This window comes from Rhizobium subbaraonis (assembly GCF_900220975.1).
Lineage (GTDB): Bacteria > Pseudomonadota > Alphaproteobacteria > Rhizobiales > Rhizobiaceae > Mycoplana > Mycoplana subbaraonis.
Map to the genome: position 1 here is coordinate 226,771 of NZ_OBQD01000006.1, position 55,810 is coordinate 282,580.

Annotated in this window: 53 protein-coding genes and 2 pseudogenes (2 of these 55 running past the window's edge); 20 read left to right on the forward strand and 35 right to left on the reverse strand. The window is 64.4% G+C overall.

Annotated elements, in window-relative coordinates; translation table 11 throughout:
- Together pssA and CRO48_RS11150 are read right to left on the reverse strand one after the other, a co-directional pair.
- Positions 1–192: the 5' portion of a CDP-diacylglycerol--serine O-phosphatidyltransferase gene (pssA, locus tag CRO48_RS11145; RefSeq protein WP_097139165.1), read on the reverse strand. 663 nt of this gene lie to the left of the window's left edge; only the first 192 of its 855 coding nucleotides appear in the window; the start codon lies at positions 190–192; its stop codon lies beyond the left edge, outside the window.
- An 88-nt stretch (positions 193–280) separates the two neighbouring features.
- A complete protein-coding gene (locus CRO48_RS11150; protein ID WP_342588261.1) occupies positions 281–1,081 on the reverse strand; it encodes a phosphatidylserine decarboxylase in 801 nt (266 codons plus the stop codon).
- A 113-nt stretch (positions 1,082–1,194) separates the two neighbouring features.
- On the opposite strand from CRO48_RS11150, the gene CRO48_RS11155 reads away from it, so the two are divergent.
- Positions 1,195–1,890, forward strand: a complete 696-nt coding sequence (locus tag CRO48_RS11155; protein WP_097139170.1) for an extensin family protein — start codon at positions 1,195–1,197, stop codon at positions 1,888–1,890.
- 100 nt (positions 1,891–1,990) lie between these two features.
- Here the strand turns inward: CRO48_RS11155 and CRO48_RS11160 are convergent, their stop codons facing one another.
- Together CRO48_RS11160 and CRO48_RS33240 are read right to left on the reverse strand one after the other, a co-directional pair.
- Positions 1,991–3,880, reverse strand: a complete 1,890-nt coding sequence (locus CRO48_RS11160) for an ABCB family ABC transporter ATP-binding protein/permease (RefSeq protein ID WP_097139172.1) — start codon at positions 3,878–3,880, stop codon at positions 1,991–1,993.
- A gap of 138 nt (positions 3,881–4,018) precedes the next feature.
- Positions 4,019–6,127 carry a LysM peptidoglycan-binding domain-containing protein gene (locus CRO48_RS33240; RefSeq protein ID WP_280952661.1) on the reverse strand — a complete coding sequence of 703 codons (2,109 nt, stop codon included), beginning with the start codon at positions 6,125–6,127 and terminating at the stop codon, positions 4,019–4,021.
- Between the two features lie 156 nt (positions 6,128–6,283).
- Between CRO48_RS33240 and CRO48_RS11170 the strand changes: the two genes are divergently transcribed.
- Entirely contained in the window at positions 6,284–6,904 is a 621-nt protein-coding gene (locus tag CRO48_RS11170) for an LOG family protein (RefSeq protein WP_097139174.1), read from the forward strand.
- A gap of 12 nt (positions 6,905–6,916) precedes the next feature.
- Here CRO48_RS11170 and rarD read toward each other — a convergent pair whose 3' ends face one another.
- The 7 genes from rarD to cysS form a co-directional block, all read right to left on the reverse strand.
- The gene (gene rarD / locus CRO48_RS11175) at positions 6,917–7,867 is read right to left on the reverse strand and encodes an EamA family transporter RarD (RefSeq protein ID WP_097139175.1); all 951 of its coding nucleotides are present in this window, start codon (positions 7,865–7,867) and stop codon (positions 6,917–6,919) included.
- A 129-nt stretch (positions 7,868–7,996) separates the two neighbouring features.
- Positions 7,997–8,428 carry a hypothetical protein gene (locus tag CRO48_RS11180; protein ID WP_141402039.1) on the reverse strand — a complete coding sequence of 144 codons (432 nt, stop codon included), beginning with the start codon at positions 8,426–8,428 and terminating at the stop codon, positions 7,997–7,999.
- Positions 8,429–8,451: 23 nt separating this feature from the next.
- On the reverse strand, positions 8,452–10,068 hold the full coding sequence (cimA, locus tag CRO48_RS11185; protein ID WP_097139179.1) for a citramalate synthase: 1,617 nt from the start codon (positions 10,066–10,068) through the stop codon (positions 8,452–8,454).
- Between the two features lie 179 nt (positions 10,069–10,247).
- Positions 10,248–10,724 carry a GFA family protein gene (locus tag CRO48_RS11190; RefSeq protein WP_097139181.1) on the reverse strand — a complete coding sequence of 159 codons (477 nt, stop codon included), beginning with the start codon at positions 10,722–10,724 and terminating at the stop codon, positions 10,248–10,250.
- A 1-nt stretch (position 10,725) separates the two neighbouring features.
- Complete coding sequence (locus tag CRO48_RS11195) at positions 10,726–11,220, reverse strand: GFA family protein (RefSeq protein WP_097139418.1); 495 nt, start codon at positions 11,218–11,220, stop codon at positions 10,726–10,728.
- The gene (locus tag CRO48_RS11200; protein WP_097139183.1) at positions 11,217–11,699 is read right to left on the reverse strand and encodes a GFA family protein; all 483 of its coding nucleotides are present in this window, start codon (positions 11,697–11,699) and stop codon (positions 11,217–11,219) included. The genes CRO48_RS11195 and CRO48_RS11200 overlap by 4 nt, the downstream gene beginning before the upstream one ends.
- Positions 11,696–13,123, reverse strand: a complete 1,428-nt coding sequence (cysS, locus tag CRO48_RS11205; protein ID WP_097139185.1) for a cysteine--tRNA ligase — start codon at positions 13,121–13,123, stop codon at positions 11,696–11,698. Before cysS ends, CRO48_RS11200 begins: the two co-directional genes overlap by 4 nt.
- A 399-nt stretch (positions 13,124–13,522) precedes the next feature.
- Between cysS and CRO48_RS32160 the strand changes: the two genes are divergently transcribed.
- On the forward strand, positions 13,523–13,669 hold the full coding sequence (locus tag CRO48_RS32160; RefSeq protein ID WP_176526721.1) for a hypothetical protein: 147 nt from the start codon (positions 13,523–13,525) through the stop codon (positions 13,667–13,669).
- Between the two features lie 208 nt (positions 13,670–13,877).
- Positions 13,878–14,057, forward strand: a complete 180-nt coding sequence (locus tag CRO48_RS11210; RefSeq protein ID WP_097139187.1) for a hypothetical protein — start codon at positions 13,878–13,880, stop codon at positions 14,055–14,057.
- 126 nt (positions 14,058–14,183) lie between these two features.
- On the opposite strand, the gene CRO48_RS11215 is transcribed toward CRO48_RS11210, so the two are convergent.
- A complete protein-coding gene (locus CRO48_RS11215) occupies positions 14,184–14,954 on the reverse strand; it encodes an SOS response-associated peptidase (protein ID WP_097139189.1) in 771 nt (256 codons plus the stop codon).
- A gap of 170 nt (positions 14,955–15,124) precedes the next feature.
- Here CRO48_RS11215 and CRO48_RS11220 point away from each other — a divergent pair, with 170 nt between their 5' ends.
- The 8 genes from CRO48_RS11220 (at position 15,125) to CRO48_RS11255 (ending at position 20,284) form a co-directional block, all read left to right on the forward strand.
- Positions 15,125–15,568: an NUDIX hydrolase gene (locus tag CRO48_RS11220; protein ID WP_097139191.1), complete on the forward strand. Its 444-nt coding sequence runs from the start codon at positions 15,125–15,127 to the stop codon at positions 15,566–15,568.
- Positions 15,569–15,573: 5 nt separating this feature from the next.
- The gene (locus CRO48_RS11225) at positions 15,574–16,002 is read left to right on the forward strand and encodes a TIGR02301 family protein (RefSeq protein ID WP_097139193.1); all 429 of its coding nucleotides are present in this window, start codon (positions 15,574–15,576) and stop codon (positions 16,000–16,002) included.
- Positions 16,003–16,094: 92 nt separating this feature from the next.
- Positions 16,095–16,364, forward strand: coding sequence for a hypothetical protein (locus tag CRO48_RS11230; RefSeq protein ID WP_097139194.1), 270 nt, complete (start codon positions 16,095–16,097; stop codon positions 16,362–16,364).
- Between the two features lie 17 nt (positions 16,365–16,381).
- Complete coding sequence (locus CRO48_RS11235; protein WP_097139197.1) at positions 16,382–17,164, forward strand: hypothetical protein; 783 nt, start codon at positions 16,382–16,384, stop codon at positions 17,162–17,164.
- A 135-nt stretch (positions 17,165–17,299) separates the two neighbouring features.
- Complete coding sequence (ygfZ, locus tag CRO48_RS11240; RefSeq protein WP_097139199.1) at positions 17,300–18,142, forward strand: CAF17-like 4Fe-4S cluster assembly/insertion protein YgfZ; 843 nt, start codon at positions 17,300–17,302, stop codon at positions 18,140–18,142.
- Positions 18,139–18,771 (forward strand): YfbR-like 5'-deoxynucleotidase, encoded by a 633-nt coding sequence (locus tag CRO48_RS11245; RefSeq protein WP_097139201.1) that lies wholly within the window; start codon positions 18,139–18,141, stop codon positions 18,769–18,771. Before ygfZ ends, CRO48_RS11245 begins: the two co-directional genes overlap by 4 nt.
- Positions 18,768–19,319, forward strand: a complete 552-nt coding sequence (locus tag CRO48_RS11250) for a tyrosine phosphatase family protein (protein WP_097139203.1) — start codon at positions 18,768–18,770, stop codon at positions 19,317–19,319. The genes CRO48_RS11245 and CRO48_RS11250 overlap by 4 nt, the downstream gene beginning before the upstream one ends.
- Complete coding sequence (locus CRO48_RS11255) at positions 19,316–20,284, forward strand: NUDIX hydrolase (RefSeq protein ID WP_097139205.1); 969 nt, start codon at positions 19,316–19,318, stop codon at positions 20,282–20,284. Before CRO48_RS11250 ends, CRO48_RS11255 begins: the two co-directional genes overlap by 4 nt.
- Positions 20,285–20,754: 470 nt before the next feature.
- Here CRO48_RS11255 and CRO48_RS11260 read toward each other — a convergent pair whose 3' ends face one another.
- The 9 genes and pseudogenes from CRO48_RS11260 to recO form a co-directional block, all read right to left on the reverse strand.
- On the reverse strand, positions 20,755–21,267 hold the full coding sequence (locus tag CRO48_RS11260) for a superoxide dismutase family protein (protein ID WP_097139419.1): 513 nt from the start codon (positions 21,265–21,267) through the stop codon (positions 20,755–20,757).
- Positions 21,268–21,358: 91 nt separating this feature from the next.
- The gene (gene nadC / locus CRO48_RS11265; protein WP_097139207.1) at positions 21,359–22,264 is read right to left on the reverse strand and encodes a carboxylating nicotinate-nucleotide diphosphorylase; all 906 of its coding nucleotides are present in this window, start codon (positions 22,262–22,264) and stop codon (positions 21,359–21,361) included.
- Positions 22,265–22,294: 30 nt separating this feature from the next.
- Positions 22,295–23,893: an L-aspartate oxidase gene (locus CRO48_RS11270; protein WP_097139209.1), complete on the reverse strand. Its 1,599-nt coding sequence runs from the start codon at positions 23,891–23,893 to the stop codon at positions 22,295–22,297.
- A gap of 261 nt (positions 23,894–24,154) precedes the next feature.
- Positions 24,155–25,231, reverse strand: a complete 1,077-nt coding sequence (nadA, locus tag CRO48_RS11275) for a quinolinate synthase NadA (RefSeq protein ID WP_097139211.1) — start codon at positions 25,229–25,231, stop codon at positions 24,155–24,157.
- A 169-nt stretch (positions 25,232–25,400) separates the two neighbouring features.
- Complete coding sequence (locus tag CRO48_RS11280) at positions 25,401–26,639, reverse strand: MFS transporter (RefSeq protein ID WP_097139213.1); 1,239 nt, start codon at positions 26,637–26,639, stop codon at positions 25,401–25,403.
- A gap of 127 nt (positions 26,640–26,766) precedes the next feature.
- Positions 26,767–27,612: an MOSC domain-containing protein gene (locus CRO48_RS11285; protein WP_097139421.1), complete on the reverse strand. Its 846-nt coding sequence runs from the start codon at positions 27,610–27,612 to the stop codon at positions 26,767–26,769.
- Positions 27,613–27,767: 155 nt separating this feature from the next.
- Positions 27,768–30,754: pseudogene (locus CRO48_RS33470) on the reverse strand (DUF2339 domain-containing protein).
- A 129-nt stretch (positions 30,755–30,883) separates the two neighbouring features.
- The gene (locus CRO48_RS11295; protein WP_097139216.1) at positions 30,884–31,393 is read right to left on the reverse strand and encodes a PaaI family thioesterase; all 510 of its coding nucleotides are present in this window, start codon (positions 31,391–31,393) and stop codon (positions 30,884–30,886) included.
- A complete protein-coding gene (gene recO / locus CRO48_RS11300) occupies positions 31,390–32,142 on the reverse strand; it encodes a DNA repair protein RecO (protein ID WP_097139423.1) in 753 nt (250 codons plus the stop codon). The genes CRO48_RS11295 and recO overlap by 4 nt, the downstream gene beginning before the upstream one ends.
- 201 nt (positions 32,143–32,343) lie before the next feature.
- Between recO and CRO48_RS11305 the strand changes: the two genes are divergently transcribed.
- Positions 32,344–33,081 carry a L,D-transpeptidase gene (locus CRO48_RS11305; RefSeq protein WP_407071921.1) on the forward strand — a complete coding sequence of 246 codons (738 nt, stop codon included), beginning with the start codon at positions 32,344–32,346 and terminating at the stop codon, positions 33,079–33,081.
- A gap of 101 nt (positions 33,082–33,182) precedes the next feature.
- Here CRO48_RS11305 and CRO48_RS11310 read toward each other — a convergent pair.
- A pseudogene (locus tag CRO48_RS11310) lies at positions 33,183–33,659 on the reverse strand (SRPBCC domain-containing protein); the annotation flags it as partial.
- Between the two features lie 51 nt (positions 33,660–33,710).
- On the opposite strand from CRO48_RS11310, the gene CRO48_RS11315 reads away from it, so the two are divergent.
- The gene (locus tag CRO48_RS11315; RefSeq protein WP_097139223.1) at positions 33,711–34,034 is read left to right on the forward strand and encodes an ArsR/SmtB family transcription factor; all 324 of its coding nucleotides are present in this window, start codon (positions 33,711–33,713) and stop codon (positions 34,032–34,034) included.
- A 6-nt stretch (positions 34,035–34,040) separates the two neighbouring features.
- Here the strand turns inward: CRO48_RS11315 and CRO48_RS11320 are convergent, their stop codons facing one another.
- The 3 genes from CRO48_RS11320 to CRO48_RS11330 form a co-directional block, all read right to left on the reverse strand.
- Positions 34,041–35,069, reverse strand: coding sequence for a GGDEF domain-containing protein (locus CRO48_RS11320; RefSeq protein WP_097139225.1), 1,029 nt, complete (start codon positions 35,067–35,069; stop codon positions 34,041–34,043).
- A gap of 139 nt (positions 35,070–35,208) precedes the next feature.
- Positions 35,209–37,509, reverse strand: coding sequence for a Tex family protein (locus CRO48_RS11325; RefSeq protein WP_097139227.1), 2,301 nt, complete (start codon positions 37,507–37,509; stop codon positions 35,209–35,211).
- 140 nt (positions 37,510–37,649) lie between these two features.
- Positions 37,650–38,909 carry an SAM-dependent methyltransferase gene (locus tag CRO48_RS11330; RefSeq protein ID WP_097139229.1) on the reverse strand — a complete coding sequence of 420 codons (1,260 nt, stop codon included), beginning with the start codon at positions 38,907–38,909 and terminating at the stop codon, positions 37,650–37,652.
- A 162-nt stretch (positions 38,910–39,071) separates the two neighbouring features.
- Between CRO48_RS11330 and CRO48_RS11335 the strand changes: the two genes are divergently transcribed.
- Together CRO48_RS11335 and CRO48_RS11340 are read left to right on the forward strand one after the other, a co-directional pair.
- A complete protein-coding gene (locus tag CRO48_RS11335; RefSeq protein WP_097139231.1) occupies positions 39,072–40,124 on the forward strand; it encodes an ABC transporter substrate-binding protein in 1,053 nt (350 codons plus the stop codon).
- Positions 40,111–42,489 carry a putative bifunctional diguanylate cyclase/phosphodiesterase gene (locus CRO48_RS11340; protein WP_097139232.1) on the forward strand — a complete coding sequence of 793 codons (2,379 nt, stop codon included), beginning with the start codon at positions 40,111–40,113 and terminating at the stop codon, positions 42,487–42,489. Before CRO48_RS11335 ends, CRO48_RS11340 begins: the two co-directional genes overlap by 14 nt.
- Positions 42,490–42,574: 85 nt before the next feature.
- On the opposite strand, the gene era is transcribed toward CRO48_RS11340, so the two are convergent.
- From era to rpoZ, 8 genes are all read right to left on the reverse strand, one after another.
- Positions 42,575–43,504 (reverse strand): GTPase Era, encoded by a 930-nt coding sequence (gene era, locus CRO48_RS11345; RefSeq protein ID WP_097139425.1) that lies wholly within the window; start codon positions 43,502–43,504, stop codon positions 42,575–42,577.
- A gap of 137 nt (positions 43,505–43,641) precedes the next feature.
- Positions 43,642–44,355, reverse strand: a complete 714-nt coding sequence (gene rnc, locus CRO48_RS11350) for a ribonuclease III (RefSeq protein WP_097139234.1) — start codon at positions 44,353–44,355, stop codon at positions 43,642–43,644.
- Entirely contained in the window at positions 44,352–45,122 is a 771-nt protein-coding gene (lepB, locus tag CRO48_RS11355; RefSeq protein WP_407071913.1) for a signal peptidase I, read from the reverse strand. The genes rnc and lepB overlap by 4 nt, the downstream gene beginning before the upstream one ends.
- A gap of 77 nt (positions 45,123–45,199) precedes the next feature.
- Positions 45,200–45,610: a holo-ACP synthase gene (gene acpS / locus CRO48_RS11360; protein ID WP_097139236.1), complete on the reverse strand. Its 411-nt coding sequence runs from the start codon at positions 45,608–45,610 to the stop codon at positions 45,200–45,202.
- Between the two features lie 50 nt (positions 45,611–45,660).
- Positions 45,661–46,233, reverse strand: a complete 573-nt coding sequence (locus CRO48_RS11365; RefSeq protein WP_097139237.1) for a DUF2062 domain-containing protein — start codon at positions 46,231–46,233, stop codon at positions 45,661–45,663.
- A gap of 105 nt (positions 46,234–46,338) precedes the next feature.
- On the reverse strand, positions 46,339–46,491 hold the full coding sequence (locus CRO48_RS11370; protein ID WP_097139239.1) for a DUF3563 family protein: 153 nt from the start codon (positions 46,489–46,491) through the stop codon (positions 46,339–46,341).
- A gap of 214 nt (positions 46,492–46,705) precedes the next feature.
- A complete protein-coding gene (locus tag CRO48_RS11375; RefSeq protein WP_097139241.1) occupies positions 46,706–48,928 on the reverse strand; it encodes a RelA/SpoT family protein in 2,223 nt (740 codons plus the stop codon).
- 185 nt (positions 48,929–49,113) lie between these two features.
- Positions 49,114–49,515, reverse strand: coding sequence for a DNA-directed RNA polymerase subunit omega (rpoZ, locus tag CRO48_RS11380; protein WP_097139243.1), 402 nt, complete (start codon positions 49,513–49,515; stop codon positions 49,114–49,116).
- Positions 49,516–49,803: 288 nt separating this feature from the next.
- Between rpoZ and CRO48_RS11385 the strand changes: the two genes are divergently transcribed.
- Both CRO48_RS11385 and CRO48_RS11390 read left to right on the forward strand, forming a co-directional pair.
- Complete coding sequence (locus tag CRO48_RS11385) at positions 49,804–50,382, forward strand: LabA-like NYN domain-containing protein (protein WP_097139245.1); 579 nt, start codon at positions 49,804–49,806, stop codon at positions 50,380–50,382.
- A gap of 140 nt (positions 50,383–50,522) precedes the next feature.
- Positions 50,523–50,981, forward strand: a complete 459-nt coding sequence (locus CRO48_RS11390; protein ID WP_097139246.1) for a hypothetical protein — start codon at positions 50,523–50,525, stop codon at positions 50,979–50,981.
- 225 nt (positions 50,982–51,206) lie between these two features.
- Here the strand turns inward: CRO48_RS11390 and smpB are convergent, their stop codons facing one another.
- Complete coding sequence (gene smpB / locus CRO48_RS11395; protein ID WP_097139248.1) at positions 51,207–51,686, reverse strand: SsrA-binding protein SmpB; 480 nt, start codon at positions 51,684–51,686, stop codon at positions 51,207–51,209.
- Between the two features lie 8 nt (positions 51,687–51,694).
- Positions 51,695–52,579 (reverse strand): 4-hydroxy-tetrahydrodipicolinate synthase, encoded by an 885-nt coding sequence (gene dapA / locus CRO48_RS11400; protein WP_097139250.1) that lies wholly within the window; start codon positions 52,577–52,579, stop codon positions 51,695–51,697.
- 305 nt (positions 52,580–52,884) lie between these two features.
- On the opposite strand from dapA, the gene CRO48_RS11405 reads away from it, so the two are divergent.
- Together CRO48_RS11405 and CRO48_RS11410 are read left to right on the forward strand one after the other, a co-directional pair.
- Positions 52,885–54,948, forward strand: a complete 2,064-nt coding sequence (locus CRO48_RS11405) for a lytic transglycosylase domain-containing protein (protein WP_407071914.1) — start codon at positions 52,885–52,887, stop codon at positions 54,946–54,948.
- Positions 54,949–54,995: 47 nt separating this feature from the next.
- Positions 54,996–55,810, forward strand: partial view of an alpha/beta fold hydrolase gene (locus CRO48_RS11410; protein WP_097139253.1) — the 5' portion only. Its footprint extends 73 nt past the window's final position; 815 of the gene's 888 nt are visible here — the first part of the coding sequence; the start codon lies at positions 54,996–54,998; its stop codon lies beyond the right edge, outside the window.

Sequence of the window (55,810 nt, forward strand, 5' to 3'; positions counted from 1 at the left end):
CAGTAGCACCATGGCGACGGCGAGTTCGTAGCGGTTCTCGAAGGCAAGGCGGATGCCGGTCAGGCCGGCGCAAATCGCAAGGATCGTGATGAGGTTCGGAATGATGACCCGTAGCGGAATCTGCCGCAGGCGGGGCCCGCGGGCTTCATCATTGGGTCCGTTCGGTTCATAGGGGTGAAACGGCGTCTTCATCTCGTATCGCTTTGCTGGAGCGGCAGGGCGCACGACGTCTGGCGTCGACGGATCAACGTATCCGACATCGTGCGCGCGCCTCGATCTGTCAACCCCGGCGCCCCAGTGTCGGCCCCTTGGCAGAGCCGAATTCGGCCAGCACAGTCTCGCCTGCGATCGCCGTCTGCCCCACGGAGACACGCGCCTCGGCGCCGGCCGGAAGGAAGACGTCGAGCCGCGAGCCGAAACGGATCAGGCCGAAACGCTCGCCGGCTTCGAGATGATCGAACGTCGATGTCCAGCAGACGATGCGGCGCGCCACGAGGCCGGCGATCTGGACGACGCCGATCTCGCCGTGGGCGGTGTCGATGACGAGACCGTTGCGCTCGTTCTCCTGGCTGGCCTTGTCAAGTTCGGCATTGAGGAAGCGGCCGGCGCGATAGGCGATCCGACGCACGCTGCCGCGCATCGGCGAACGGTTCACGTGACAGTTGAAGACATTCATGAAGACGGAGATGCGCAGCATTGGCTCCGAGCCGAGTTCCAGCTCGAGTGGCGGCGTCACCATGGCGATGGCAGAAACGCGGCCGTCAGCCGGGCTGATGACGAGATCCGGATCCTGCGGCGTCACGCGTTCGGGATCCCGGAAGAAGTAGGCGCACCAGGCTGTCAGAATGAAGCCGATCCACATCAAAGGCTCCCACAGGAAGCCGAGGATCACCGACACCACGAAGAAGGCGGCAACGAACTTCCACCCGTCGCGATGGACGGGAACCAGCGTGTTACGCACCGTATCAACCAGACTCATGCCATGCTTCTCCGCTTTTACGTGCCTTGCAACTAGCGCGAAACCGGCGCGGTAGCAATGCGGCGGGGCAAGTTGCCGTTCCTCCGGGAGAGGCATCCACATCTGAACAGGGCGCCATGCAACTTCCAAGGCCCATAATGGCCACCAGACGGCGGTGGCTGAATGATTATTTTGGTTGTATAGATATTTTATACAATCAAAGGTAGGAGGATGACATGGCACTTACCCGCGTCGACAGGATTTCAGGACTGCCTCTCTATTACGACCGTTTCAACGGTAGCTCCTACGGCCGCACTGCCGTGCCGATGCGCCCCTACATCGATGCGGATTTCCTGGCGCAGTGCACAGCCTGCTTCGATGATCTGAAAGCAGTGCTGGCCGCCGGGGAGTTCGACATTGCGCAGGTCTGGAGCGGTGGCGTCGGCCGGGAGGGAAGCGGCGCCTCCTATCACTACAGAAACAGGGCTTTCGACCTGGATGCCCTCATCTTCGCCGACGGCACCCGATGGGTGGCAAAGACCTTTCCCGAACGGCCGTTTCTCTATCTGGCGATCGAGGCGGTGCTGCGGCTGCATTTCGGCACCGTGCTCAATCACGACTACAACAGGGCCCACGAGGACCATCTTCACTTCGACAACGGCTCGGCCCCGCGCTTCAAGCGCGACGCGCGCAGCCATGTCATCTTCGTCCAGTATGCGCTGACGAAGCTGTTCAACCAGAGCGTCGGCGATGCCGGCGCAGACGGGGTCTTCGGGCCGGAGACCGAGCAGGCGCTCAACCGGGTCCGCCGGCAGCTCGGCATCGGCAGCCTGAGCGAGAAGGAAAACTGGTTCGCCTTTCTGCGGACGGTGGCAAAGGCTGCGCTTGCCAGCGAACGAGGCATCGTCCATGCCCCGGAACTGGTGAGTTGAGGCATGTGGCGCAAGAGCGTGCAGCGGTGTTGCGACCCTGACATGCGCAGAAGCCATGCCATGCGAGCGGCGATCCGCTCCGTGCTTTCGCGCGCCGGCTTCAGCTTGCCGGCGCCTTGCGGATCACCACGCCCATTTCGTCGGCCTCGCGCACCTGCTTCAGATGCTCCTCCGCCTCGGTCGCCTCGCGCTGGCGGTTCCACATCGAAGCGTAGAGACCACCCTGACGCAGCAGGCCGGCGTGGGTGCCGCGCTCGGCAATCAGGCCGTCCTTCAGGACGATGATCTCATCGGCGCCCACCACCGTCGAAAGCCGGTGGGCGATGACCAGCGTCGTGCGGTTCTTTGAAACGAGATCGAGCGCCGTCTGGATCTCCTGCTCCGTCCGGGTATCGAGCGCCGATGTCGCCTCATCGAGGATCAGGATGGGCGGGCTCTTCAGGATCGTGCGGGCAATCGCGACGCGCTGCTTTTCGCCGCCGGAGAGTTTCAGGCCGCGCTCGCCCACCATGGCCTTGAAGCCGCCCGGAAGGTGATCGATGAAACCGCTGATCTGGGCAATGTCGGCAGCGGCCTTCACTTCTTCGTCGGTTGCGGCGGGCCGGCCATAGCGAATGTTGTAGCCGATCGTATCGTTGAAGAGCACGGTATCCTGCGGCACCATGCCGATCGCGGAGCGAAGCGATTTCTGCGTCACCTCGCGTACGTCCTGCCCGTCGATGGTGACCGACCCCTGCTGGACGTCGTAGAAGCGATAGAGAAGCCGCGACAGCGTCGACTTCCCGGCTCCCGACGGGCCGACGATAGCGACCGTCTTGCCCGCCGGCACCTCGAACGACACGCCCTTCAGGATCGGGCGCGCCGGATCGTAGGCGAAATGCACGTCGCGAAATACGATCGCGCCGGCGCCCGCCTTCAGCGGCTTCGCATCCGGGGCGTCCTCCACCTCGGCCTGAACCTCGAGCAGATCGAACATCTGTTCGATATCGGTGAGGCCCTGGCGGATCTCGCGATAGACGAAGCCGATGAAATTCAGCGGGATCGCCAGCTGGATCAGCATGGCGTTGACGAAGACGAAGTCGCCGATCGTCTGTTCGCCGCGCTGGACGGCCAGCGCCGACATGACCATCATGATCGCGGTACCGATTCCGAAGATCAGGGCCTGGCCGAAGTTCAGCCAGCCGAGCGATGTCCAGACCTGGGTCGCCGCCTTCTCGTAGCGCTCCATCGACTGGTCGAAGCGCTTCGCCTCCATCTCCTCGTTGCCGAAATATTTCACCGTCTCGAAATTCAGAAGCGAATCGATCGCCTTGGTGTTTGCCTCCGTGTCGCTGTCGTTCATCGAGCGGCGGATGGAGATGCGCCAGTCGCTGGCCCGGACGGTGAACCAGATGTAGAGCGCGACGGTGACGGCAGTCACCAGAAGATAGCTGAAGCCGTAGCCGGCCCAGAAGACGATCGCGGTCAGCAGAAATTCGATGACCGTGGGGATGGAATTGAGGATCGTGAAGCGCACGATCGTCTCGATGCCCTTGGTGCCGCGCTCGATGACGCGCGACAGGCCGCCGGTGCGCCGTTCGAGGTGGAAGCGCAGCGACAGGCGGTGCAGGTGGACGAAGGTGCGATAGGCGAGCTGGCGCACCGCATATTGCCCGACGCTGGCAAAGAGCGCGTCGCGAAGCTGGTTGAGGCCGGCCTGGAGAATGCGGGCGAAATTGTAGGCAAGCACCAGCATGACGGCGCCGAGCAGGAACGACGGCAGGAGATCGACCGCGTCCAGCCGGCCGTTCAGCGCATCGGTCGCCCACTTGAAGAAGTAGGGCACGAGCAGGAGCACCAGCTTGGAGGCGAGCAGGAACACCGTCGCCCAGACCACCCGCATCTTCAGGTCCGGCCTGCCCGACGGCCACATGTACGGCCACAGATTGACCAGGGTGCCGAGAGGATTGCTGCTGTCGGCTGAAACCGTCTTCTTCGTCGTGGCCGCCATGCGCGCCTCCGCAGACCGGCCGCCGCCGGCTTACCTATTCAAGAAAAAATGCGGCGCCCGATTTGGACGCCGCATTGGTGAGATAGGACCGTCGTCCGCGCGATGCAATGCTGCAGACGGCGAAAAGGCGAAAGACCCTCAGTTGCCCTTCACATGCTTGCGGTGAATTTCCTCCGCCTCCGTCTCCGGCATGGCGCTGTCGGGAACACCGAAGATCTGGCCGGGCAGGATGCGGTCGGGGTCGGTGATCTGGTCCTCGTTGGCGAGGTAGATCGTCGTATAGCGCACGCCCTGGCCATAGACGCGGCGGGCGATCTGCCAAAGCGTGTCGCCCCGGCGGATGATGACGGAGTTCTTGCTCTCCTTCAGCGGCGCCTGCTCGATCGTCTGCGGCTGGCTGACCGCCGCCTGCTCCTGGCCTGTCACCGGTGCGGCATCGGTCGCGGTGCCGGACTGCGCGACGGCCGGCTGGCCGTTGCCGGCGGCGGCAACGTCCTTGGACGACAACAACGCTTCCGGCGGCGCCTGCAGGCTCGCAAGTGCACCTGTGTAAGCCGTCTTCGGCGCATCCGCCGGCACCGACGACAGCGCATCGACGACGGAACGCGCCCACAGCTTCAGCTTGTCGACGAGCGCCAGCCTTGCAGCATCGGTACCGGTCGGCGCGGCATAGCCGACGACCTGGCCGAGGACACCTTCGAGTTCGACGCGGGCAGCAGCGAGCTTTTCAGGCGTCGCACCGGCATCGGCCAGCAGGTCGGAGAACCGGCGGGAAAGATCGAGCGCGCGGCTTTCCAGCGCCCCGACATCAACGGCCGGCGCCGGCGCCTGTTCGGCCACCTGGCCGTTGGTGGCCGGTGTCAGCGCGTCCTTCACCGCCGTCTGGATCTGGCCGATCGACTTGCCGACGGTTGCGGCATCGGCGGGCAAGGCCTTCAGTTTCGCCAGCACCTCGGCGGCAACCGCGGCCGTTCGCGCGGCGATCGCCTCGCCAGCGCTGCCGGCGGGCGTCTTGTACTCTGAAAGCGACTGCAGCGCGATCTCGGTTGCGGAGCGCGCCGCCGCAAGCTGTTCGGCGGTCGGAACCGCGCCGTTGGCATAGAGGCCGCTCAAAAGCGCCACCGCCTTGTTCGCCTCGGCACGGAGCTTGTCGAACGAACCGGCGTCGATCAGGCCGAGGGTCGGTGCAGCGCCGTCCGTTGCCGGCTCCTGCGCCACGACGGCCACCTGCTCGCCTTCGGGACGATCGAAGGGAACCGATGCCCGCAGCTCGACCTTGGAGACGTCGTTGCTCATCACATCGGCGCGGATCACGTGGCGGCCGACCGGAAGCGGCATGACGCCATCGACCACGAAGCGCCCCTGCGGATCGGCCTTGATCTCGCCCAGGAGCTTGTCGTTGGCATAGATGCGCACCAGCGAACCCGCCCGCGTGCTGCCCGCCACGAACATCTTGTCGCCCTCGAGCTCGACGGCCGAGATGCGCACGTTCGGCGAAAGCGCTGTAGCTGCGCCCGCGTCCGCCTGCGACGTGCCGTTGGCCGCCGTGGCCGCATCGGCCGGCTGTCCGACGGCCGCTGTCTCGTTTGTACCGCCCGCCGCAGGAGCGGCAGTCGCCTGCCCCGCCTCCGTCTCGTCCGGAACGGTAATCAGGCGGCTCGCCTCGCCGGGCTTGGCGACCATGGCCAGCAACTCTCCGCTGCTGTCCTTCGGGATCGAGACGGTCGCAACCTCCTCGGAGGTCTTGGCGGCACCGCCGTCGCCCAGGATGCGCAACGTCAGCTCGTGGTCGCCGACGGCCAGCGGCTTGTCGAAGACGGCGGCGAATTCGCCGGAGGGACCGACATCGGTCGTCGCGACCACCGTCTGACCGTTGAGGATCTGCAGCGTCTTGTTGGGTTCCGCGCGGCCTGCGACCACGGTGGAGCCATCCGGCTCCACACGCAGCACGTCGAAGGACGGGGTCTGCCACGCCGAGGCCGGGCCTGCAGAGCCTGCCTGCGGCGCTGCCTGGCCGGCGGCGGTCGCGGCCGCCTCGCCTGCGGCGCTGTCGCTGCGCGCGCCCTTGGCGTCGGTCGTCGTCGTAGCGGCGGGCCCGGATTCGGCTGCCGGCGCCGTGGTCTGTGCAGCATCCTGCGGCGCCTCGGGCGCCTTGTCCTTTTCGAGATTCGGAAGGACGAAGAACACCATCAGCGCCGTGGCTGCCGCCAGTACCCCCAATGCAACCAGGCCGGTCTTGTGCTTCATGTTTCACTGTCTCCAGGCAGAGCGCCGCTTATTCTGCTAAATTGCTAGCGATTTCCGAGGGTTTGCACAAGCTTGCGACACTCCTGCACCCGTGGCGGCACGCCTTTTTCGTCATTTTTCTTGACCATCGCGGGTCAGGGATGGCTCAATCGGACCATGAACGAAGAAACCATGCCGATCAGAGCCATATGCGTCTATTGCGGATCCCAGCCGGGCCGCGATGCCGCCTATATCAACGCCGGTCGCTCGCTCGGGCGCTCGATTGCCACGAATCACCTTCGCCTCGTCTATGGCGGGGGCACCAAGGGAATCATGGGCGCCGTCGCAAGCGGGGTCCTCTCCGCAGGCGGCCGGGTGACAGGCATTATACCGCAATTCCTCATCGACATGGAGGCCACGCGCCATTCTCTCGGCCAGCTCTCCGAGCTCATCATCACCGCCGACATGCACGAGCGCAAACACAAGATGTTCGAGCGCGCCGATGCCTTCGTCGCTCTGCCGGGCGGTATCGGCACGCTGGAGGAAATCGTCGAGGTGATGACCTGGGCGCAGCTCGGCCGTCACCGCAAGCCGATCGTGTTCGCCAATATCGGCGGCTTCTGGGACCCGATGCTGAAGCTGATCCGCCACATGGCCGATGCCGGCTTCGTGCATGCCGCCCATCTGGTACAGCCGATCGTCGTCGACGAGGCCGACCAGATCGTTCCCGCCCTCATCGAGCACTGGTCGAACACCGTCGACCGCGAGGGCGAAGCAGGGATCGTCGCCCGCCTCTAGCCGAACACTGCCTCAGCGCGCAGGATCGGGCGCCCCCTTGAGCGCCCGCGCGCGCTGGGCGCGCGCGGTTCGCAACATCGATCCGGAATAGACGAAGAGGGCCGCCCATATCAGGGCGAAGGCCAGCATCTGGGCATGGCCGAACGGTTCGTGGAAGACGAAGATGGCGATGATGAAGATCATCGTCGGCGCAATGTACTGCATGATGCCGATCGTCGAGAGCTTCAGGAGCTTGGCACCGTTGGCATAGACCATCAGCGGCACCGCGGTGACCACGCCGCTTGCCAGCAACAGCAGCAGATCAGCCATGCCTGTATCCCCGAAATGACCACTGCCCGTCGTCTCGAGCCAGACGATGTAGCCGATCGCCGGAACGCTCAACAGCAGGACTTCCAGAAAGAAGCCCTGATTGGGGCCAATCGGCAGCGTCTTGCGGAAGAAGGCGTAGAAGCCCCAGGAGATGCAAAGGGCAAGCGAGACCCATGGCAGCCCCCCGGCCTCGATGGCCAGCACGGCAACGGCCGTCGCCGCCAGACCGATCGCCACGATCTGCGCCCGGGTCAGCTTTTCCTTCAGCAGCACAGCACCGAGAAAGATGGAAAAGAGCGGGTTGATATAGTAACCGAGCGCCGTCTCGATGGCGCGCCCTGCCCCGATCGCCCAGACATAGATGCCCCAGTTGACGGTGACCAGCGCGGCCGTCAGGCAAGCCATCGCCAGCATGCGCGGAGTGCGCAGCGCCGTGCGGACCTCGGACGTGCGACCGAGCACGACGAGCACCATGCCGGCGATAGGCACCGACCAGAGGATACGGTGCGCGACCACTTCCGTCGACGGAATATGGGCCACCGCCTTCATGAAGAAGGGCAGAAAGCCCCAGAGCAGATAGGCCGTCAGCGCGAAGAGAAATCCCTGCAACGAATCGCCGTTCGCCGCCGGAGGCGTGCTGTTCTTTTCGTTCATGATGCTGGATCCTGCTCCTCACCGGCGCGGGCGACAACGCGCGCTCCACGCACCTTCGTGCAGGAACGTCCTAGTCGAACGGCGGCGAATGCACCAATTCATTTCCTTGAAGGATCGATCAGGGAAGCTTCATGCACCGTTGCGCGTCGCCATTCGCGCCAGGATGGACCACTGGATGATACCGCAGACCGCGCCTGCGGCAGCCCCCATGAGGGCGTAGGTCGGCTCCAGCCCCGGCGCGGTAAAATAATCGTCGAGCGTCGCAAACAGCCCGAACAGGGCTCCGGTGACGAGACCGTTGCAGACGAGCACCAGCGCTGCTCGTGCGCGGCTGCCCAGCCGGCTTTCGGCCAGCAGCTCGGCGAGCCATGCCGTCAGCGCGCCGGGCGCCAGGATCGTCGCCACCATCAGCACCGCCAGCCCGTCATCGGGATCGAACCTGAGAGGCTTGCCGTAGAGCACCTCCTCGACGGCGGGAGAGAGCTGTCCGAGCAGCACGAGCAAGAGCCCCGCGCTCCCCGCCGCGATCACCACCATCGCCAGCTTCTTCATCATCCTCATGCTTTCATCCCTGGCTGCCGCCATCATTCCGCGGCGATCCGCCCCGCCTCGCCCCGGTTCTTCAAGAGCTTGTAGACGACGCTGTCCATCAAGGCCTGGAAGGACGCATCGATGATATTGTCGGAAACGCCGACCGTCCACCAGCGCGCGCCCGTGCCATCGGTCGATTCGATGAGGACGCGCGTGATGGCTTCCGTGCCGCCGTTGAGGATGCGCACCTTGTAGTCCGCAAGCTCGAGGTCGCCGATTTCGCTCTGATACTTGCCGAGATCCTTGCGAAGCGCCAGGTCCAGCGCGTTCACCGGTCCGTGCCCTTCGGCGACCGACATCATCGTCTCGCCGTCGACCAGCACCCTGACCACCGCCTCGGAGACCGTCTTCAGATTGCCGTTGGCATCGTAGCGCCGCTCGACCATCACGCGGAAACTCTCGACGTGGAAGAAATCCGGGATCGAGCCCAGCGTGCGGTAGGCGAGCAGCGCGAAGCTGGCATCGGCCCCCTCGTAGGCATAGCCGGTCGCCTCTCGTTCCTTGACGATCTCTATCAGCCGGTCGAGTTTCGGATCGTCCTTGGAAACGGTGATGCCGCGCAGCTTCAGCGCGTTGATGAAGTTGGCCTTGCCGCCCTGATCGGACACCATCACCTTGCGCAGATTGCCCACGCTTTCGGGCTGAACGTGCTCATAGGTGCGCGGATCCTTCAGAAGGGCCGAGGCATGGATACCCGCCTTGGTGGCGAAGGCCGAGGCGCCGACATAGGGCATCTGGTGATCGGGCGAGCGGTTCAGGAGCTCGTCAAACTGGTGCGACAGCCGCGTCAGTCCCTGCAGGCGCTGCCGATCGATGGCGACCTCGAAACGGCTGCTGTAGCTCTCCTTCAGCACGAGCGTGGGGATGAGGGTGACAAGGTTGGCATTGCCGCAGCGCTCTCCGATGCCGTTGAGCGTTCCCTGGATCTGGCGCACGCCCGCGTCCACGGCAGCCAGAGAATTGGCAACCGCCTGCCCGGTGTCGTTATGCGCGTGGATCCCGAGGTTTGCACCGGGGATGCCAGCGGCGACGACGGCCGTCACGATCTCGCGGATTTCCGGAGGCTGCGTGCCGCCGTTGGTATCGCAGAGCACCACCCAGCGCGCGCCGGCGTCGTAGGCGGCCCGGGCGCAGGCAAGCGCGTATTCGGGATTGCCCTTGTAGCCGTCGAAGAAATGCTCGCAATCGACCATCGCCTCCTTGCCGGCCGCAATCACGGCCTTCACGGAGGTGCCGATCGCTTCGAGGTTCTCCTCGTTGGTACAGCCGAGCGCAACGCGGACATGATAGTCCCAGCTCTTGGCGACGAGACAGACCGCATCGCTCGACGCCGCGATCAGCGCCGCCAGCCCCGGATCGTTGGAAGCCGAAACGCCGGGACGCTTGGTCATGCCAAAGGCGACGAAACGGGCTTGTGTCGTGCGCTTCCGGTCGAAGAAGGCGGTGTCGGTCGGATTGGCGCCGGGATAGCCGCCCTCGACGTAGTCGAGGCCGAATTCGTCCAGCATCGCGGCGATCGCGATCTTGTCCTCGACCGAGAAATCCACGCCTGGCGTCTGCTGGCCGTCGCGCAGCGTCGTGTCGAAGAGATAGATGCGTTCTTTCGTCATTACCTGTTCCCTCCCTGGGAACGATCTTTCATTTTGTGCCGCGTATCCGGCCTGCCGGCCGCCTTATCCCCGCCGAGGCGAGAAGCAGGTACGGCACGGTCGTCGTCCGCTCGCCCCTTTTAGGAGCAGAAAGCCAGTGTGCACGAGGGGCAATTCCGGCCTTCGCTTTCACACAAGCTTCAAATCTTCAGCCCGTGGGCGGGCCAGTGGTCGGTCTCGTGATCGGGGTGCTGGAAGGAGATGATCTTCTCCTGACGCGAATAATAATCCTGATCGTCATGTACCGGCTGATCGAAGATGGTCTCGACCCAGGGCAGACGGGCCGCATAGTTCACCTGGATCTGCGGCGCGAGATCGGCACGGTCGTCGAAGGTGCCGATCGCGATTTCCAGCCCGCCGGGATGGCGGTAGGTCATGGGCGTGCCGCAGTTCCTGCAGAAGCCACGGTCGATATTGACCGACGACTGGAAATAGCTGGGTTCCTCGCGCGTCCACTCCACCCCGTCCTTCGGCGCGGTGACGAGGGCGGAGAAGAAGCCTCCGAACTGCTTCTGGCACATGCGGCAATGGCAGATGGACGGACGCCCGAGGGCGCCGTGGATGCGGAAGCGGACGGCGCCGCACTGGCACCCGCCGGTTCGAACGGTCTCAGTCATGTCACTCCTCCGGTGGCCAGTGATCCGTGTCGTAATCCGGATGCTGGCGGTTCGATTCCAGGATGGCAATGTGGCGCTCGCGCCCGGCCGGTCCGGCGGCGTCCGTCTCCGTCTCCGGCAGGCGGGCGAGCTGGGAAAACCAGAACATGCGCGACTCGACGCCGGACTGCGCATGCGGGCGCACGTCCTCCGGATCGTCGAGCGAGCCGAGCACGATGTTGATGAAGCTCTCCTTGGGCATGTCGTAGAAAAGCGGCGTGCCGCAGTCGCGACAGAAGCCGCGGCGCACATGCTCTGAGGACTGGAACCAGCCGGGTGCACCGCGGGTGACGCGGAATGTCGCGCGCGCGGCATTGGCGAGCGGCAGGAAATAGTTGCCCGCCGCCTTCTGGCACATGCGGCAATGGCACAGGTGCGGATCGTCGAGCGTGCCCTCGGCGCGGTAGCGCACCGCACCGCACTGGCAGCCGCCCGTATAGATCCGCGCGATGCTCATCGTTGCGCCTCCGGCGGCCATGTCTCGGTTTCGTGGTCGGGATGCTGATAGGAGACGATCTCGAGAACGAACGGGGCCTCTTGCGCATCCTCCTCCGTCGCATGTCCCGGCAGAGTGTGCAGGGCATCGACGAAGGGCACCTTCGCCTCGGTGCCGAACTGCACTACGGGCGGAAGCAGCGACGGATCGTCGAAGGCGCCGGCTGCGATCGCCACGCCGTCGGGCGCCTCGTAGGTCAGCGGCGTGCCGCAATCGGCGCAAAAGCCGCGCAGCACGAAATTCGACGAACGAAACCGCTTCGGCTCTCCCCGCGTCCAGGAGAGCTCGGCGCCGCGCGTGGACACCAGCGGCGCATAATAGGCGCCGAAGGCCTTCTGGCACATGCGGCAATGACAGATCGAGCTGTCCGTCAGCACCCCGCGAACGCGGAATCTGACCGCGCCGCACTGGCAGCCACCGGTGTAGAGGGCGCCGGTCACCTCTTCACCTCCCAGGTCGTCACGCGTTCACCCGTAGCCGGGTCCTTGCCGTCCTTGAGCTGGATGCCCCTGGAAAGGAGATCGTCGCGGATCCTGTCGGCCTCGGCGAAGCTCTTTGCCTTCAGGAGGTCGAGGCGACGTTGAATTGTCGATTCAATATCCGCCTCCAAGGCCTCTGAAATCTCTGTCTTTTTCGGCATGACGCCGAGCAGCGCGGCGGACGCGTGGAAGCTTGCCGCGGCAGATGGATCGTTTGCCGCCCTTTGCGCCAGGGCATGCAGGGCCTGAACGGCTGCAACCGTGTTGAGGTCGTCGGCCAGCGCCGCCAGCACAGCCGGGTCGACCGGCCCCTCGCCGTTTCCGCCTGTGGGCCACTTGGCCAGCAGCCGCTCCGCCTCCTCAAGCCGCTTGACCGAGAAGTCGATCGGCTCGCGGTAGTGCGTCATCAGCATGGCCAGCCGCAGCACCTCGCCGGGCCATTTGCGGCCGCCGAAGGTCTCGGTCGCAAGCAGGTCGTGAATGGTGACGAAGTTGCCCTCCGACTTCGACATCTTGCGGCCCTCAACCTGCACGAAGCCGTTGTGCATCCACACGTTCGCCATCACCTTCGTGCCGTGGGCGCAGCGCGACTGGGCGATCTCGTTTTCGTGATGCGGGAAGATCAGGTCGAGACCGCCGCCGTGGATGTCGAAGGTCTCGCCGAGATAGGCGGCCGACATGGCCGAGCACTCGATGTGCCAGCCCGGCCGCCCCCTGCCCCACGGACTGTCCCAGCCGGGCTCTTCCGGCGACGACAGCTTCCAGAGCACGAAGTCGCCCGGGTTCTTCTTGTGGCTGTCGACGGCGACGCGGGCGCCGGCCTGCTGCTCGTCGAGATTGCGCTTTGAGAGTTCGCCGTATTCGCCCCAAGACGTGTCGAACAGCACCTCCCCGCCCGCCTGATAGGCGTGGCCGCGCGCGATCAGCCGTTCGATCAGCGTGATCATGTCGGCGCGGCCGTCCTGCCGTTTCTGCACGAACTCGGTGGCGCGCGGCTCGTGCGTCGGCGGCAGTGTGCCAAGGGCTGCGACGTCCGCATGAAACTGGTTCGCGGTCTTCTCCGTCACGCGGCGGATCGCCTCGTTCAGCGTGACCGTGCCGGCATCGATATCCTTGCCGAAGTCGCGCAGCGCACGCGCGTTGATCTTGTCGTCTACGTCGGTGATGTTGCGCACATAGGTCACCTGCGCCTCTCCATAGATATGCCGCAGCAGCCGGTAGAGCACGTCGAAGACGATCACGGGACGGGCGTTGCCGATATGGGCGAAGTCGTACACGGTCGGCCCGCAGACATACATGCGCACATTTTCGGCATCGATCGGCGCGAACGGCGCCTTCGACCGCGTCAGCGTGTTGTACAGGGTCAGAGCCGGTCTGTCGGCCATCGAAATTCTCCCAAGGGCAAGCGTCCGGCTGGCCCGGTCCGTTTGTCATCTGGGGATTTCAAGAGACGAAAACGGCCAAGCCAGCGATGAAGCTAGCGAATAATGCTCCGGCAAATAATGCAGAGTACCGTTTTCATGGCCTGCTTTATCGCGCCGGAATCTCCGGCGGTCAAGGGGCGCGCGCCGCGCGCGCGCGCGGGAAAATCATTTTCTCCTGTGTACTTACTGGCGCGACCTTCGCGCCGCCGCCAATTCGTCATCTTTTCCGCATGAGAGAGCCATGACGAAATCGAAATTCTCAGGCGGGCTACGCTGTTTCCGGGGTGACATCGGACGGATGAGCACCATGCGACAACAAGGACACGGCAAGTTCGCCAGCAGCGACCAAGGAGAAAGACCATGAACGAGCAGACGCCTCAGCAAAAGACGCCGGCCGCCGGCACCGATCTCGTCGAACGCTACCGCCCGCTGGGCCTGAAAGCCATCATCGCGGCCGCGCTGCAACTGAAGGACCGCCGGCGCGATGCAAGTGTACCCAACGCCTGAAACCATGACTAAATGCCGCACCACCGGCACATCTTGGAGCTATATTGTAAACATATTAACAATCATTAACAAATCATGAACGCAGCAAGTCAAAGATAAATCGAGTTTTCGGCAGAATTTGACCAAGATTATTGGGTACAACCATTCCAACGCCGAGATGACCCATCGCTCAACTTAGGCGTAACGGAAATGTTAATGGGAGCAAAGAATGTTTACTGAAGGTGCGAAGCGTTCAACTTCGCCGCGCGACCGCAAGACGGAAAAGCTCGAGGACCAGTACAGGCCGCTGGGCCTGAAGGCCGTGCTTGCCGCAGCGAGCCAGCGCAAACCGCAGGGCAACAAGAACAAGGGCGAACTGCCAGCAGGCCTCAAGCACATGGAAGCGTGAAGGCGGACCTGAGAGGGAGAGACCGCGCGGAGCTACCGGTTCCGCGCGGTTTACCCGGTGCCGGCACGCGGCCCCTCACACACGGCCACTCAAGAGCGGCGCGTTTGCGCTCCAGCCAGTGAAAATCTAAAGCAGCGAGAGCTGGCCGTCGTCATCGTCGGCCAGTTTTGCTTTCGGCGGCGGAAGCGGGGCCGCTTCCTCTACACGCGACTGGATATCCGGATCCGTATTCGCGACCTTGTTGACGCGGTCCGAAACCGGAACAGCCTCGAAGAAATCGTCCTCGACGGCCGCAAACAGATCGGCGACGTCCCGCGGCTCCTGCGTCTTGCAGTCGAGCCAGCGAGAAAAATCCTCCTGCCTGATGACGACGGGCATGCGGTCGTGAATGCGGCCGATGGCACCATTGGCGGCCGTCGTGAGGATGGCGCCGGTATCGACCTCCGAACCATCGGCGGAAGACCAGGTCTCCATCAGCCCGGCAAAGGCGACCAGGCTGCCCTTGCGCGGACGGATCCAGTAGGCCTGCGACTTTTCCTTGGCCCCCTTGGGCGGTCTGCGCCACTCGTAAAAGCCGGTGGCGGGCACGAGGATGCGGCGATGGCGCATGGCGGCGCGGAAGGATGCCTTGCCGATCGCGGTTTCGGCACGGGCATTGATCAGAAGAGGAAATTCGCGCGGATCCTTGACCCAGGACGGCGTAAAGCCCCACCGCACCAGCATGGCCTTGCGTTCCGGCAGGTTGCTGCCCGCCTGCTGCCGCTCCCCCGCCACCACGATCAGGATCGGCTGGGTCGGCGCGATATTGTAGCGCGGCGGAAACTCCTCCACCTCGACGACGTCAAGAAACTCCTTCAGCCGCGCGGAAGGCTCCGTCAAAGCAAATCGTCCGCACATGATGGCCGCCTCCAAGTCATAGGTGCCTCGTCATGAAAGCCGGCACACGCATCATTCGAGATAGACGGCCAAGCTTGCGTTTTCAACGCACGGCTTCGGCTTGCCGGAGGATCTATGGATCAATCCGCGCCGAACACCTATAAAGAGCCGATGAAGAATCGGAACTGCCGATGACAGCCCAAGCTGCCTCCTCTGCCATTCTCGAACGCGACGGGCGCTACCTGCTGGTGCTGAGGCGAAATCCGCCTGCAGCCGACATGTATGCGTTTCCGGGCGGGCGGGCGGAGCCGGGCGAGACGCCCGAAGAGACGGCGCTGCGCGAATTTGCCGAGGAAACCGGCATCCTCGCCCGTCATCCGAGGCTCTACGCCACCTACGACCTCGACAGCAGGTCGACCGGCAGCCACTACTTCCTGTCCGTCTTCCGGGTCGAGGCCGATCGCAAGGCGATCGCAGTCGCCGCCGACGATGCGGCGGACCTCGGCTGGTTTACCGCAGCCGAAATCGACAGCCTGCCGGCACCAGAGAGCGTGCGTGACTGCATCCGCCGGCTCGAAGCCGATCGCGGCCGGAGCGACATGCTGCCACCGCGCCACGTCAGCGGCTTGAGGTGACGCGCATGCTGCCTATCGCCCGCCTTGCTTTCATGGTCACTTTCGCGGCCGCCTCCCCGGCCGCTGCGCAAACGGCCGCACCGGCAGCCCCCGCAACGACAACCGCGGCGCCACCTGCCGAGAACAAGCCCGCCCTCTATGACGGGCGGCTGGAGCGGCTGTCGGAAATCCTCGGAGCGGTCCACTACCTGCGCAACCTGTGCCTCAAGGATGGCGAGGACAACTGGCGCAAGGCGATGGAGGACCTGATTTCGATGGAGGCCGGAAGCGAAGCTTTTCGGAAAGAACGCCTGACGGCGGCATTCAACCGGGGATATCGCTCGTTTGCCTCGGTCTATTCCTCTTGCACGGATCAGGCAGTTGTCGCAGAAGAACGCTACCGTATCGAAGGTGCAACACTTGCGACAGAAATTACCGCGCGATTCGGAAATTAGAGGATAATTAACCTCTTTTCTGCCGCACCCGTGTCGTTTTGATAAAAGGCTGCTAAGCTTGTTAACAGTCTGGTAAAGAGTAGATGCCTCGCATGGATCACATGATGGAACCAAGCCTCAACGATATCGACGAGATGATCGTACACGAGAAGATGCAGGCCGCGCTGGAATACCAGAACGAGGCCTGGGCTGACGGCATGGCCGATGGCATCGAGCCGGAGATCATCGCCGACGCTGCGATCGCGCTCGCCATGCGCGAAACGATTCGCCTCCTGGGCGAAGACGGCGCCGATGCCATGCTGACGTCCCTGCGCGAGCGCATGCTCGCCGGAGAGTTTTCCCCGGAACGGACGCTTCAATAAAGCGGAAAGACCAGGAAATGCCCAGCTTGTCCGACCGCATCAGGCTGCTTCGCGGCAGCGTGTTCGCCGTCTCGCTTTCCCTGGCGGTAGCCGGCGCCTTCGGTACAAATGCGTTCGCACTCAGCGAGTTGCAGCAGATTCCCGGCCAACCGCCACAGCAACAGCAGTCGGAGCAGCCAGCGTCCGACCAGCCGCCGGCCGAGGCCGAACCGGAAGCAGAACAGAGCGAACCGCTTCAGTTGCCCATGCCGGATCCGCTGATAAGGCGCGATGCGACAACGACGGACACGGCAGAACCTCCCGAAGAGAAGCAGGCAACGCAGCCTGAAACGCCGGTCGAGGTCATTTACGACATCGAGAAGGTGCCAGAGCCGGTCCGGCGCATGCGCGAACTGATCGTCGAGGCAGCAGCATCGGGCGATATCGAACGGCTGCGCCCGCTCCTCGGCAAGGGACCGACGCAGACCCAGGTCTCGGTGGTGGACGGCGACAGCGATCCGGTGACCACGTTGCGCGGACTGTCGGGCGATTCGGAAGGGATCGAGATCCTCGCCATCCTGCTCGACGTGCTGGCGACCGGGTTCGTGCGCGTCGATGCCGGCACGCCCAACGAGACCTATGTCTGGCCATACTTCGTCGAGAAATCGCTGGACACGCTCTCACCGCCGGAAAAGGTGGAACTGCTGCGCATCGTGACTGCAGGCGATTTCGCCGACATGCAGGAATTTGGCGGCTACAATTTCTATAGGGCCGGCATTTCGCCTGATGGCCAGTGGAAGTTCTTCGTCGCGGGCGACTGATTTCCATCATCCCGCTTCCTCCGGTCGCCGGCAGGCGCCCCGCGGGACTTGCACAGCCGGGTCCGGCGTTCTACCTCTGTTTCCAAAGACAGCCCCCGGCGCAATCCCTGCGCCGCCTGACCATTGGACATGACCATGCCTGCCGTCACGCTCACCGGACGCGCCTATATCGCCATCGCCGGCGCCGATGCAGAAGAATTGCTGCAAGGACTCATCACCACCGACCTGCCCTCCCTGCCGGCAGGCGAGGCGCGCGCAGGCGCGCTCTTGACCCCACAGGGCAAGATCCTTTTCGACTTCCTGGTCAGCCGCTCCCCTGCCGGCGGCTTCGTGCTGGAGACGACGCAGGAACAGCGCGATTCGCTCGTCAAGCGGCTGACCATGTACAAGCTGCGCGCCGCCGTCACCATCGAGGCGCTGGACGAGACGCACACGACCGTAAGCTGGAATGAGGGCGGCGAAGGCCTCGTCGACGGTCGTTTCGCAGCGGCCGGCGTGCGGGTGCTGCGCAGGCTCGGCGATGGCGGCGAGGAGACGGTCGCTGCCTACGACGCGTTGCGAATCGCCTCCGGCATCGTCGAATCGGGCTCGGACTACCCGCTATCCGACGCATTTCCGCATGATGTTCTGCTCGATCTCTCCGGCGGGCTGTCGTTCCGCAAGGGGTGCTATGTCGGCCAGGAAGTCGTATCGCGGATGCAGCACCGCAGCACGGCAAGGCGTCGGCCGGTAATCGTGCAGGCCGATACGGCGCTGCCGCCGGCGGGCACTCCGATCAGCGCCGAAGGCAAGCCGATCGGCACGCTCGGCACCGTCTCCGGCCGCGACGGCCTTGCTATCATCCGCATCGACCGCGCCGCCGACGCCCTGCGCGCGGGTGCGGCAATCCTTGCCGGCGACGTCGCGATAAGCGTTCGCCTGCCGGAATGGACCGGGCTCGCCTTTGCGCAAGACAGCGCCGAGGCGCCGGCGCAATGAGCGGCACGGCACGGCCGAGGACCGAGCCTCGGGCCTGGCAGCGGATGCTTTCCGGCCGCAGGCTCGATCTGCTCAATCCTTCACCACTCGACGTCGAACTGTCCGACATCGCGCATGGGCTCGCCCGCGTCGCGCGCTGGAACGGACAGACCTCGGGCGATCATGCCTTCTCCGTCGCCCAGCATTCCCTGATCGTCGAAACCATCTTCCGGCAGCTAAACCGTTGCGGGCCGGAGGAGTGCCTGATGGCACTGCTGCACGACGCGCCGGAATACGTGATCGGCGACATGATCTCTCCCTTCAAGGCGGTCGTCGGCGGTGGCTACAAGACTGTGGAGAAGCGGCTCGAGGCGGCGGTGCAACTGCGCTTCGGCCTGCCGGCGGAAACGCCGCGGTCGCTGAAGGACAAGATCAAGAAGGCCGATCGCATCGCTGCCTTCTTCGAAGCCACGGAACTTGCCGGCTTTTCCCGCGCGGAGGCAGCAAAGTTCTTCGGCGAGCCGCGCGGCGTCACCGTCGAAATGCTGATGATCGCTCCGGTGCCGGCGGTCGAGGCGCAGCGGCTCTTTGCCGCGCGCTTCGAGGCGCTGGAAGCCGAACGGGCCGGTGCACGGGAGCGGCGGGCATGACCTCGATCGTCGTCGCGCCGCTGTCGCGGATCGCCGAGATGGCCGTGCGCAACCGCTGCCGGGAGATGATCAGCCTGGTGGCGCCGAAGCAGGATTTTCACCGCCCTGCCGTGATCAATCCTGCCCGCCACCTTCTTCTCGGCGTCAACGACATCGCCTTTGCCGGTACGGGCGCGCTGGTCGCCCCGCAGGAGGCGCATGTGGAGGCGGTGATTGCCTTTGCCCGCGCGTGGGATCGCGCAGCACCCCTTCTGGTGCATTGCATGATGGGGGTCTCGCGCTCGCCGGCCGCAGCACTGATCGCAGCCCTTGCCGTGGAGCCGGACCAGGAGGATGACGAACTGGCGCTTCGCTTGCGGCAGGCTTCGCGACAGGCGACGCCCAACAGCCGGATCGTGGCGATCGGCGATCACCTGCTTTCGCGCGACGGAAGGCTGGTGCGGGCCGTCGAGAGGATCGGTCGCGGCGCGGACTATGCGGGCGACCAGCCCTTCTCCTTCAGCATCACGCCAGCTTCGCCGCGTGCTCCGGAGCGGACAAACCCATGATCGTACCCGCGCCATCGCCGCCCGTCGAAATCGGCCTGAATGCGGTGGTGGTGGCGATCTACAACCGCGGGCCGGCCATTCTGGCGGTCGGCGGCAGAGAGGGCGCGCGCGACGCCCTGCCCTTCGGCCCGTTCGATCCGACGCGGCACCGCACGTTCGAAACGAGCCTGCGCGCCAGCGTGGAGGCGCAGACGGCGCTGAAGCTCGGCTATATCGAACAGCTCTACACCTTCGGCGACCGCGGGCGGCAGAAGGCCCCGAACGAGGCTGCCACGCACATGGTTTCCGTCGGCTATCTCGGACTGACGCGCATGGATGCGGAGGCGACGGAACGGCTGGAGGCGGTCGGCGCGCGCTGGCGCGACTGGTACGCCTTCCTGCCCTGGGAGGACTGGCGAAGCGGACGTCCGGCGCTGCTGGACCAGACGATCATACCCACGCTCAGCGAATGGGCGGAAGCGCCCGGCGGCGACAGCAAGTCACTCCCCGGCCGCAGGACGCGACTGCGCCTTGCCTTCGGCCTCGACGACTTTCCCTGGGACGAGGAACGCGTGCTGGAGCGCTACGAGTTGCTTTATGAAGCGGGCCTTGCGGGCGAAGCGGTGACCGACGGATGGGCCGTCGCCGGCAAGCCTGCGGTCGGCCTTGCCATGCGCCACGACCACCGCCGCATTCTCGCCACGGCGGTCGCGCGGCTGCGGGGAAAGCTGAAGTACCGGCCGGTGATCTTCGAGCTCATGCCGGCGGAGTTCACGCTGACGGAACTGCAGGCGACGGTAGAGGCGATTTCCGGCCGGCATCTGCACAAGCAGAATTTTCGCCGCCTGGTCGAGGGGGCCGAACTGGTCGAACCCACGGGCGGCGCGACCGCCGCTACCGGGGGACGCCCCGCCGCCCTGTTCCGCTTCCGCAGACAGATTCTCGAGGAGCGGCCCGCCCCCGGCCTCAAGGTCGGCGGGCGCTGAACGGCTCGCCGGACCTCGAGCCGGCGCGCCAGGCCGGGCGCGCAGGGCGGCGGTCACCATCACCGCAAAACTGATCACGGCGCATCGTCAGCGATATGAGTGGCGGGGGCGCGACTTTCAAGTCGGGCATCGCCTCACAGGATGAAGTCGGCCTTCACGACGGACAGCGCCCCGTCGAGATGGATGGAGAAATCGGACTTGCCGTCGCCGTCCACGTCCGCGCGCACATAGCTTCGCATAGAAAAAGTCGAACCCGATCGAGGCCGGCGCCGCGGTAGAAGACATGGGTTGCCTTGCTGTAAGCACTCAAGAAAGCGATTGACCGGGCGGTCAGATTTCAACTCAAAGCGGTGATCCCTGTCGCAACCCGGTTCCGAAATCAGACTGCAGGCGGCATATCCTCCAATCAGAAGGCACGACAGCGGACTTCGCCAACGTGCCTGCTGCAAGGCTGGCGCTCAAGGGGCAATCTATCTGATCACGGCGCAGGCCAGACGGTCGCCGGCACCGCCGGCAGGCGAAGTGCGGTTGTCGTCCGATCCGGCATGGATGACGATCGCGCGGCCGCGAATGCCGTTCTCGCCGTCGTTCAGCGTGACGGCCGTGTTGAAGACCTGGGCGCGCATCACGCCGTCGTCGCCGACATACTGGTTCGGCATGTCGCCGGCATGCGGACCGTTGGCGGCGAGGAAGCCGTGCTCCTTGTCGTCCGGGTTGAAATGGCCGCCGGCGGATTCGTGCGACGAGGTCGGGTCGCAGGCCCCTGTTTCGTGAATGTGCAGCGCCACCCATTTGCGCGGCGGCAGGCCGGAGATCTCGATCTCGAACAGCACCCCGCCGGCGCCCTCTGTCATCGTCGCCCGGCCGGTTTCGCTGCCGCCGAGCCCGAGGAAATCGGCCTGCGCCGTGTTGCTGTCCTGAGCGGTGGCGACCGTTGCAAAAAGTGCCACGACCGGCAAGGAAAGCCAGAATTTGCAGATCATCGAACGTCCTTCCATCCAAAATGGTGTCGGGACGTGAACTCTCCCGGCCGTCGCGTGTTCCGGAAACCCGCGAAAAGACTGGCGGCCAGCCTTATCCGACGGCGATATCAAGCCCGATATCGAGGGTGGGCGCGGCCATGGTGATCTTCGACGTGGAGATATAGTCGACGCCCGTTTCAGCGATCGCCCGGATCGTCTTGATGCTGACGTTGCCAGAGGCCTCCAGCTTCACCCGGCGCGGATCGGTCGGGTAGTCCGCGTCCGAAAGGCCGGCGCAATCGCGGCTGATCTCGACGGCGCGGCGCAGCAGCTCCGGTCCCATGTTGTCGAGCAGGATCACGTCGGGGGCGGCTTCCAGCGCCTCCTCCAGCTCCTCCAGCGTCGATACCTCGACCTCTACCTTGACGAGATGGCCGGCGAAGGCACGCGCGGCGTGTATGGCACCGGCCACGCCGGCGGAGACGGCAATGTGGTTGTCCTTGATCAGGATCGCGTCATCGAGGCCGAAACGGTGCGACGACCCGCCGCCCATGCGCACGGCATATTTTTCAAGCGCCCGGAGGCCAGGAAGCGTCTTGCGGGTGCAGCAGACCTTCGCGCCGGTCCCCGCGATCGCGTCCGCGAAGGCCGCTGTGTAGCTGGCAACGCCGGAAAGGTGCATCAGGAAGTTCAGGGCGACGCGTTCGGCCGACAGCAGCGCGCGCGCCGGCCCCGACACCCTTGCCAGAACCGTATTGGCCTCGACGCGGTCCCCGTCGCCGACGAAGGCCGTAAACACGATCGCCGGGTCCATCAGCCGGAAGGCGGCGGCGGCGAGATCCATGCCGCAGACGACACCGCTCTCGCGCACGTTCAGCTCGGCCCTTGCGGTCATCTCCGGAGCTATCGTCGCCTGGCTGGTGATGTCGCCGGCGCGCCCGAGATCCTCGGAAAGCGCGGCACGCACCTGATCCTCGATCAGGAGCGGCGAGAGAACGGGGAGATTGCCCTTGGTCATCGACGTTGTTTCCTTTTGTGCCTGCGCGCTCTACGCCGTTGCGGCTTCCGCCAGTTCGGACACCACGCGATCGGCATCGGCGAGCGTCATGTAGGTGCGGTGCTGCCAGACCTTGCGCTGTTCGGGAAAGTCGGCGCGGAAATGGCCGCCGCGGCTTTCCTCGCGCAGATAGGCGCCGACAGCGATCAGCTTGGCCGTCGTTGCGATGTTGTGGAAGCGCATGCGGCTGTTGGCGCGCTCCAGCTCGGCAATCATGCGAACAGCCTCCTTCAGGCCGTCGCGGCTGCGGATGACGCCGACGTGATCGCTCATCAGCCCGCGCAGCTTCGTCAGCGCCGGGCTATCCTCGAGCGTCACCGGATCGTCGCTTTCGCCGGCGTCCTTGCCCCAGTCGACCTGTTTCGGTTCCGGCAGCATGCCCTTGATGTTGTCGGCAATGCGGGCGGCAAAGACGACAGCCTCCAGCAGCGAGTTCGAGGCCAGCCGGTTCGCGCCATGGACGCCGGTGGACGTGACCTCGCCGGCCGCCCACAGGCCGTCGATGGAGGTGCGCCCCTCCGCATCCGTCAGCACGCCGCCCATGTGATAGTGCACCGCCGGCACCACGGGGATCGGCTGCGTCACGGGATCGATGCCCGCCTGCATGCAGGACGCGTAGACGGTCGGGAACATATCCGGGAAATGCCTGCCGACTGCCTTGGTGCAATCGAGAAAGGCGCCACGGCCGGCCTGGACTTCGGCGAAGACACCGCGCGAGACGATGTCGCGGGGCGCCAGTTCGCCGTCGGGATGGATGTCCGGCATGAACCGCCGTCCCGCAGCGTTCACCAGATGGGCGCCGTCGCCCCGCAGCGCTTCGGTGGCGAGCGGCGCCGGATCGCGGCCGATATTGATCGCGGTCGGGTGGAACTGGACGAACTCCGGATCGGCAATGATCGCGCCGGCGCGCGCTGCCATGCCGACGCCCTGCCCGCAGGCCTCCCAGGGATTGGTGGTCACGGCATAGAGATGTCCGACGCCGCCGGAGCACAGCACGACGGCGCGGGCCGGAAAATGCACCCGCTTCGTCGACTGGCCCGCATCGGGACGGGCGACGACGCCGGAGATGAAGCGGCCTTCGCGCACCAGTTCCTCGACAACGTAGCCCTCCAGCACCCGGATCGAGGGCGTTTTGCGGACGGCGGCGATCAGCGCTTCCATGATGGCCTTGCCGGCCATGTCGCCCCGGACCCGCACGATGCGACGCTCCGAATGCGCGGCCTCGCGCGAGAGCAGCAGCTTGCCTTCGAGATCGCGATCGAAGGGAACGCCGTAATCCAGCAGGTCGTGAATACGGGCCGGCGCCTCCGAAACCATGGAGCGCGCCATCTTCCCGTCGACGATGCCGGCCCCGGCTTCGAGGGTGTCGGCCACGTGCTTGTCGAACGTGTCGCCGGGGCTCATCGCAGCGGCGATGCCGCCCTGCGCCCAGGCCGAGGAGGCGCCATGGCCGATCGGAGCCGCCGCCAGGATCGTCACCGGGCGCGGGCTGAGCTTCAACGCGCAGAAGAGACCGGCAAGCCCGCCGCCGACGATGACGATGTCATCGATGGCGTTCCAGGATTGCGGACGGAAACTTTCCATGGGCATGGCCTACTCCTCCAAAGCGCTGCGAGCCGAACAGATCCGATCCGCCCCCTCACCTGCCTGCCGGCTCCTCTCCCCGCAAGCGGGGCGAGGAGCGATGGGCTCGCCGCCTCCCTCCTTCTCCCGGCCTGCGGCGAGAAGGTCCCGGCAGGGGATGAAGGACCATAGGAGCCAATGAGGGGCCATGGCGATCGGGATGACGCGGGAATGGTCTGTCGCGCGGCCTCTCTCCAAACTGTGTGCCGGGACGACGCGCGCCCCGCGCTACTGCTTCAAGTTCACCATCCGCTCGACGGCAAGGCGGGCGCGGTCGGCGATTGCCGGATCGACCAGTACCTCCTCCGTCATGAACACAAGGCTGTCGAGGATCTTCGGCAGCGTGATGCGCTTCATGTGCGGACAGAGGTTGCACGGCTTGATGAAGTCGACGCCTTCCACTTCCGCCTGAATGTTCGATGCCATCGAGCATTCGGTGACGAGCAGCACGCGGGAGGGACGGTTGTCCTTGACGTAGTTGATCATACCCGCGGTCGATCCGGAGAAATCGCACACCGCGATCACGTCGGGATGGCACTCGGGGTGGCCGATGATCTCGATTGTCGGATCGGCCTCCTTGTAGGCGAGCAGTTCGGCTGCTGTGAACCGCTCGTGCACCTCGCAATGGCCCTTCCACGTAAGGATCCTCTTGTTCGTCTGCCGGGCGACGTTCATCGCCAGATATTCGTCGGGGATGCAGAGAACGGTATCGCTCTCCAGGCTTTCGACGACCGAAAGCACGTTGGAGGAGGTGCAGCAGATGTCGGTCTCCGCCTTCACGTCGGCGGACGTGTTGACATAGGTGACGACAGGCACGCCGGGATAGCGCTGCTTCAGGAGCCGCACGTCGGCTCCCGTTATCGATTCGGAGAGCGAGCAGCCAGCCTTCGCATCCGGGATCAACACGGTCTTTTCCGGATTGAGCAGCTTCGACGTCTCGGCCATGAAGTGCACGCCGCACTGGACGATGATCTCCGCATCGACCCTGGTCGCATCACGGGCAAGCTGCAGGCTGTCGCCGACGATGTCGGCCACGCAATGGAATATCTCCGGCGTCTGGTAGTTGTGGGCGAGGATCACCGCCCCGCGCTCTCTCTTCAGTCGATTGATGGCATGCACGTAAGGGGCGTAGACCGGCCACTCGATCGCCGGAATGAACTTGCTGACCCGCTGATAGAGATGTTCGGTCGCGCGCGCGACCTCCGGCGTGAAGGTCAGATCGGGCATCTCGACGACGCCGAAGCGCGCTGCCGCCGTTTGCGGAGCCTCCATCGCATCGACCTGCCGGGTAGCAAGCTGGGTCATCACCACTCCTCCTCTGCCGCGCAGGGCGGCCTCCATTTTTGCTCACTTTGAGCATAACTGGAGCCAAATAAAACCGGCGTGGCCGGCGGCGTTTGATTTAGAAAGTTTTGTGACGGTTTGCAAGGCGCTGCCCGCACAAAAGACGGGCAGCCGGCAATCGCAGAATAACTCAGGCCATTACGGGACGGCTCACCGACTGTTCGCGGATAGGCATGTGGACGATCGCGGCCACCAAGCCCAGCGCGACACCGAACCACCACACCGGATCGTAGGTCCCGAAGTGGTCGTAGAGATAGCCGCCCATCCACACGCCCAGGAACGAGCCGACCTGGTGCGACAGGAAAACGATGCCGCCGAGCAGGCCGAGGTGGCGCGTTCCGAACATGATCGCCACCAGAGCGTTCGTGGGCGGCACGGTCGAGAGCCACAACAGCCCCATGACGATGGCGAAGACGATCACCGACGTCGGTGATTGCGGCAGGACCAGGAAGGCCGTGACCGCCACCGAGCGAGCGAAATAGATCAGCGCGAGGAAATAGGGCTTGGAATAGTGCTGACTGATCATGCCGGAGGCGAGCGAGCCGATGATGTTAAAAAAGCCGATCAGGGCAAGCGCAATCACCGCGTAGCGCGCATCGATGCCGATGTCGCCGATATAGGCGGGGAAATGCGCGGTGATGAAGGCCACCTGATAGCCGCAGACGAAGAAGCCGGCGACGAGCAGCAGATAGCTGCGATGACCGAACGCCTCGGTCAGCGCCTGCGCCGCGGTCTGCTGAAACGCCGCCTCGTTGCCGCGACCGCTCGACGAATTGCCGCGCAGGGGTATGGCGAACAGCGGCACGAGCAGCATCAGGGCGCCGAGAACGACGAGGCTGTCCGACCAGCCGAGCGCGGAGATCAGCCCCTGGCTCAGCGGCGCAAACAGGAACATGCCGGCCGAACCGGCCGCTGTGCCGATGCCGAAGGCCATCGAGCGCTGCTGCGGGGTGACATGGCGGGCGAATGCCGACAGCACGATGCCAAAGGAGCCGGAGCCGACGGCCAAGCCGATCAGAACGCCGCCGCCGATATGCAGCGTTGCCGCCGAGCCGCCAAGCGACATCAAAAACAGGCCCACAGCGTAGAGAATGCCGGACAGGGCAAGCACGCGCCAGGTGCCGTATTTGTCCGCTACGGCGCCGAAAACGGGCTGGCCCAGCCCCCAGCAGAGGTTCTGCACCGCCATTGCCAGGCCGAACGTCGTGCGGTCCCAGCCGGTGTCCTGCAGCATCGGCAACTGGAAAAAGCCCATCGCCGAGCGCGGGCCGAAGGTCAGCATGGCGACGATCGATCCGGCGGCGATGATGAGCCACGGCATGTGATCGCGGCGTACGACGCTGGCATCGGTCGAGGTAGTGGCAGACATCCGCGGCTCCATCCGTCCTGTGATGAGCCGCAAGGTAACGGCGCCCATCCATACGAAAAAGTGAAATCTATTGAGCAACCGATCAACGACTCTGATGTTTCCAAGGCGGCCGCCGGCCTGGCGAGGCTCAGCCCCTCACCTTCATCGGCCAGCGCTCGGCACGTTCGCCACGCACCGTGACCGCGTCGCCGAGCCGCAGCCGGCCAGCCGTGCGCGGCACCGCATTCCAGCCGAACAGGACGCCGGCGACGCGACGATCGGCAGACATGCGTTTTTCGGCCAGCCCCTGGATCGGATTGCCGCCGATGCGCTCGCCGGTCGCCTGGTCCTGCGTCGTCATGATGCAGCGCGAACACGGCTTGACGAGATCGAAGACGATGCCGCCGATCTCCACGGCTTCCCAGAGGTCCTCGTCCCAGGCGCCGTCGTGCGCGACAAGGATGTTGGTGCGGAAGCGATCCATGCCGACCGGCTCCTGCCCCTTGCCCACGAGCGTGCGGTTCAGGTCGGCGAGCGACCCCGTCGTGGTGATCAGCACGGGGAAACCGTCGGTGAAACCGACCGGAACCGGTCGGCCGGCCCATGCCTCGCCCTCCAGGCGGCTCGCCTGCAGGTCCATATGCACCAGTTGCACCTCGCGGCCAAGCCATTCGGAGAGCACGCCGTTTGTGGTTTCGTCCGCGACCGCTGCATCGACGCTACTGTCCCAGACCGTGACCGCGGCGCGGCGGGACGGATCGAAGGTGGGCACAACCGAGCGGCCGTTCATCTGAAGCCGGATCGTTCCGTCGAGCGGATGGGCCTCCACCTGTGCGAGGGCCTGCAGTTCGCGCTGGGTGATGAAGCGTCCGGCAGGATCCGTCAGCATGAAGCGCCGGTCGTCAGCAAACCCGTCGAGTCCGACCGCGACCTCCGTCATGGGGATCGCGCGGCCGCTCTTCAGGGGATGGATGTTGAGGCCCGCGACCGTCATGTCGGGAGCGTCGTCTTTCGTGGCGATCATGGGGGAACCTTTCCGGGTTGCATCCGGACAAATGGGAGTATGCCCACCTCCTTAGCCGAATTAGCGGCGGACTGGAACGGGGCGTTTCCACACATGTTGCGGCCGGCCACTGGCGCGATCGGGAGCTACTCAGCGTTCAGCATCCTCTTTGGCTCACCTGCATTGTCGCCCGGCGCGACGGGCAAGGGGGCACGGCCGGCCGGTGCCGCGCCACGGCCGGAGAGGATTTTCTGATAGAAAAGGCCGATGCCGATCAGCACCGCGCCGAGACCGATGAAGGACAAGGCGCGAAGGATGCCTTCCAGATTGGACATGTCAACCAGAAACGCCTTGATCACGGCGACGAACACCAGTGCCGCCGAGGCAAGGCGCAGGCTTCTGGCATCGAAGCGCGAGCCGAGCGCCAGTAGCGCCACGCCCGTCAGAAGCCAGACCACGGAATAGGTGTACGTCTCGCCCTGCAGGAAGCCTTTCCAGTCGGCAATGCCTTCGCCGTGCCAGTAGCGCCGGACCGAAAGCGAAATCCAGGCGAAGACCAGTGCCGCCCCGGTCAGCGCGAGCAGCGTCACATAGGCCGCCGGACGCCGACCGCGCGCATACCAGGCAAGCCCGGCAAAGGCGAGGCCGGGCAGCAGGTAGCCGACCAGCAGCAGGTTAAAGAGCGGCCAGCGCCCGGTCAGTTCCCCCGTGAAATAGGGGTTGAGCGCGAAGAAGTGCGCCGACAGCATCGACAGCATCGACAGCACACCGATCGTCATCGAACCGTAGAGAAACACAGGACTGGGGGATCTCAGGTCGAGCGTCATCAGCACCGCCGACGCACCGGCGGCGAGAAGGGTGTAGATCGCCTGTTCGCCCAGCGTCGGCGCAGCGCTGTCGAGCACCCCGCCATTCATCGCATGGCGTACGAGGATGGCGACGGCCAGGAGCACGAAAAGGCAGGCGAGCGCCTGCAGGAGATTGCGCACCCGCTCGCCCGGCCACGCGCGCAGCAGATACGCCGAAAGGGCCAGCAGCAGCGCCGGCCCGCCATATCCGGGCAGCAGCTGGTTGAAGACAGGCGTCTTCGACAGATTGACCGCACCGACGATGGTTGGCTCCCAACCTATGCGGACCGCCACGACAAGTGCTGCGCCGACCATGGTCCACGGCAGCACCGGCCAGGGGCGCAGGCGGGTCGCGAGCACCATCGCAAAACCGAGAAGGGCCACAAGCAGCGTCGTGGCTAGGCCGTCGGTCAGCGCGAAGAGCGCCAGCACGAGAAAGGCGAAGCCGCCAGAGACCAGCGCCCATTGCGGCAGCTCCACCACACTGCCCCTTGTCTCCCTTATTCCGCGCGAGAAGACCTCGGCACCGGCAAGGAAGAAAAGCCCTGCGGCAAGCGCAAACAGCCCGTGCCTAACGTCGAGCGAGAGATTGCCGAAGGCGGCGAAGCTGACGGCCGTGATCGCCACCGGGAAGCCGCCATGAGCAGGCTGCAGAGCGCCGCATGCGCTGGCGCCCGGCGCCGCCAGAGGCGTATTCCCGCAGCGCCGGCGAGCGCCAGTCCGGCGGACAGCAGGAGCAGGAGATTGGCAGGCGGGGAAGCTGCGGGGGAAACCGGTGCGGCACTGTCGAAGGATGGCTGCGCCGGCAGGGACATCAACGTTTCGATTGCCAGCGGGCCGGAGAGACCGGCAAGGACCATGGCCCCTGCAAGTGCGCAAAGATGAGCCAGCACGGCGGGATAAAGCGCCCAGGCTCGGAAAGCGCCGAGAGCGGCAACCGCAAGGGCGAGTGCAGCAAACGCCGCTGCAGCGGAAGCTGGCAGCGGATGGAGAAAGGCAAGCACGACCGCCGGCAGGGCGGCTGCGATCGCGGCACTGAGCGAAACGGACACGAAGGCAGGCGCGAGGATACCCTGCCAGCGCCCCGCAGCTCGAATGGATTCCGGCATGGCTGCACCATCGGACGCGACCGTCACAGGGGACGCCTCCCCTGTCGCCGCGGTGACGATCTCCGCCTCGGACGGCTGTCCCGTGCCATCGGCAGTGGCATCCGCGCTTGCGGCAGGCATCGCCTCCTCCGGCGGCTGGCTGCCCGGCCAGATCACGGCGACGCCGGCCAGCATGACGATCAGGGCGAGCGTCAGCGGCAGCACCTGCACGCTGTCGGCCGCCGCCAGATAGAGCAGGCCCCAGAGCCCAAGCCCGGCATTGGCCAGCGCCGGCACCGCCTGCCAGCGGCGGAAACGCGAGGCCGCCAGGGTGGCAAGCCAGGCAATGGTGAGATAGGCGAAGAGGCGCCTTGGATCGGGTTCGTCCGTCGAGACCAGCAGCGGCGTCACCATGGAGGCGAGAAGGCCGAGGCCGGCGAGCGCCTGGCCGTGCAGCAGCGACAGGCCGATGGTCGCGACCGCGATGGCCGCAAGGAGCACGAACGTCACGGGCGCGCTGATGAAGCCATAGAAGCCGTGGGCGACATAGGTGGCGCCGAACAGGGTCACGGCGCCGGCAGCGGTGAGCACGCCGGGGATCATGGCGTTCTGGAAGGGCTGTGCCGCAGCCGGCTGCCCCCGGCGGCGGATGATCTCGCCGGCGCCGACGAGTGCAAGCCCGAACAGTGCTGCCAGCCAGAGGCGGACGGCCGGGCTGAGGACGCCGCTCTCGATCGCATACTTCACCATGAAGATGCCGCCGAGCGCCAGCGCCAGCCCGCCGACCCACACGGCCCAGCGCGCGCCGATCCGGCTTTCGAGGCTCTCGCGAACGGGAGTTTGGCCGCCGGCGGCGGCAGCGGTCATCGGCGCGGAGGCCCCGATCGCCTGTGCGACGCCTTCCGTCACTTCTCCTTCCGCGCGCTCGCCCGGACCCTGCGCCCCCTCCCGCGCCTGCAACCAGGGGCTGGCAAAAGGCGCCTCCCCGTCCGCTGCCGCAGCGTCGGCAGATACGGCCGGGGGAGCGTCCGCGCCGGTCGCGATCGGCAGGGCCGGAATGACGCCTTCGGCTCTCACGAGGTTCAGTTCGTCACGAAGTTTGCGAATCTCCTCAGTGAGTTTCGCCGCGTTCTTACGACTCCGATTCATCGCGGTGATAGCCAGGATGAGGGCGACCAGAGCCAGGATTTCCGCCATTTCGTCTCCGCTTCGCGGGTTGCCCCGCGCATTGTCCGCCCGCCCGCCATGAAGCGGCAGTACAGCCCACAATCCTAACCTGTGTGTCCCTTTAAGGAAACCGGCCCGGCAAATCCGGCATGAGGCCGGCTACTGCGACAGATTTGAGATCGGGAAGATGGCGCAGGTCTCGGTGCCATGGGCGAGCAGCTTGCCGTTTTTATTGCGCAGCCATGCCTCCGACGTCGCGATGGTGCGGCCGCGATGGACGAGGCGGCCCTCGCAAAAGACCTCGCCCATGCCGGGAAGAAGCGGGCGGACAAGGTTCACCTTGAACTCGATCGTCGTGTAGGCCTCGCCCGGCGCCACGGTCGAAAAGACGGCGCAGCCCAGCGCCGAATCCATCACCGTCGCGGTCCAGCCGCCGTGAACGGCCCCGAGCGGATTGAGGTGCTCGCGCGTTGGCAAACCCTTGAAAAGCACCCTGCCCTCTTCGACCTCGACCAGCGAGAAACGAAGCGTCTGCGCCATGGGCGGTGCCGGAAGTTCGCCGGCGAGCATGGACTGCATCACCTTCAGCCCGCCGTCCCGGGCCACAACGTCGAGCGGAAGCGTGCCGACGCCGGCAACGGTCAGGCCCGGGTAAATTTCCACATTCATGAAGCGAACTCCGCAGGACGTGCTGCAAGCGCCTTCAGCGTCGCCTGTACGAAGCCTTCCCGCGCGGTGGACAATTGCAGTCCGCGCGGCTCGCAGACATGCCGGTTGAGGAAATAGGCGGTGAGACGAAAGCCCTCCGCGAGCGCCTGTGCGTCGGCGGCGGCACCGGTCTCTTCACTGAGGAAACCCGGCAAGGCCAGCATGCGATCGGCCCAGGGCATTCCGGCGCTGCGGCAGACGGCGCGACCGGACTTCGGCGAGACGAAGACGAGATCGACCGTATCGCCGGTCGCCGCGCACCGCGCCAGATCGAGGCCATAGCCGAGATCTTCCAGCACGGCGAGTTCGAAGCGCACGACCAGTTCGCCCGCATCGGCCGGCTCGTGCAGATGTTCGAGCACGACGGCGAGCATCTCGAACAGGTGAGGATGGGGATCGCGCTCGGGCAGGAAGCGCAGCAGCGCCGCCATCGCCTGCACGCCATATACGGCAATCGCCGCTTCCATGAGCCGGCCGGCGCGAAGCTGCAGCGGCTCGATGCGGAACTCGCCGAGATGCTCGTCCAGGCGGGCCCGCCAGGTGACGTCCACCGAATTTCCAGGCTGCAGCACCGGCTGCATCGCGCGCGAGCGGCCCGAACGGACGACGCCGAGATGCCGGCCATGGCTGCGCGTCATCACCTCCGCGATGACGGATGTCTCGCCGTGGCGGCGTACGCCCAGCACGATGGCCTCGTCGTTCCATTGCATGGCAAAGGCATACGCCCGGTCGGCGGTATCGGCAAGCGCGATACGGCGGGCGGCAGACCAAAGCGTTGCATATGCGCCACAGCACCCCCAATGCCGCATTGTTGTATGGCCTTCGCCACGCCATCGCCTCTTTTGCTCCGGAGGGAACACATTCCCACCGATCCGATTCCGGAAAGCCCAAAGGTCAAGTTTATCATGCCCATGCCGTTGCCCCGCGCCGCATCCCCGCTGCGCGTCGCCGCCCTCCTGCTGCTTTCTCTGCCGCTCGCCGGCTGTGTCTCGACCGGAACGCCGGTGAAGAAGGGGCCGGATCCGATGCATGTGGCCATGTACGGCGCGCATCCGGACGAACGGTTCCCGCTGCCGGCGATGGACATCTCGAAGGTCGACCCGAAGTACTTCCGCCAGCAGGTCGCCTACCCGACCTCCGAGCTGCCGGGCACCGTCGTGATCGATACGAACAACCGCTTCCTCTATCTCGTGCAGGAAAACGGCATGGCGATGCGCTACGGCATCGGCGTCGGCAAGGCGGGCCTGGAGTTCGAAGGCTCCGCGCGGATCGGACGCAAGGCCGAATGGCCGCGCTGGACACCGACGCAGAACATGATCGCGCGCGAGCCGGAGCGCAACGCGCAATGGGCGGGCGGCATGGAGCCGGGCCTGACCAACCCGTTGGGGCCGCGGGCACTCTATCTCTACCAGGGCGACCGCGACACGCTGTTCCGCATTCACGGAACCTCCGAGCCCTGGTCGATCGGCAAGGCGGTATCGAGCGGGTGCATCCGGCTGTTCAACCAGGACATCATCGATCTCTACGGGCGCATTCCCGTCAATACGCGCGTCGTCGTCCTGCAGGAGGAAGCGCCGCAGGATATGCCCGCGAATGGAACGCCGATTGCCGGCGCGCCTGTGGCAGACTTGGGTTCCGCCGCCATCTGAGGCCGCATTGCCCGGCGTCAACGGTGCGCCGGGTTCATGCGGCGATCCGTCGATGTCGGATTCGAGGCGAGATCAGGGCTTTCGACTTGCGAGACGAAAGCCTCCTGCTCCGATGCGACCACGCCTTTCAACTCGCTCGGGTAATAGCCGTGGCGCAGGTTGATGCCGTATTCGAGATAGGCCTTCATGCAGGCGAGCATCTGCGACCAGCCTTCGCAGTTCATGTACGAACTCTTCTGCCCGCGGGCGTTTTCGCGCCATCCGGCCTCGGCGATCGTGACCATGGTGCCGCCGTCGTCGAGCGGAGTGAAGCGCATCTCCACCCGCGTCGTGTAGGCCTCCTCGCCCTCCTCCACCATCGCATCCCAGCGAAAGACGATCCGGGCGTTTTCCTCCACTTCCTCGACGATGACCGGCGCGGAGCCCCACCAGGTGACCGTCGTTCCGGCGACGAGCGGTGCGCTCGCTCCGCCCAGCGTGGTGAAATAGCCGCTCAGCTTGTTCGGATCGACCACGGCGTCGAACACCTCGGCCACCGGCTTTGCAATCCGACCGTTTACTCGAAATTCCAGCGTCATGCCTTCCTCCCATCGCTTGTGCCTGCCGCAATTATGTTATAAAAATATAACATGTCAAGCGAATCGGCCGACGATGCAATTTTCAAGGCGCTGGCGAACGGCAAGCGCCGGCAAATGCTGGACGCCATCAAGGAAGCACCGATGACCACCGGCGGCCTTTGCGAACTCTTTTCCGACATGGACCGCTGCACCGTCATGCAGCATCTGAAGGTTCTTGAAGATGCTGGCCTGGTGATCGCGAGGCGCGAGGGGCGAGAGCGCTGGAATCACTTGAACGCGATGCCGATCAAGGCCATTCACGATCGCTGGATCAGCCGATATGCGGGCCACGCCGTCAGCGTGCTGGAGGCGCTGAAGAGCGAGCTGGAAGCGTAGCGTGCGTCAGCCGCCGACGATGCGATAGCCGTTGCGTCCGGCGGCCTTGGCCTCGTAGAGCGCCGTATCCACGGCCTTCAGCAGCTCGACCCTGTTTCTCCCCTGATCGGGCGCCACCGCGCCGCCTACGCTGATCTGAGCGCTCAGTTCAACGCCGTCGACCTGAAAGGGATCGCGGAAGGCTGCGACGATGCGTTCTGACAGGGAGCGCAGCGCGCCGGCATCCGGCGGATCCGGCAGGAACACCGCAAACTCGTCGCCGCCCATGCGCACGGCCATGTCGCCGGCACGAATGACGGAGCGGATGCGGTCAGCGGCCTGCTTGAGCACCTGGTCGCCGGCATGGTGGCCGAAGCGGTCGTTGATGCCCTTGAAACCATCCATATCGAGATAGAGGGCGCCGAACCGGCTGCCCCCAGCCAGCGCCGCCTCCATCGCCTCGTCCACGAACGTCGTCAGCGCCTGGCGGTTGTAGAATCCGGTCAGCGGATCGGTGACGGCCGCAGCCCGCAGGCTTCGTTCGGCCAGGCCCATGACGATGTTCGCCGTCTGCAGCCGCAGCAATGCGCCCGCCACCAGCGCAAAGCGACGCAGGTTCTTCACCTCCGCCCCGCTCAGCGAGCGCGGGCGCGTATCGAGCACGCAGAAGGCGCCGACCACAAGGCCGGTCTCGGTGACAACAGGCGCGCCGGCATAGAAGCGGAAACGGGGCTCACCCGTCACATAGGGCATGTCGCGCAGCTCGGCGTGCGCGGCCAGATCGGTAATGACGACAACATCATTTGCATGGACGACGCGCGTGCAGATGGAGATGTCCCGCGCGCACTCGCCGAGAGGTATTCCGGCCTGGCCGGCGACACGCTGCCAGTCTTCGTCCACGACATTGACCGCGGCAAAGGGTGTATCGAACACCCCCTGCGCCAGATTGGCGAGTGCGGAAAGCTCCGGCGTCGGGCCGCTGTCGGCGAGGTCAAGCGCGCGTACGGCGACCAGACGCTCGACCTCGTTCGCCGGCAGGCGCACCACTTGTCCCATTCATCATTCCTCCGTCATTGCGAGCCGCATAAACGACTGTCAGACGTTCCTGCTCAAGATGGCAGCGGCCTTCAGCGTTAACGCTCCCGGATAGCCGTTCGGTTCCGGCACAAAATGCTGCGCGCCGTCGCCCAAATCGCTACTTCCGCTTCATGGCTTCTGCCAACGCCGCTCCGAATGCACCCTGCGAAGGCGGCTGCTGCTTGGACGGCTGCGCGCGGTTGTTGCCGCCGCGTGGCGCGTCGCGACGCTGGTCGCGCGACGGCTGCTCGCCGCCGCCGTCCTTGCGCATGGTCAGCCCGATGCGCTTGCGGGCCACGTCGACCTCGGTGACGCGCACCTTCACGACGTCGCCCGCCTTGACGACCTCGTGCGGATCCTTGACGAAGCGGTCTGCGAGCTGCGAGACGTGGACGAGACCGTCCTGATGGACGCCGATGTCGACGAAGGCACCGAAAGCCGCGACGTTCGTCACCGTTCCTTCCAAAAGCATGCCGACCTTCAGATCCTTGATTTCGTCGATCCCGTCGGCAAAGGTCGCCGTCTTGAATTCCGGGCGCGGGTCGCGGCCGGGCTTTTCCAGTTCGGCCACGATGTCCTTCACCGTGGGCAGCCCGAAACGCTCGTCGACGAACATCTGCGGATCGAGCTTCTTCAGAGCCGCGCTATCGCCCATCAGGCTGCGCACGTCACGGCCGCAGGCGGCGACGATCTTCTTGGCGACGCCATAGGCTTCCGGGTGGACGGAGGATGCGTCCAGCGGCTCCTTGCCATTCGGGATGCGCAGGAAGCCTGCGCACTGTTCGAAAGTGCGTGCGCCGAGACGCGGCACCTTGAGCAGTTCCTTGCGGCTCTCGAAGGGCCCGTTGGCGTCGCGATGGGCGACGATCGCGTCGGCGGACGATTTTCCAAGCCCGGAAACGCGCGCCAGCAGCGGAGCAGACGCGGTGTTCAGATCGACGCCGACCGCATTCACCGCATCCTCGACGACCGCATCCAGCGAACGGCTGAGCTTGCCCTGGTCGACGTCGTGCTGGTACTGGCCGACGCCGATCGACTTAGGTTCGATCTTCACCAGTTCGGCGAGCGGGTCCTGCAGGCGGCGGGCGATGGAGACGGCACCACGCAGCGAAACATCGAGATTCGGGAACTCGGCAGCCGCGGTCTCCGATGCCGAGTAGACGGACGCGCCGGCCTCGGAGACGATCACCTTGGTCGGCTTGGGCGCGGGCAGAACAGCCAGCATGTCGGCGACGAGCTTCTCCGTCTCGCGGCTGCCGGTTCCGTTGCCGATCGCGATCAGTTCGACCTTGTGCTTGCGGATCAGCGAGGCGAGCTCGGCCTGCGTGCCGCGCACGTCGTTCTTCGGCGGGAACGGATAGACCGTCGTGGTCTCCAGCACCTTGCCCGTGTTGTCGACGACGGCAACCTTGACGCCGGTGCGGATACCCGGATCAAGCCCCATCGTCGCCCGCGTTCCCGCAGGTGCGGCCAACAGCAGATCCTTCAGGTTGCGGGCGAAAACGCGGATCGCCTCCTCCTCGGAGCGCTCGCGCATCTCCCGCATCAGGTCCAGCGACAGCGACATGGAAAGCTTCACCCGCCAGGTCCAGCCGAAGACCTCGGCCAGCCACTTGTCGCCCGGCTTCTGGCCGAGCGCGTAGAAGGAGGCGATGATGCGCTCGACCGGCTTGACCTGTTCCACATTGTCCTGGTCCACGACGATGTCGACGGAAAGCACCTCCTCGTTCCAGCCGCGCAGCATCGCCAGCGCGCGGTGGCCCGGAACGGTCGCCCACCTTTCTGTGTGGTCGAAGTAATCGGAAAACTTGGCGCCGGCCTCCTTCTTGCCGTCGACGACGCGGGAACGGAGGAAGGCGTTTTCCTTCATGTGTTGGCGCAGCCGCTTCAGCAGGTCGGCGTTTTCCGTGATCTGTTCGGCGATGATGTCGCGCGCGCCCTCGAGCGCGGCCTTGGCATCGGGCACGTCGGCGCCGAGGAAGGCCTGCGCCAGATCCGCCGGCACCCTGTCGCGTTCGGCGAGTATCCGATCGGCGAGCGGGCCAAGCCCGCGCTCGCGGGCGATCTCCGCCTTGGTGCGGCGCTTGGGCTTGTAAGGCAGGTAGATGTCTTCCAGCTCCGCCTTCGTGGAAACGCTTGCTATCTTGGCGGCCAGGTCGTCGGTGAGCTTCCCCTGCCCTGAGATGCTTTCCAGGATCGAGGTGCGCCGCGCCTCGAGCTCACGCAGATAGACGAGACGTTCGGAGAGCACGCGCAGCTGGGTGTCATCCAGCCCGCCGGTCACTTCCTTGCGGTAGCGTGCGATAAAGGGAACGGTGGCGCCTTCGTCAAGGAGGCCGACCGCAGCCGAAACCTGCGCCGATGTCGCCTTGATCTCGGCGGCGATCGTGTTGGCGATCTTGAGCGGTGTGGCAGCCATCGAAGTCTCCTGTGCAATCTCGCCATTGAAAGCGCCTCGCCTTCAGCGCGGGCAAACGCTTCGGCGGGCGGCGACCATAGTGCCGTGCCCGGCGAACGCCAATCGCCAGATATGGCGGGGTCCACAGCTTATAGCGCGCGTCAGCTCCGGAAGCGGACGGGGGCGAGCGGTGGGCGGCCCGCCTCGAACGCCTTGAGCGAAGCTTCCGCCTCGGCGATATAGTCGCGCGCATAGGGCACCGCATCCTGATGACGGGCCAGCTGCAGTTGGATGATCGGCAGACGGTCGTGCCGGAACGCAGCCTCCATCGCAGCAAGGTAGAATTCCCACATCCTGCAGAAGCGCTCGTCATAGAGACCTGCCGCCTCGTCCCACCGCGCGACGAAGCGCTCCCGCCAGGCCTTCAGCGTCCAGGCATAGTGCATCGGCAGCATCTCAATGTCCTTCACCAGGAAGCCTGCCCGCTCGATTGCGGGCAGCACCTCCGACAGCGCCGGCAGGTAGCCGCCGGGGAAGATGTACTTTTCGATCCAGGGATTGATGGTGTAGGCCGGTTTCACCCGGCCGATATAGTGAAGAACCATCACGCCCTCCTTCTTCAAAACGCGCGCCATCGTCTTGAAGAACCTGTCGTAATTGGCAAGGCCGACGTGTTCGAACATGCCGACGGAGACGATGCGGTCGAACTCGCCCTTCAGGTCGACATAGTCGGTCAGCTCGAAGCGCACCCGGTCGGAGAGGCCGCGCTCGGCGACGCGGTTTCGGGAGACGGTGAGCTGTTCTTCGCTGAGCGTGATGCCGGTCACATCCGCGCCGGAGCTTTCGGCCATGTACATGCCGAGGCCGCCCCAGCCCGAACCGACCTCCAGCACGCGCTGGCCGGGCTGCAGCAACAGCTTGGCGGTGATGTGCCGCTTCTTGGCCGTCTGCGCCTCATCAAGCGAAATGCCGCGCGGCTGGAAATAGGCGCAGGAATACTGCCAGTCGTGATCGAGGAAAAGATCGAACAGGCGCGCGTCGAGGTCATAATGATGCGCCACGTTCCTGCGGTTGCGATTGACCGGAATTCGGGCGCCGAACTGATAGGCCAGCAGGCGCAGCAGCCCCTTCGCCTTGAGCCGCGGGCTCGCGACGCGGCGTATCCCGTTGCGGCGCAGCAGCGACAGCAGGTCGAATATGTCGCCCTCCTCCACGACCAGTCGCCCGTCCATGTAGGCCTCGCCCAGCTTCAGAGCGGGATCGGCGGCGATTTCCCCGCCGACGTCCGCATCGGCCAGGCGTATGCGCAGCGCCCGGCCCGTACCGTCGCCGAAGCGCGTCTGCCCGCCGGACGGATCGACCAGAAGCAACTGGCCGGTACCGATGACCCTGCCCAGCAATGAAGAAAGATCCGCTCCCATGCATGCCTCTCTGACTGTTATCTCCATGGCAACCTAGCAACCCCGCAGTGCAGCGCAATGCGTTCCTGCCGCGCGACGGTTCAACGCCGGGTTTTCCTGTAAGAATTCCTCAATCGTTGCTCGCTATCCTTGTTTCGTTAAGTGGAGCGCCGGGGCTTGGTTATGCGGAAATCTGTTTTGGTCGCGACTGCGACGCTCGCCGCGTTCTGCACGCCGCCGACCGCATCCGCCGAAACGCTGAACCTGCTGATCTGGGAATCCTACATCGACGACGCCATCCTGAAGGAATGGACGGAGAAGTCCGGATACGAGGTTCACCAGACATTTTACGACAGCGGCGACGCCCGCGATCAGGTGCTCTCCGATCCGCTGAGCGATGTGGACCTTGTGGTCACGGGCGAAAACGGCGCCCGGCTTTTTGGCGAACGTGGGGTGCTGACGGCCCTCTCTACAGAAAACGTGCCGTCACTGTCGGAATATGACGACGGCTGGACGCGGCGCTGCGGTGGCTACGGCGTTCCCTACTTCTGGGGAACGATGGGCATTCTCTACCGATCCGACGCAATCAAGACGGCACCGGAATCCTGGGCCGACCTCATGGCGCCGGCCGAACCGATGCGAAACCATATCGCGATGTACCAGGACCACAACGAGGCTTTCGTGCCGGCGCTGATCCTGCTTGGAAAGTCGATCAACACCAACGACAACGAGACGCTCAGGGAAGCCTATCAGCTGATGAAGGCGCAGGCGCCTTTCGTGCTCACCTACGACTACGTCATCACCTCGATCCAGAACCCGGAAGTGGGACCGGAAATCCAGATGGCGCTTGGCTATAGTGGCGACCAGCACGTCCTGAACGAAAAGGTCGGCACCGAAGGGCTGTGGCACTACGCCGTGCCGAAGGAGGGCACGCTCTTCTGGCTGGACTGCATGGCCCTTACGGAGCGATCGAAGAAAAAGCGAGAGGCGCTGGACCTGCTCAACCATATCTCGAAGGCAAAAAGCGCGGCGCGCAACGCGATCGCACAGAACATGCCGATCGCGAACCGGGAGGCGATGGCGCTGCTGCCGGCCGAGATGCGCAACAATCCCGAAATCTTCACCGCACCGGAAATCCTGGCGAAGAGCCAGCATCAGGAAGAACTGACCATCCAATCCGTGCAATCCCGCAGACGCATCATCAGCAGCCTGGTTCAGTTACGTGACTCTCGGTAAACGCGCCTTTGTCCTCATTTTCCCGGTCGTTCTTGCAGGCTACGTACTGGCAGCCAGCCTTCTCTACTTCAGCCAGAGCCATTCCATTCTCGGCCTCGAGCGCGCCAGGCTCTGGCAGCAGCTTGGCCTTCTCGGAGCGGTTTTCGAAAACGATGTCACCAAAAACAAAAGCCTGATCTACTCGCTCGTCGAGGGCAACGCGGTAAGACTTTTCGTCAGCGAGCCGGACGCCAGCTATCGCAGCAACGCCATCGGCGTGCTGATGCAGAAGAACGTCAAATCGCTTTCGGAGGATGCGACGCGCTTCGTCTCCCTCGCCATCATCCGACCGCCGCTGTCGGTCGATTTCTACTACGAGAACAGCCAGGACCCGTTCGCCGAGATCCCGCAGGCGCAACTGCTGCACGCGCGAAGCATGATCGACAGCCCGAAACTGTCGGGTTGGTCCTACATCGAGCCGGAAGGGACGTCCCCTCTCATCGTGCATTCACAGTTTCTCGATCCGCTGACGTTCAATCAGCCGGTCTCCAGCGCCAAGGACGGGTCGATCCTGATCCAGACGGCCGTGCTGCCGCGCCCGTTCCTCGACATGAAGAAGGCGCTCGAACGGGAGTATGGCGCGAAGATCGAGATATCGAACCATCCGCTGACTGCCAAAGGCGCGCTGTCGGCCACGGTCAGGCTTGGCCCCTCGCTGCATGCCCGCCTGACACCACCGCCGGGCCACCTCGATGCCAAGCTCCTGAATCTGAAGCTTCTGCTTGCGGCCGGTGCTGTGGTCCTCAGCCTCTTCACCATCGGGATCGTGCTGGTCCTTGTCCGCCGCTTCATCACCAACCCGGTCGCGCGGCTGGACAAGCAGTTGATGGAGGTCATGTCCGGGCGGCGCAGGGAGCTTGCGCCGAGCGATGAGGCGGGAGAGATCGGCCGCCTGTCGGCAAACATGAAGCAGTTGCACGACAACGTCGTGGAATCCTTCGGCCTCGTGCAGAGCGCTTCATGGACCGACACGCTGACGGGCATCTCCAATCGCGAACACTTCAACGTCCGATCGAACCAGATGCTCGACGGCGCACGGCGGTCGGGGACGGGCTGCACGCTGCTGTTCATCGACGTGGACAACTTCAAGTTCGTCAACGACAAATACGGGCACAAGGTGGGCGACGAGCTTCTGAGAACGCTGGCGCCGCGGATCAACGCCATCGTCCGGTCGGTGACGGAGCGCCGCGAACTGCCCGAGGCGCTGGTGGCACGACTTTCCGGCGACGAATTCGCCATCATGGTACAGTCCAACCCGGCCGACGGCACGATCACCGAAATATCGCGCTCCATCCTCGGCCTCTTCTCCGACGGATTCGAGATGCTGGAAAAGTCCTACCCCGTTACCGCCAGCATCGGCATCGCCATCTTCCCCGACGACGCAGCCGACCTGCAGGAACTTCTGGCGAACGCCGATGCGGCGATGTACCAGGCCAAGGCGCAGGGCAAGAACGGTTCCGCCCGCTACTCGCGCTCGCTGCACGAGAAGAGGACGCGCCAGCGCCAGATCGAGGAGGAACTGCAGACCATGCGCCCGGACGACGAGATGCATCTCGTCTACATGCCGATCGTGGACGGTCGCGGCAAGGTTTCGGGTTGCGAGGCGCTGCTCCGCTGGACGTCGCCATTGCTTGGGCGGGTGACGCCGGACGAATTCATTCCGATCGCCGAGACCACGGGCCTGTTCAGCAAGATCGACAGCTGGGTCATCGACAAGGCCATGTCGCAATACGGGCAGATCAGGCGGCTCTTCGGTGCCGACACGGTACTCTGCATCAACATCTCGTCTGCCGAACTCTACAACAAGTCGATCTCCGATCGCTTCTGCGACGGCCTGGTCCGCTACGGGATCGAGGCACGCTCCATCGAGATCGAGCTGACGGAGACATACGCCGTCAAGCTCGGCGATCTCTCACAGCGCAACATCGACATGCTGCGCAGCAAGGGTTTCCGCATTTCCATCGACGACTTCGGCGCCGGCTACACCTCGGTCCAGCAGATCATCGACTATCCGGCCGAGACGATCAAACTGGACCGGGCGCTGGTCGAGAGCCTGACCAATGCCGCAGCGCTGCCCACCCTGCGCGCCGTCATCGCACTCTGCCATGCCCAGGATATGCAGGTCGTGGCCGAAGGGGTCGACACGCCCGAAAAGATGGCGCTTTTGGCCGCGGCGGGCTGCGACCTATACCAGGGCTACCTGATCAGCGAGCCACGGACGATCGACGACCTCGGCCTTTGGGCGATGCAGCGGCTGATCGAGCAGGCAAGGGAAAAGAGCCCTTCCAGCAAGACCGGAGCGGCTCGAAAAGCGTCGCAAGCCTGAGCGGCTTGCGCCTGCGACGTAACGGGCTTCGATAATCCGGGCGACCGCGCCCTGCCCCTCCCCGGGACCGGCGACAGCGGCAGGCTCAGTGTGGGAAGTCCAGCCCCATCTCGCGGAATCGCTCAGGGTCGTCTCCCCAGTTCTCACGCACCTTGACGAAGAGGAACAGGTGCACCGGCTGCTCGAGGATCTCCGACAGCTCCTTACGCGAAGCCATCGAGATCGCCTTGATCGCATCGCCGTTCTTTCCAAGCGCGATCTTCTTCTGGCTGTCGCGCTCGACGTAGATCACCTGCTCGATGCGCACCGAACCATCCTTGCGCTCCTCCCACTTCTCCGTCTCGACATGGGAAGAATAGGGCAGCTCCTGATGCAGGCGCAGGAACAGCTTCTCGCGGGTGATCTCAGCGGCGAGCTGGCGCATCGGCAGGTCGGAGATCTGGTCTTCTGGATAGTACCAGGGACCTTCGGGCAACGCCTTGGCGAGATAGTCCATGACATCGTCGCAGCCCGATCCGTTCAGCGCCGAGATCATGAAGGTACGCTCGAACGGAACGACGTCGTTGGCAGCCTTCGCCAGCGTCAACAGCGTCTCCGGCGACACCTGGTCGACCTTGTTGAGCACGAGAATTTTCGGCTGGTGGACCTCTTTCAGTCCTTCCAGGATGGTCTCGGCGTCTCCCTTCAAACCGCGTTCGCTGTCGATCAGGAACATGATCACATCCGCATCCTTGGCTCCCCCCCAGGCGGAGGTGACCATGGCCCGGTCGAGCCGGCGGCGCGGCTTGAAAATGCCGGGCGTATCCATGAAGACGATCTGAGCGTTGTCGTGGATGGCGATGCCACGCACGATCGCCCGCGTCGTCTGCACCTTGTGGCTGACGATCGAGACCTTGGCGCCGACGAGACGGTTGACCAGCGTCGACTTGCCGGCATTGGTGGCGCCGATCAGGGCGACGAAGCCGGAGTGGGTGGGAGCGCCGGCCTCGGCGGTTTCGTTTTCTTGTTCTGTCATGGCAAAGTCCGTTCTTTTCTGCGCCGCCGGCATGCATCATGCGCACAGGTCGCGGCGGCACTCAATTCATTTCGGATCGGTATTCATTTGGCGCTCTCGCCATCCGGATCGCGGCCGCACCGCTGGTCCGGCCGCTTTCACTCGGAAGGCTTCGGCCAGACGCCCTCGCGCTCCAGCACCCTGGTCGCCGCTACCTGCTCGGCCGCGCGCTTCGAACGCTCCGTTCCAGTCGCAGGTGCCACGCCCGCGATCTCCACCGTCACCGTGAAGCGCGGATCGTGATCCGGACCGGAGCGGTCGTCGATGCGATAGACGGGCGTTGTGGCAAAGTTGGCGTGCGCCCATTCCTGCAATTCGGTCTTGGCGTCGCGCCGTCCGCCATGCTCGCTTCTGGCGCGTTTCTGCCAGTTGCGCAGGATGAAGCCCCGCGCGGCCTCCAGGCCGCCGTCGAGATAGATCGCGGCGATCAGCGCTTCGACCACGTCCGCGCGCACATTCATCATCGGCTTTCCCGTGAGCTTCTTCACGTCGGAGCCGGTGCGGATGAACTGGTGCAGGCCGAGATCGTCAGACACGCTGGCGCAGCTCTCGGCGCTGACAAGCTGGTTCAGGCGCACGGAAAGCTCGCCCTCGCTCGCCTCGCGGAACGTCTGGAACAGCATTTCGGCAACGCACAGGCCCAGCACGCGGTCGCCGAGAAACTCCAGCCGTTCGTAGTTACTTCCCTTGGCGGGGCGCGCACTGGCATGGGTGATCGCCCGGTCGAGGCGTTCCTTGTTGGTGAAGGCGTATCCGATCGCGGCCTCGAGACGGCCGCGATTTTCCTCGTTCAACGGCTTGGCCGATTTCATTCTACAACCTTGAAGAGGCGATCCCAGCGCAGGTTGGTGGGCCACTTCCAGATTTCACGGAAAGCGGTGTCATTGCCGAGCGAGAAGAAGATCAGGCTGGCACGGCCGATCAGGTTCTCCGCAGGCACGAAGCCCACGTCGAAGCGGCTGTCGGCGGAATTATCGCGGTTGTCGCCCATCATGAAATAGTGGCCCTCGGGAACGAGGAACTCGCGCGTGTTGTCGCCGATGGTGCCGATGCGCGTATCCAGCGTGTCGAACGATACGCCGTTGTCGAACGTCTCGCGGAAGACGGGGATGTTCTCGCCGGTGTCATACTGGCCGTCCGCGCGGAAGAAGCCGTCTGGCTGACGCGGAACCGGCTTGTCGTTGATGTAGAGGACGCTGTCGCGCACCTGCACGCGATCGCCGGGAAGGCCTACGACCCGCTTGATGTAGTCGATATCGGGATTCGGCGGAAAGCGGAAGACGACGATGTCGCCACGCTCCGGCTCGCTTGCGAAGATGCGGCCCGAAAACAGGTCGGGCGAAAAGGGCAGCGAGTACTTCGAATAGCCGTAGGAAAACTTGTTGACGAAAAGGTAGTCGCCGACGAGCAGGGTCGGCATCATCGAGCCGGACGGGATGGTGAACGGTTGGAACAGGACGGTGCGAATGACGACCGCGAGCAGGAGCGCCTGTATGATGACCTTGACGTTTTCCCACAGGCCGCTCTCAGCCTTTTTAGTCTTCTCTGTCACGCCTGATTTGTCCTCTTGTGCAACCATGACGCCCTCTTAGCGCAAGTTCGAATGAATTGAAATCGCAGGCGTGAAAATGCCGCAAGCACCGGCCGGCGCCCGGCCTATCGCGCCGGCGATACGGGCAACGCCTCGATGATGACGAATGCCTGCGCAAGAGGGAAATCGTCCGTGATGGTGATGTGGATGAGTGCTTCATGCCCCGGCGGCGTCATCGCCTTCAGGCGCTCCCCCGCCCCGCCGGTGAGCTTCATCGTCGGCTTGCCGCCTGGAAGATTGACGACGCCCATGTCCTTCCAGAAGACGCCCTGCGCCAGCCCGGTCCCCAGCGCCTTTGAACAGGCTTCCTTGGCGGCAAAGCGCTTGGCGTAGGAGGCGGCGCGATTCTTGCGGCCATCCGATTTCCGCCGCTCGATCTCGGTGAAGCAGCGCTGCGTGAAGCGCTCGCCGAAGCGTTCCAGCGACTTTTCCACGCGCCTGATGTCGATGAGGTCGCTGCCGATGCCGATGATCATGTTTCAATCCTGTCTATAACGAGCCCTTTGCGAGCGGCCGACGGCCGACATCAGACCGTCGGCGGCGTCAAAACGCGGGCGCTCTGCTCCACGAGGCGCTGCGACCGCCGCCGCTGGAAGACCCGCACGGCGACCAGCGTCGCGCCGTACGCGAAGACCGCGACTGGCAGGCCGAGCGCGAATGACCCGACGAGCATCGGCTTGAGTACCGGCGCCCACAGATCGGCGAACTTCAGATGTTCGAAAAGGTGGCGCAGGTCAATTGGCCCGCCGCTGTGTTCCGAGGTCAGACCCAGCATCCACTCCCCGAGCCTGAACGTACCGGCCCATATGAACGGAAGTGTCAGCGGATTGGCGAACGTGGTCGCAAGCGCTGCGGCGACCAGGTTTCCCGAGAGCAGATAGCTCACCAGCACGGCAAGGATCACATGAAGCCCGAGAAAGGGCGTGAACGCGCTCAGCATCCCAATGGCGACGCCGGTGGCAATCGCATGCGGCGTGGCCGACAAACGCAAGATTCGCTTGCCGAGATAACGGAACGGCCGGCTCAAGCCCTTGCGGGGCCAGAAGAACTCTCGGACCCGATCACGCCAGGTCGCGGGCTTGCGGCGTCTGAACAACATGGCTCAGACATAGCCGATCGCTTGGTGGCTTTTCAATGGCTGTCGGCCGCCACGAGCCACAAGGTGGCGCAAACGTTTCGCTGCGCCACAGGGCGGCATTTCTGCTTAGTAGTGCTTGCGGAACAGGCCGCGGTCGATCTGACGCTGGCGATACTCGAGATCGATGCGATCGATCGCGCTGTTCAGATAGGCTGCCTCGCGTTCGGCAGCGGTCGGTACGCGCAGGGCGCGGGTGAAATTCCTGATTTGCTTGAACATCGGTTAAACCCTTGTCTGGTTCGACCTCCCGAGAGCAAAGATAGTAAAATCCGCGCGAACAACCAGCGTTACTAATGTACCCCAGCCATGCACAAACCGCATATCGCGTCGGTCAAAAATTAGGCATCTGTGCAATTTTCAGGGCAAGCGCCGGCAAAACTGCATGGAGCCGCCGGATTTCGGCCGACTTTGACCGGGCTATCCCGATAGCACCTCAGCTAAAGACGCGGCTGACGGTGGAAACGCAGGGCAGTTCCTTCAGCTGGCCGATAATCTGGTTCAGCTGGCGCAGGTCCCAGACCTCCAGGTCCATCTGGACTTCGGTGAAATCAGCGGCCACCCGGTTCATAGTGAGCGAGCGGATGTTGACGTCGCCGGTCGCCAGCACCTGCGTCACCTCCGCCAGAGACCCCGGTTCGTTCAGCTCGTTGAGCACGATCCGGGCCATGAAGCGGGTGTTGTTCGCCTCGTCCAGATCCCAGCGCACGTCGATCCAGCGCTCCGGTTCGTCGTCGAACTTCTGAAGCGCGGGCGACTGGATCGGATAGATGGTGATGCCCTTGTCGAGCTCCATGATGCCGACGATGCGGTCTCCCGGCACGGCGCCGCCGGCGGAGAAATGGACCTCGGCATTGCCGGAGAGACCGCGGATGGGCAGCGCCTCGGGGCCGGCGGCCATCATGGCGTCCAGCTGCGCCTTGGACTTGCCGGGCAGCTTGAAGACCATGCCCGATGCGCTGCGCATCGGGAACCAGCCCTCCTCCTGATTGGGCTTCACGGTTACACGCTCGTCCTGATGGTCCGGGTGGACGGCGCGCAGCACGTCGAGCGAAGAAAGTTCGCCGCGGCCGACGGCTGCAATCGCATCCTCGACCTCCTTCTGGCCGAGCCGGTGCAGGACCGGCTTCAGCGCATCGCGCGAAAACGACTTGCCGGCGCGATCGAATGTGCGCTCGATGATGCGGTAACCGAGGCCGGCATACTGCTTGCGCACGGCAGCACGCGTCGCACGCCGAATGGCGGCGCGCGCCTTGCCGGTGACGACAATCTCCTCCCAGGCCGGCGGCGGCACCTGGATGCCGGAGCGGATGATCTCCACCTCGTCGCCGTTGTTGAGGCGGGTGACGAGCGGCATGATGCGGCCGTTGATCTTGGCGCCGACGCAGGTGTCGCCGATATTGGTGTGGACGGCATAGGCGAAATCGATCGGCGTCGCCCCGCGCGGCAGGGCGATCAGCTGCCCCTTCGGCGTGAAGCAGAACACCTGGTCCTGGAAAAGTTCGAGCTTGGTATGCTCGAGGAATTCCTCCGGATTGTCGCCTTCGGCCAGCGACTCGATCGTGCGCCGCAGCATCGCATAGGCGTTGGAGGGAGCCGCCTTCTCGCCGTTGGGGACCGGTTCCTTGTCCTTGTAGAGCGAATGGGCGGCAATACCGTACTCGGCGATCTCGTGCATGCGGCGCGTGCGGATCTGCAGCTCGATGCGCTGGCGGGACGGACCGATGATGGTGGTGTGGATCGACTGGTAGTCGTTCTGCTTCGGGGTGGAGATGTAGTCCTTGAAGCGCCCCGGCACGACCCGCCAGCGCGTGTGGACGATGCCGAGCGCGCGGTAGCAGGAGGGCACGTCATCGACGAGGATGCGGAAGGCATAGACATCCGACAACTGCTCGAACGACAGCGACTTTGACTGCATCTTGCGGAAGACCGAATAGGGCTTCTTCTGCCGCCCCTTGACGATCGCGGTCGCAAGGCCGTTCGCGACGAGCAGCTCGCCCAGTTCCGCCTCGATCTTGCGGATCAGGCCCTCGTTGCGCTGCGACATCTCGGCCAGCTTGCGGGTGACCGTCTCGTAGGCTTCAGGATTGATATGCCGGAAAGCGAGGTCTTCGAGTTCCTCGCGCATGTCCTGCATGCCCATGCGGCCGGCGAGCGGCGCATAGATGTCCATCGTCTCTTCGGAAATACGCGCCCTCTTCTCGGCCGTCATGTGGTCGAGCGTGCGCATGTTGTGCAGCCTGTCGGCCAGCTTGACGAGCAGGACGCGCACGTCGTCCGAAATCGCCAGCAACAGCTTTCGCAGGTTTTCCGCCTGCTTGGCCTTCTTGGAAACGAGGTCGAGCTTCTTGATCTTGGTCAGGCCTTCGACCAGCCGGCCGATGTCCTCGCCGAACAGCTCGTCGATCTCGGCGCGGGTTGCCGTCGTATCCTCGATCGTGTCGTGCAGCAGGGCGACCGCGATGGTGGATTCGTCGAGTCGCATCTCGGTGAGGATCGCCGCCACTTCCAGCGGGTGGGAGATGTATGGGTCGCCGCTCGCCCTCTTCTGCTGCCCATGCTTCTGCATGGCATAGACATAGGCCTTGTTCAGCAGGGCCTCGTTCGCATCGGGCTTGTATTTCTGAACCCGCTCGACGAGTTCATATTGGCGCATCATCCGGCGGCTGCTCCCACTGCGCCGTCCGCCCGGCCGGGCGCAAATGAGCGCAGTTACATCTTCAAACGGCTCATTCCGGTCGGAGTCGATCACCGTTCCGGAACACAGGCGGGCAACGAAAAAGTGCGCCGATCGAGAAGACGGCGCACTGCACAACTCTTATATATGCGACGGCGCGTGCGCCATCAATAATCGTCGCTCTTCTCCGGCGGGACAAGACCTTCGATACCGGCGAGCAGCTCTTCTTCCGACATGCGGTCGAAGGTGACGACTTCCGGCTGGTCTTCGTCTTCCTCGGCGAGAACGAAGCCTGCTTCCTCGGTGACGAGCGAGGCCGCATCGGGCTCGGGCTCGTCCACTTCGACATGCTTCTGCAGCGAGTGGATCAGGTCTTCCTTCAGGTCGCCCGGCGACAGCGTCTCGTCAGCAATCTCGCGCAGCGCGACTACGGGGTTCTTGTCGTTGTCGCGGTCGACGGTGATCGATGCGCCCTGCGAAATGAGGCGCGCGCGGTGGCTTGCGAGAAGAACCAGCTCGAAGCGGTTGTCTACCTTGTCAATGCAGTCTTCAACGGTGACACGGGCCATTGCCTGTCCTTTACGGTCGAGAATTTCCGGAGTTTTAAAGCCCCGATACAATCAATGGGCCGGGAATTCAAGTTTTTCCTTGCCACAGAACACGTGAAGGCCCGGCGCACTTCCCGCAGTGGTCTGCCAAGAATTTCCCTGTATTCAACCTAGATTTGCTTGGAAATTTCTGGGCCCTGCCCTAAATCGCGTATATCATTGGTTTGTAATGTTTCTGAGCCGGGTACGCATCATAGCATCGGATTCATACAGATTTTTCAAGCGCTTTCGGCAAAAGGATATCGCTGAATGTTCGATCCCCGCGAAAAGATCGCACTCTTTATCGACGGCGCCAATCTTTATGCCGCGTCGAGAACACTCGGATTCGACATTGACTACCGCAAGCTGTTGAAGGCCTTCCAGAAGCGCGGCTATCTTCTGCGCGCCTATTATTACACGGCGCTGATCGAAGACCAGGAATATTCCTCCATCCGCCCGCTGATCGACTGGCTTGACTATAACGGCTACAAGGTCGTCACCAAGCCGGCCAAGGAATTCACCGACTCGCTCGGTCGCCGCAAGATCAAGGGCAACATGGACATCGAACTGGCGATCGACGCCATGGAACAGTCCGAAACGGTCGATCATCTCGTCATCTTTTCCGGCGACGGCGATTTCACCACGCTCGTCGAAGCCCTGCAGCGCCGCGGCCGGAAGGTGTCCGTCGTCTCGACCATGTCGACCCAGCCGCCGATGATCGCCGACGACCTGCGCCGCCAGGCCGACTACTTCATCGATCTCGTGACGCTCAAGGCGGAAATCGGGCGCGATCCGTCCGAGCGTCCGCCGCGCGTGACCGAACATCCGGCAGACGACCTGCAGCACTGACCAGAGGCAACGGGCCGGGCGCAACTGGCAGTCGGGCGGGAGAAATCGGGACAATTCGTTAAAATCCCGCACATTCCGCTCAGCATTTCTTCACGCGAGCGTGGTACGGAGACCTTCCAGGCAGGAGCTCGACCACGGAAATGCTGAGTACGATTTCGAACATCAACGGCGGCGCATATGATCTCGCGGCCGGCAGAGCGCAGTCGGCCGGAACCCGGACCGAAGCGGCTGCTGCAGCATTGGCAGCCCTGTCGCCGGCGCAGCCCCTGCCGTCTGCGTCCGATCCGTTCGACGATGATGGCGACGCGCTCTCCTTCCTGTACCGCCCGAGCGGCCTCCCCGCCGGCCTTCCGGAGCAATCGGAAGGATCGTCCCGCCAGTCCTCCAGCGGTGGAGCGCGCCTCGCCGTCGAGAGCACGCAACTGACGGCGCTCCTGACGTCACTGATGGCTCCCGCTCCCGCTACCGCTGCAGACGAGACGGAAAGTGCCGCCGCCCAGCAGCAGGAAGTGGCCGAGACACAACGGCAGGCGCAGGAGCAGGCGCTCCTCCCCGCCCTGCAGCAGTCGTTGATCGCACGGTTCTACCAGCAGTTCTAGAAAACACTGCGGGCCGTGGCGGACTTTTGACGTGTCGAAGTCTGCTTTCTCTCATTGACGCGATGGGCCGAGATCGCGCGACGAAGTTCCCAAACGTGCAGGAAGACCGTAGCGCGACGCGATCCGAAGGATTGCACCTCGCCCTATCGACGTGTCGATCGAGGTCGCGGACCGCGTATTCCAGCCAGTCTTGCACGTCCTGCTCCCGCTGCCGGGAAGCAGGCCTCAGCCGCGATCCTTCAGGAGCCGGCTCTTCTGCCGGTTCCAGTCGCGCTCCTTGGCGCTCTCGCGCTTGTCGTGCAGCTTCTTGCCCTTGGCAAGCGCCAGTTCCAGCTTCGCACGGCCGCGATCGTTGAAGTAGATCTTCAGCGGCACGAGCGTCATACCCTCGCGGTTCACGGCGTTCTGCAGCCGGTGCATCTCGCGCTTCGACAGAAGCAGCTTGCGGCGGCGTCGGGTCTCGTGGTTGAAGCGATTGGCCTGCAGATACTCTGGCAGATAGGAGTTGATCAGCCAGATCTCGCCACCCTCGTCGGACGCGTAGGATTCGGCTATGTTGGCCTTGCCCTCGCGCAACGACTTCACCTCGGTGCCGGTCAGGACCAGACCGGCCTCGTAGGTGTCCACGATCTCGTAGTTGAAGCGAGCCTTGCGGTTTTCCGCCACGATCTTCTTGACCGTCGCCGGCCTGGCCTTCGTCGCCATGATGCGCCTCAGTCCATAAGGCCCGCGTGCCGCAGGGCTGCGTCGATAGCCGCCTCGGTCGCAGGCTCGAGCGTCGGCACCAGCGGCGAGCGTACCTTGCGGCTCATACCGCGCAGGCGGTTCAAGCCGTATTTCGCACCGCAGAGGCCGGGTTCCATGAAAATCGCCTTGTGCAGCGGCATCAGGCGATCCTGATATTCCAGCGCCTTCGCATAGTCGCCGGCGAGCGTCGCTGCCTGAAACTGGGCACAGAGACGCGGGGCGACGTTTGCCGTCACCGAAATGCAGCCGACGCCGCCATGGGCATTGAAGCCGAGGGCGGTTGCATCCTCGCCCGAAAGCTGGACGAACTCCTTGCCGCAGGCGATGCGCTGCTCGGAGACGCGCTCGATCTTGCCGGTGGCGTCCTTGACCCCCATGATCGACGGATAGGCCTTGTGCAATGCCCCCATCGTCTCTGGCGTCATGTCGACGACCGAACGGCCGGGAATGTTGTAGATCACGATCGGCAGACGGACGGCTTCGGCGATCGCCGCATAATGGGCGAAAAGGCCCTTCTGGGTCGGCCTGTTGTAATAGGGCGTGACGACCAGTATGGCGTCCGCCCCTGCCTTTTCCGCGTGCTCGGCCAGTTCGACGGCTTCGCGCGTGTTGTTGGAACCGGCACCGGCGATGACCGGCACGCGCTTGGCTGCGACCTCGATGCAGAGTTCGATCACGCGTTTGTGCTCGGCATGCGAAAGCGTCGGCGATTCACCCGTTGTGCCCACCGGAACGAGGCCGTTGCTGCCTTCGGCGATCTGCCATTCCACATGCGCGGAAAAGGCCGCTTCATCGACCTCCCCGCTATCGGTGAAAGGGGTAACGAGAGCGGGTATGGACCCCTTGAACATCGAGCACTCCTGAGGCCAGAGGCGTTCTCGCCGAACCCATGCTTTGGCCGTATTCCTTGATTAAATGCTGCCGCACCATAATCATGTGGCGGTCGGGCGGCAAGCGGCGCAAAACGCGTTTTCTGACTTCGCACATCATTCACGGACAAGGCCCGGAACATGCCATATCCTGATTGCTGCAAGCGAATGTCGGCGAAAGCGAACGGCACATGGTAACGCTTCATTAACGAAACGAGACCCTAATCATACCAGACGGTTACGGACGCGCTTCGCGCACGGGGAACATTCGGCGGGCCAGGCTCTTGATGACCAGAACCACAGGCATTGCAGCACTTATCCTGCTCGCGTCGGCGATGGCTGCGCCGTCCGCCGCCGATGAACTTCCGGCCGGCAAGGTGCCGCTGCCCCGCATAAAGCCGCTGGGTTTTGCAGCCGGCATGCCGTCGCACGAAACGACTGCGGCGATCGCAGTTTTCAACGGGGCGCCACAGGTCGCGCCCGACCTCAAGAGCGGTCTTGACGCGCTTTCGAACCGCGACGTGCCGGCCGCATTGCGCATCCGCAACGGCATGCCGCAGGACAGTCTCGACCGGCACATCCTGACCTGGGCGATTGCGGTTTCCGGACAAAGGAGCGTGCCGTCCTACGAGATCGCGGCGGCGCAAAAATCCCTGAAAGGCTGGCCGGGCCTGAAGATTCTGCGGGCCAGCTCCGAAAGGGCGATGGCCAACGAAAACCCCGCTCCCGACGCGGTGCTTGCCGCTTTCGGCACGACCCGGGCCGAAACGGTCGAAGGGGCAATGACGCTGGCGCGCGCCCGCCTCGCCCGGGGCGACGCCGCCGCCGCCGCCGAAACACTGCGCCCGTTCTGGCAGGCCAACACGCTCGACCGCGACACGGAGACGAAAATCCTCTCCGAGTTCGGGACGATCCTCACCGTTGCCGATCACCGCAAGCGCATGGAAATGCTGCTTTATCGCGAACGGGCCACGCAGGCGCAGCGCTTTGGCGACCTCGCCAAGGCGCAGTCGCTCTGGCGCGCCTGGTCTGCGGTGATCAACAAGGCGAAGAACGCCGACACGCTGGTTAAGGCCGTCGATCCCTCGTGGCACAAGGACCCGGCCTACACGTTCCTGCGGGCCGAACTGGCGAACCGTCAGGACGATTACGCGCTTGCCGCCAGGCTGCTTTCGGGCGAAACGCCGCCAGACGGTAACGCCGCCGCCGCTTCCGCATGGTGGGTGGAGCAACGAATCGCAAGCCGCGGCCTGGCCGACCAGGGTGATTTCAAGACGGCATACCGGCTCGCGGCACACCATGCCGCGAAGAGGGAGACCGATGTCGTCGAGGCCGAGTTCCATGCCGGCTGGTATGCCCTGCGCGGACTGAAGGACGCCAAGACCGCCTCCACGCACTTCCAGCGCATCTTGCGCGTGTCCAACCGGCCGCTCGCCGTTTCCCGCGCCTGGTACTGGATGGGACGGGCGGCGGAGGCGGAAGGCTCGCCGCAGGCGAGCGAGTATTACGCTAAGGCCGCCAACTTCGGCGGCACCTACTACGGGCAACTGGCAGCCGCGCGCATCGGTCAGACGAACCTCAACGTCAGCTATCCCAAGCCGAGCGCTGCGGAGCGTGACCGCTTCCAGGCGCGGGAAGCCGTGCAGGCGATCGACCGGCTAACGGCAGCGGGACACGGCTTTCGGGTCGAGAGCCTTTACCGCGCGCTTGCGGAGGAACTGCAGAGCCCCGGCGAACTGGCGCTTCTCGCCGCAAGGGCGGAGACGGCAGGAAACCATCAGCTCGCGCTCCAGATCGGCAAGATCGCCTTCGGCCGCGGCATCGACGTCGCCGCGCTGGCGTTTCCCGTCGGCGTCATCCCCGCCAATGCCAACATATCCGGCTCCGGCAAGGCGCTGGCCTATGCAATCGCCCGGCAGGAGAGCGCCTTCAACCCGGCCGCTGTCTCACCGGCCAACGCCCGCGGCCTGCTGCAACTGCTGCCGGGCACCGCACAGGGGGTCGCAAAGCGCTATGGCATCGCCTACTCCGCCGAGCGGCTGACCAGCGATGCCGCCTACAACGCTACGCTTGGAGCGCATTTCCTGGGCGAGCAGATCAGCGATTTCAATGGTTCCTATGTCCTGACCTTTATTGCCTACAACGCCGGCCCGCGCCGGGTGGACCAGTGGATCCAGCGCTATGGTGATCCGCGCGGCAAGCCGATCGACGAGGTCGTCGATTGGGTCGAGCGCATTCCCTTTTCGGAGACACGCAGCTACGTTCAGCGGGTGATGGAGAACTATCAGGTCTACAAGACCCGGCTGGGCCAGAAGGCCGACATCGTGCAAGACCTGCGCATGGGGCGCTGAGCGCATTCGCGCTCAGCGACACAGGCGACACCGGATGAAGGAACGTGATGAACGAGGAAACCGCTCGCTGCTTCGACGAAATAGTCTTCACCGCAACAGACGGCCTGTCGCTCTATGCACGGGACTATCAAGCGATATCGGCAGGAGAGGCAGGCAAGGCGGCCGTCATCTGCCTTGCGGGACTGAGCCGAAACTCGCGTGACTTCCATCATTTTGCGATCGCCGTGCGCGAACGTACCGGACGGCGCGTCGTGGCAATTGACTATCGCGGCCGCGGCCGCTCCGCATGGGACGACAACAAGGCGAACTACAACATCGCGACCGAATGCGGCGATGTGCTGAGCGCCCTTTCCGCCTTGTCGGTCGATCGCGCCGTCTTCGTCGGAACGTCCCGCGGCGGCCTGATCCTACATGTTCTCGCCTCTTCGCGCCCTGACCTCATGGCTGGAGCGATCCTCAACGACATCGGCCCCGTCATCGAACCCGCCGGGCTGCGGGAGATTGCACGCTACCTCAATCGCGGCGAACGGCCGCGCGACTGGACGCAGGCGGAGGGAATTCTCCGGACAACGCACGGAGCGAACTTCCCGGTGCTTTCGGACGAAGACTGGCGGGACATGGCGGAGGCGGTCTATGTGGAAAAGGACGGCGGCATCCATGCCGATTTCGATCCGGCCATCGCACAGCATTTGCTGACACTGGATTTCGAAAGCCCCCTGCCCAATCTTTGGGCGCAATTCGAAGCTTTCGGAAAAATGCCGCTGATGGCGATCAGCGGCGAACATTCGACGCTTCTTTCGGCGCAAACGCTTGCCGAAATGTCCCGGCGTCATCCCGGTCTGCGACGGCACCTGGCCACCGG

What these genes read in the sequence shown, in the direction of transcription:
- CRO48_RS11230 (WP_097139194.1), top strand. Translation starts at nt 16,095, where the DNA reads ATGGATCACATGATGGAACCAAGCCTCAACGATATCGACGAGATGATC.
- CRO48_RS11370 (WP_097139239.1), bottom strand. Translation starts at nt 46,491, where the DNA reads ATGTTCAAGCAAATCAGGAATTTCACCCGCGCCCTGCGCGTACCGACC.
- nadC (WP_097139207.1), bottom strand. Translation starts at nt 22,264, where the DNA reads ATGACCAAGGGCAATCTCCCCGTTCTCTCGCCGCTCCTGATCGAGGAT.
- CRO48_RS11365 (WP_097139237.1), bottom strand. Translation starts at nt 46,233, where the DNA reads ATGTTGTTCAGACGCCGCAAGCCCGCGACCTGGCGTGATCGGGTCCGA.
- CRO48_RS11305 (WP_407071921.1), top strand. Translation starts at nt 32,344, where the DNA reads ATGCCGTTGCCCCGCGCCGCATCCCCGCTGCGCGTCGCCGCCCTCCTG.
- CRO48_RS11225 (WP_097139193.1), top strand. Translation starts at nt 15,574, where the DNA reads ATGCTGCCTATCGCCCGCCTTGCTTTCATGGTCACTTTCGCGGCCGCC.
- CRO48_RS11325 (WP_097139227.1), bottom strand. Translation starts at nt 37,509, where the DNA reads ATGGCTGCCACACCGCTCAAGATCGCCAACACGATCGCCGCCGAGATC.
- nadA (WP_097139211.1), bottom strand. Translation starts at nt 25,231, where the DNA reads ATGACCCAGCTTGCTACCCGGCAGGTCGATGCGATGGAGGCTCCGCAA.
- dapA (WP_097139250.1), bottom strand. Translation starts at nt 52,579, where the DNA reads ATGTTCAAGGGGTCCATACCCGCTCTCGTTACCCCTTTCACCGATAGC.
- CRO48_RS11195 (WP_097139418.1), bottom strand. Translation starts at nt 11,220, where the DNA reads ATGAGCATCGCGCGGATCTATACGGGCGGCTGCCAGTGCGGTGCGGTG.
- lepB (WP_407071913.1), bottom strand. Translation starts at nt 45,122, where the DNA reads ATGGTTGCACAAGAGGACAAATCAGGCGTGACAGAGAAGACTAAAAAG.
- CRO48_RS11260 (WP_097139419.1), bottom strand. Translation starts at nt 21,267, where the DNA reads ATGATCTGCAAATTCTGGCTTTCCTTGCCGGTCGTGGCACTTTTTGCA.
- CRO48_RS32160 (WP_176526721.1), top strand. Translation starts at nt 13,523, where the DNA reads ATGAACGAGCAGACGCCTCAGCAAAAGACGCCGGCCGCCGGCACCGAT.
- cimA (WP_097139179.1), bottom strand. Translation starts at nt 10,068, where the DNA reads ATGACGAAAGAACGCATCTATCTCTTCGACACGACGCTGCGCGACGGC.
- CRO48_RS11190 (WP_097139181.1), bottom strand. Translation starts at nt 10,724, where the DNA reads ATGACTGAGACCGTTCGAACCGGCGGGTGCCAGTGCGGCGCCGTCCGC.
- rnc (WP_097139234.1), bottom strand. Translation starts at nt 44,355, where the DNA reads ATGAAATCGGCCAAGCCGTTGAACGAGGAAAATCGCGGCCGTCTCGAG.
- CRO48_RS11235 (WP_097139197.1), top strand. Translation starts at nt 16,382, where the DNA reads ATGCCCAGCTTGTCCGACCGCATCAGGCTGCTTCGCGGCAGCGTGTTC.
- CRO48_RS11155 (WP_097139170.1), top strand. Translation starts at nt 1,195, where the DNA reads ATGGCACTTACCCGCGTCGACAGGATTTCAGGACTGCCTCTCTATTAC.
- smpB (WP_097139248.1), bottom strand. Translation starts at nt 51,686, where the DNA reads ATGGCGACGAAGGCCAGGCCGGCGACGGTCAAGAAGATCGTGGCGGAA.
- CRO48_RS11320 (WP_097139225.1), bottom strand. Translation starts at nt 35,069, where the DNA reads ATGGGACAAGTGGTGCGCCTGCCGGCGAACGAGGTCGAGCGTCTGGTC.
- CRO48_RS11255 (WP_097139205.1), top strand. Translation starts at nt 19,316, where the DNA reads ATGATCGTACCCGCGCCATCGCCGCCCGTCGAAATCGGCCTGAATGCG.
- CRO48_RS11295 (WP_097139216.1), bottom strand. Translation starts at nt 31,393, where the DNA reads ATGAATGTGGAAATTTACCCGGGCCTGACCGTTGCCGGCGTCGGCACG.
- acpS (WP_097139236.1), bottom strand. Translation starts at nt 45,610, where the DNA reads ATGATCATCGGCATCGGCAGCGACCTCATCGACATCAGGCGCGTGGAA.
- CRO48_RS11315 (WP_097139223.1), top strand. Translation starts at nt 33,711, where the DNA reads ATGTCAAGCGAATCGGCCGACGATGCAATTTTCAAGGCGCTGGCGAAC.
- CRO48_RS11335 (WP_097139231.1), top strand. Translation starts at nt 39,072, where the DNA reads ATGCGGAAATCTGTTTTGGTCGCGACTGCGACGCTCGCCGCGTTCTGC.
- CRO48_RS11285 (WP_097139421.1), bottom strand. Translation starts at nt 27,612, where the DNA reads ATGACGGTCGCGGGCCTCAACATCCATCCCCTGAAGAGCGGCCGCGCG.
- rpoZ (WP_097139243.1), bottom strand. Translation starts at nt 49,515, where the DNA reads ATGGCCCGTGTCACCGTTGAAGACTGCATTGACAAGGTAGACAACCGC.
- CRO48_RS11160 (WP_097139172.1), bottom strand. Translation starts at nt 3,880, where the DNA reads ATGGCGGCCACGACGAAGAAGACGGTTTCAGCCGACAGCAGCAATCCT.
- CRO48_RS11385 (WP_097139245.1), top strand. Translation starts at nt 49,804, where the DNA reads ATGTTCGATCCCCGCGAAAAGATCGCACTCTTTATCGACGGCGCCAAT.
- CRO48_RS11250 (WP_097139203.1), top strand. Translation starts at nt 18,768, where the DNA reads ATGACCTCGATCGTCGTCGCGCCGCTGTCGCGGATCGCCGAGATGGCC.
- recO (WP_097139423.1), bottom strand. Translation starts at nt 32,142, where the DNA reads ATGCAATGGAACGACGAGGCCATCGTGCTGGGCGTACGCCGCCACGGC.
- CRO48_RS11180 (WP_141402039.1), bottom strand. Translation starts at nt 8,428, where the DNA reads ATGAGGATGATGAAGAAGCTGGCGATGGTGGTGATCGCGGCGGGGAGC.
- CRO48_RS33240 (WP_280952661.1), bottom strand. Translation starts at nt 6,127, where the DNA reads ATGAAGCACAAGACCGGCCTGGTTGCATTGGGGGTACTGGCGGCAGCC.
- CRO48_RS11280 (WP_097139213.1), bottom strand. Translation starts at nt 26,639, where the DNA reads ATGTCTGCCACTACCTCGACCGATGCCAGCGTCGTACGCCGCGATCAC.
- cysS (WP_097139185.1), bottom strand. Translation starts at nt 13,123, where the DNA reads ATGGCCGACAGACCGGCTCTGACCCTGTACAACACGCTGACGCGGTCG.
- CRO48_RS11150 (WP_342588261.1), bottom strand. Translation starts at nt 1,081, where the DNA reads ATGTGGATGCCTCTCCCGGAGGAACGGCAACTTGCCCCGCCGCATTGC.
- CRO48_RS11220 (WP_097139191.1), top strand. Translation starts at nt 15,125, where the DNA reads ATGACAGCCCAAGCTGCCTCCTCTGCCATTCTCGAACGCGACGGGCGC.
- CRO48_RS11215 (WP_097139189.1), bottom strand. Translation starts at nt 14,954, where the DNA reads ATGTGCGGACGATTTGCTTTGACGGAGCCTTCCGCGCGGCTGAAGGAG.
- CRO48_RS11210 (WP_097139187.1), top strand. Translation starts at nt 13,878, where the DNA reads ATGTTTACTGAAGGTGCGAAGCGTTCAACTTCGCCGCGCGACCGCAAG.
- CRO48_RS11270 (WP_097139209.1), bottom strand. Translation starts at nt 23,893, where the DNA reads ATGCCCATGGAAAGTTTCCGTCCGCAATCCTGGAACGCCATCGATGAC.
- era (WP_097139425.1), bottom strand. Translation starts at nt 43,504, where the DNA reads ATGACAGAACAAGAAAACGAAACCGCCGAGGCCGGCGCTCCCACCCAC.
- CRO48_RS11330 (WP_097139229.1), bottom strand. Translation starts at nt 38,909, where the DNA reads ATGGGAGCGGATCTTTCTTCATTGCTGGGCAGGGTCATCGGTACCGGC.
- CRO48_RS11405 (WP_407071914.1), top strand. Translation starts at nt 52,885, where the DNA reads ATGACCAGAACCACAGGCATTGCAGCACTTATCCTGCTCGCGTCGGCG.
- ygfZ (WP_097139199.1), top strand. Translation starts at nt 17,300, where the DNA reads ATGCCTGCCGTCACGCTCACCGGACGCGCCTATATCGCCATCGCCGGC.
- rarD (WP_097139175.1), bottom strand. Translation starts at nt 7,867, where the DNA reads ATGAACGAAAAGAACAGCACGCCTCCGGCGGCGAACGGCGATTCGTTG.
- CRO48_RS11390 (WP_097139246.1), top strand. Translation starts at nt 50,523, where the DNA reads ATGCTGAGTACGATTTCGAACATCAACGGCGGCGCATATGATCTCGCG.
- CRO48_RS11245 (WP_097139201.1), top strand. Translation starts at nt 18,139, where the DNA reads ATGAGCGGCACGGCACGGCCGAGGACCGAGCCTCGGGCCTGGCAGCGG.
- CRO48_RS11375 (WP_097139241.1), bottom strand. Translation starts at nt 48,928, where the DNA reads ATGATGCGCCAATATGAACTCGTCGAGCGGGTTCAGAAATACAAGCCC.
- CRO48_RS11170 (WP_097139174.1), top strand. Translation starts at nt 6,284, where the DNA reads ATGAACGAAGAAACCATGCCGATCAGAGCCATATGCGTCTATTGCGGA.